Below are 56,478 nucleotides of genomic sequence, written 5' to 3'. Positions count from 1 at the left end.
GTGCTCCAGGTCGGCGGGCGCGAGTGCCGGTGCGGCGCGCGCGGCTGCCTGGAGGCGTACGTCGGCGCGGAGGCGCTGCTCGAACGGTGGCGGGAGACCGGCGGCAGCTGGTCGTCCCCGGACGAGGAGGGCGCCCTCGCCGAACTCCTCGAAGACCCCTCCGCCACGGGCGTGCTGGACGAGACGGCCGAGTTCCTCGGCGCGGGCATCGCCGACCTCGTGAACCTCTTCAACCCCGAGCGGATCGTCGTCGGCGGCTGGGCGGGCCTGCTGCTCGGCCCGCGCCTGATCGAGCCTGTGCGCCGCGCAGCCGCCGCGTACGCCCTGCGGCACCCCCTCGCGCAGACCACCGTGGAACTGGGCCGGCTCGGCCCGGACGCCGTCACCGTCGGCGCGGCGACGCTGCCGCTCGCCCGGTTCCTGGAGAAGGGCGGCACCTGGCGGGAACCTCTCGTGAGCGGCGCGAGTTGAAAGAGGTACGGAGCCGGGGGGCGGGCTGATCGCTTCAGCGAGCGGAGGGCACGGGGCATGACCGAGATCGTCGACCTGAACGAGTACAGCGAGTACGCGGACGGGGGCCGCGCGGGGTTCTACGCCGACCCGTACCCCGTGTACGAGAAGCTGCGGGCCCGCGGCCCGGTCCACCACGTGCGCACGCCGGGCCCCGGTCCGGCCGAGGAGCTGTGGCTGATCGTGGGGCACGACGCGGCGCGCGCCGCGTTCACCGACCCGCGGCTGGCCAAGACACCGCCGTGGGACATGGCGGACGACCTCATCGGCCCGCACCTGCTGTTCGCGGACCCGCCGGAGCACGGCAGGCTGCGCTCGCTCGTCACCCGCGAGTTCACCCCCGGCCGGGTGGCGGCGCTCGCCCCGCGCATCCAGAAGATCACCGACGAACTGCTCGACGACATGGTGCCGCGCGGCTCCGCCGACCTGATCGCGGCCCTCGCCTTCCCGCTGCCCTTCGTCGTCATCTGCGAGCTGCTCGGCGTGCTCGACATCGACCGCGACCGGTTCCGCCGGATGTCGACCCAGGTGGTGGCGCCGACCTCCGACGAGGAGGCGTACGCCGCCCATGTCGAGATCGCCGGATTCCTGGACGAGCTGATCGAGGACAAGCGGTGCGCGGCCCCCGCCGACGACCTGCTCAGCGCGCTGATCCGCACGACGGCGGAGGACGGCGACCGGCTGTCCCCGGCCGAGCTGCGCGGCATGGCCTTCCTGCTCCTCGTCGCCGGTCACGAGACGACGGTCAACCTGATCGGCAACGGAGTCCGCGCCCTCCTCGACCACCCCGATCAACTGGCCGCGCTGCGCGCCGACATGAGCCTCCTCGACGGCGCCGTGGAGGAGATGCTGCGCTACGACGGCCCGGTCGAGACCGCCACCCACCGCTTCGCGGCCGAGCCGGTCGAGATCGGCGGCACCGTGATCCCCGCGGGCGACCCCGTCCTGATCGCGATCGGCGACGCCGACCGCGACCCGGCCCGCTTCCCCGCCCCCGACCGCTTCGACATCCGCCGCGCGCCCCGCGGCCACCTCGCCTTCGGCCACGGCATCCACTACTGCCTCGGCGCCCCGCTGGCCCGCCTGGAGGGCCGCATCGCGCTCCGCTCACTCCTGGAGCGCTGCCCGGACCTGTCCCTGGACGGCACCCCGGACACCTGGCTCCCGGGCCTCCTGATGCGCGGCGTCCGCACACTCCGAGTCCGCTGGTAGCCCCCGCCCCCGTCCCCGGGACTCCGCCCCGGCCCCCGCTCCTCAAACGCCGGAGGGGCTTATCGGGACAGGCCCCACCGCACAGGTACGCCACGTCAGGGGCGCCCCCAGGTCGTTCGTCACGTGCGGGCCGGTGGTCGCTTCTCGCGCGCGGGGAACGGCCACCGGCCCGCACACAAACGAACCACCCAGGGGCGCGGGGAACGGCGCGGGAAGCGGCCACCGACCGGCGGACGAAGTACTACCCAGGGGCGCGGGGAACTGCGCAAAAAGCGGCCACCGGCGCGCACACGAACGAACCACCCAGGGGCGCGGGGAACTGCGCGACCAGCCCCCACCCCCCCGCACTCGGCAACGACCGAGAAGCCCCCTCACCGCCCCCCGGCAATCTCGGCAACCCGCACCACCCGCCGCTCCCGCCGCGACACCTCACACGCCTCAGCCACCCGCAGCGCCGCCAACGCCTCCCACCCGTCACACGGATTCTCCCGAGCCCCGCGCACCACATCCACGAACGCCTTCAGCTCGGCCTCGTACGCGGGCGCGAACCGCTCCAGGAAGCCCGGCCAGGGCTTGTCGGCGGCAGGCGGCCCCGACGGCTCGGTCGACGCGACCGGCGTACGGTCGTCGAGCCCGACCACGACCGTGTCCCGCTCCCCGGACAGCTCCATCCGCACGTCGTACCCGGCGCCGTTGCACCGCGTGGCCGTGGCGGTGGCCAGGGTGCCGTCGTCGAGGGTGAGGACGACCGCCGCGGTGTCCACGTCACCGGCCTCCCGGAACATGTCCGGCCCCGCGTCCGACCCGGCCGCGTACACCTCGACGACCTCCCGCCCGGTCACCCAGCGCAGCGCGTCGAAGTCGTGTACGAGGCAGTCCCGGTACAGGCCGCCGGACAGCGGCAGGTACGCGGCCGGCGGCGGCGCCGGGTCGGAGGTCATCGCCCGTACGGTGTGCAGCCGCCCGAGGCCGCCCGCGCGCACGGTCTCCCGTGCCTTTGTGTACCCGGCGTCGAAACGCCGCTGGAAGCCGAGCTGGAGCACCGTCCCGGCCGCCTCCACCTCGGCAAGGGCGGCCAGCGTCCCGGGCAGGTCGAGCGCGATCGGCTTCTCGCAGAAGACCGGCAGCCCGGCCCGCGCCGCCCGCCCGATCAGCTCGGCGTGCGCCGCCGTCGCCGCGGTGATGACCAGCGCGTCGACGCCCCAGGTGAACAGCTCGTCGACGCTCGGCGCCGCCGTCGCCCCGATCCGGTCGGCGAGGGCGACGGCCCGCTCCGGCGCCACATCGGTGACGACCAGCGAGCCCACCTCCCGGTACCGCTCCAGTACGCCCGCGTGGAAGGTGCCGATCCGGCCCGTACCGATGAGTCCGATGCGCATGCGTCCCAACGTGCCGTGCCGTCCAGATGCTGTCAATCCTTTGTCCTGACAAACCCCGGGCGGAGGGCGCGGTCTCTTTGTCCGGACAACCTGACTTCCGGACTTCCCGTCAACATCTCCCGCCGCTACGCTCGGCCCGTGGCCAAACCTGGAGCCGATCCCACCGTCCAGCTGGAGCTGAGCGTCGACCGAGGCAGCCCGGTCCCGCTCTACTTCCAGCTGTCCCAGCAGCTGGAGGCGGCGATCGAGCGCGGCGCGCTCACCCCCGGCAGCCTGCTCGGCAACGAGATCGAGCTGGCCGGCCGCCTCGGCCTGTCCCGGCCCACGGTCCGCCAGGCCATCCAGTCGCTGGTCGACAAGGGGCTGCTGGTGCGGCGCCGCGGCGTGGGGACCCAGGTCGTGCACAGCCAGGTCAAGCGCCCCCTCGAACTGAGCAGCCTCTACGACGACCTGGAGGCGGCGGGCCAGCGCCCCGCGACCCGGGTCCTCGGCAATGTCCTGGTGCCCGCGTCCGCCGAGGTGGCCGCGGCGCTCACGGTCGGCGAGGGCGAGCAGGTGCACCGCGTCGACCGGCTGCGCCTGGCCCACGGCGAGCCGGTCGCGTACCTGTGCAACCACCTGCCCACCGGGCTGCTGCCCCTGGACGACACACGCCTGGAGGCCACCGGCCTGTACCGGCTGATGCGGGCCGCCGGGATCACCCTGCACAGTGCCCGGCAGACCGTCGGGGCCCGGGCGGCCACCGCCGTCGAGGGCGAGCTGCTCGGCGAGCCGGAGGGGACGCCGCTGCTGACCATGCAGCGCACGACGTTCGACGACAAGGGCCGAGCGGTCGAGTTCGCCTCCCACATCTACCGGGCCTCGCGCTACTCCTTCGAGTTCCAACTCCTCGTACGCCCTTAGGAGTTGCGCCGAGCCGCGCCCATACCCGTACGAAGTCCTAATGTTCTGACAAAGTCATTGACGCTGCGGTAGGAGCCCGCTACAAACACCTCCAGCCGCACCGGGCGGCCGGAGGAGAGGTGGCTCCACCATGCTCACGACGCGTACAGCCCGAACGGCCGCGGCCCTCGTCGCGGTGGTCGCCCTCGCCGCCGGATGCAGCGGCTCCGGCGGCAAGGAGTCCGAGGACGACGGGGGCGGCGGAGGCGGCGGGCAGGCCGTGGACACGCCCCGCCTCAAGATCGCGATGGTCACGCACTCCGGCGAGGGCGACACCTTCTGGGACATCGTGCGCAGCGGCGCCAAGGCCGCCGCCGAGAAGGACAACGTGACCTTCCTCTACTCCAACGACAAGGAGGCACAGGGCCAGGCGCAGCTGGTGCAGGCCGCGATCGACAAGAAGGTCGACGGCATCGTCGTCACCCTCGCCAAGCCGCAGGCCATGGAGTCGGTCCTCGCGAAGGCGAAGGCGGCCGGCATCCCGGTCGTCTCGATCAACTCGGGATCCGAGTACGCGGAGAAGTTCGGCGCGCTCGCCCACATCGGCCAGGAGGAGTCCGTGGCCGGCGAGGCCGTCGGCACCGAGCTGACCGAGCAGGGCCGCAAGAAGACCCTGTGCGTCATCCACGAGCAGGGCAACGTCTCCCTGGAGCAGCGCTGCGACGGCGTGAAGAAGACCTTCAAGGGCACCGTCGAGAACCTCAACGTCGACGGCACCAACGCCCCCGACTCCCAGGCCGCCATCGAGGCCAAGCTCCAGGCCGACCCGTCCATCGACGCGGTCGTGGCGCTCGGCGCCCCCGTCGCGGCCCTCACCGTGAAGGCCAAGGAGGGCGCGGGCAGCAAGGCCGAGATCGCCACCTTCGACCTGAACGCCGAGGTCGTCCGGCGGCTGAAGGCCAAGGAGGTCTCCTTCGCCGTCGACCAGCAGCCCTACCTCCAGGGGTACGAGGCCGTGGACCTGCTGTGGCTGCACAAGTACAACGCGAACGTCCTCGGCGGCGGCAAGCCGGTCCTCACCGGGCCCGCGCTCGTCACCGAGAAGGACGTGCCGAAACTGGAGAAGTACACCGCGCGCGGTACCCGGTGAATGGATGGATGATCCCCGTGACCCATACTTGTGCGTTTGGGACCGCAAAGAGGTCCCCATGGACCGGTAAACGGCCCTCTGGGATCGGCCGCCGACAGGCGCGCCCGGTCCCGGTGTACAACGCAGCAGACCAAGAAGGGCACGGCCTCGTGGCACGGTTTCGGACCTGGGTGAGCATCGCGGTTGCGGGGGCTCTCGGCCTCGCACTGACGGGATGCAGCAGCACGGGCGGCAAGCGGGCGGAAGACGCCAGGAAAGCCCAGCAGGCTCAGGGGAAGGCCGCGGTGAACACCCCCAGGTGGACCTTCTCCATGATCACCCATTCGGGCGACGGGGACACCTTCTGGGACATCGTCCAGAACGGCGCCAAGCAGGCGGCCGTCAAGGACAACATCAACTTCCTCTACTCGCACAACGACGAGGCCAACCAGCAGGCGCAGCTCGTGGACGCCGCGATCGACAAGAAGGTCGACGGCATCATCGTCACGCTGGCCAAGCCCGACGCCATGAAGGCGGCCGTGGCCCGCGCCGAGAAGGCCGGTATCCCGGTGATCACCGTGAACTCGGGCTCCGCGGAGTCCAAGAAGTTCGGCGCGCTCACCCACATCGGGCAGGACGAGACGATCGCGGGCGAGGCCGTCGGCGACGAGCTGAACAAGCGGGGCAGGAAGAAGGCCCTGTGCGTCCTGCACGAGCAGGGCAACGTCGGCCACGAGCAGCGCTGCGCGGGTGCGAAGTCGACCTTCGACGGCACGATGACGAACCTCTACGTCGACGGCACCAACATGCCCGACGTGCAGTCGTCCATCGAGGCCAAGCTCCAGGCCGACAAGTCGATCGACTCGGTCGTCACGCTCGGCGCACCGTTCGCCGCCACCGCCGTCAAGGCCAAGCAGGACGCGGGCAGCAAGGCCGAGGTCGACACCTTCGACCTGAACGAGAAGGTGGCCCAGGGCCTCCAGGACGACAGCCTCGGCTTCGCCGTCGACCAGCAGCCCTACCTCCAGGGCTACGAGGCCGTGGACCTGCTGTGGCTGTACAAGTACAACGCGAACGTCCTCGGCGGCGGCAAGCCGGTGCTCACGGGCCCGCAGATCGTGACCAAGGACATGGCCGCCAAGCTGGCGGAGTACGCGAAGAGGGGGACGCGATGAGCACAGCAGCTCCGGAGAAACACCCTGAGCCACAGCTCGACGAGCGGCTCCTGAAGACCTCGCCCTGGAAGAAGCTCCTCGGCCGCCCCGAGCTGGGCTCGATCGTCGGCGCGGTCGCCGTCTTCGTCTTCTTCGCGATCGCCGCGGACAGCTTCCTGCGGGCGACCAGCCTGGCGACCGTCCTCTACGCGGCCTCCGTGCTCGGCATCATGGCGGTGCCGGTCGCGCTGCTGATGATCGGCGGCGAGTTCGACCTGTCGGCCGGCGTGCTGGTCACGTCGTCGGCGCTGGTCTCGTCGATGTTCAGCTACCAGATGACGGCGAACACCTGGGTCGGCGTCGGCGTCTCGCTCCTGGTCACCCTCGCCATCGGTGCCTTCAACGGCATCATGCTGACCCGCACGAAACTGCCCAGCTTCATCATCACGCTGGGCACCTTCCTGATGCTGACCGGCATGAACCTGGGCTTCACCAAGCTGATCAGCGGCACCGTGTCGACCAAGTCCATCGCCGACATGCAGGGCTTCACCTCCGGCAAGGACGTCTTCGCCTCGACGTTCACCATCGGTGGCGTCGACTTCAAGATCACGATCCTCTGGTGGCTGCTTCTGGTCCTGGTCGCGACCTGGATCCTGCTCCGCACCCGCATCGGCAACTGGATCTTCGCGGTCGGCGGTGACCTGGACGCGGCCCGCGCGGTCGGCGTCCCGGTCAACAAGACCAAGATCGGCCTCTACATGGGCGTCGCCTTCGGCGCCTGGATCTCCGGGCAGCACCTGCTCTTCTCCTACGACGTGGTGCAGTCCGGCGAGGGCGTGGGCAACGAGCTGATCTACATCGTCGCGGCCGTCATCGGCGGCTGTCTGATCACCGGCGGCTACGGCTCCGCGGTCGGCGCGGCCATCGGCGCCCTGATCTTCGGCATGACCAGCAAGGGCATCGTGTTCGCCGAGTGGAACTCGGACTGGTTCAAGTTCTTCCTCGGGGCGATGCTGCTCCTCGCGACCCTCCTCAACCACTGGGTCCGCAAGCGCGCGGAGGCGAGCAAATGACCACTCCTGCCGAGACCACCCCGCTCGTAGAGCTGAACGGCGTCAGCAAGTACTACGGCAACATCCGGGCCCTGGAGGACGTCTCGCTCGTCGTGAACGCGGGGGAGATCTCCTGCGTCCTCGGTGACAACGGCGCCGGCAAGTCGACCCTCATCAAGATCATCGCGGGTCTGCACCAGCACGACGCGGGCACCTTCTCCCTCGACGGCGAGCCGACGAAGTTCGCCAACCCGCGCGAGGCCCTGGACCACGGCATCGCCACGGTCTACCAGGATCTGGCGGTCGTGCCGCTGATGCCGGTGTGGCGCAACTTCTTCCTCGGTTCGGAGCCGACGAAGGGCGTCGCCCCGTTCAAGCGCATGGACGTCGACCTGATGCGGCGCACCACGCACGAGGAGCTGGCGCGCATGGGCATCGACCTGCGCGACGTCGACCAGCCCATCGGGACGCTGTCCGGCGGCGAGCGCCAGTGCGTGGCGATCGCCCGTGCCGTGTACTTCGGCGCCAAGGTCCTCGTCCTCGACGAGCCGACCGCGGCGCTCGGGGTGAAGCAGTCCGGGGTCGTGCTCAAGTACGTGGCCGCGGCGCGGGACGCCGGGCTCGGCGTGGTCCTCATCACCCACAACCCGCACCACGCGTACCTGGTCGGTGACCGGTTCATCCTGCTCAAGCGGGGTGGCATGTTCGGCAGCCACACCCGCGACGAGATCACCCTCGACGAGCTGACCCGTCAGATGGCGGGCGGCAGCGAGCTGGATGACCTCCGCCATGAGCTGGAGCGCGCGCCTGTGCCGACCCATTTGGGCGGCCACTCGCCCGACGGCACCGAAAAGTAGGCCCCCGCTGGGCGCGGGCCCCTTTCGGGTCGTCGGTCGGCTGACGCCCGGTGGGGGCTGGTCGCGCAGTTCCCCGCGCCCCTGGGTCGTTTTTCGGGTGCGGCCCGGTGGCCGCTTCTCGCGCAGTTCCCCGCGCCCCTGAGATGCGCACTGCGTGCGCCATCTCATCAGACCCCCCGGTGGGAGGCGCGCGAAGCGCAGCCTCAAGGGGAGGCGGCGCGAAGCGCCTGCCTCAGGGGCGCGGGGAACGGCGCGAGAAGCGGCCACCGGCCGGTAGTCGAACGACGAGCTGACAGGGGCGCGGGGAACGGCGCGAGAAGCGGCCACCGGCCGGTAGTCGAACGACGAGCTGACAGGGGCGCGGGGAACTGCGCGAGAAGCCCCACCGGGGCGCGGGTGATCGACAAGCCCGACAGGGGCGCGGGGAACTGCGCGGTCGGTCGGCAGTGGGCCGCGACACCGCAAACCCGGCATGCGGCGGAGCCGGGCGGTGAGGCAGAATCGCCGCAATGAGCACCTACCGCGACCTCGCACACCGTGGCAGCGCACGAGCCACCGTCCTGCGGACGGTCGGCACCAGGGAACGCCGCTCGCACCTGACCGCCCCCCGCGTCCCCACCGTGGGCATCGACATCGGCGGCACCAAGGTGATGGCCGGTGTCGTCGACGCGGACGGCACCATCCTGGAGACGCTGCGCACGGAGACCCCGGACAAGTCGAAGAGCCCGAAGGTCGTCGAGGACACGATCTGCGAGCTGGTCCTGGACCTCTCCGACCGGCACGACGTGCACGCGGTGGGCATCGGCGCGGCGGGCTGGGTCGACGCGGACCGCAACCGCGTCCTGTTCGCCCCGCACCTGTCCTGGCGCAACGAACCCCTCCGCGACCGCCTCGCGGGCCGCCTCGCGGTGCCGGTGCTGGTCGACAACGACGCGAACACCGCCGCCTGGGCGGAATGGCGCTTCGGCGCGGGCCGCGGCGAGGACCACCTCGTCATGATCACCCTCGGCACCGGCATCGGCGGCGCGATCCTGGAGGACGGCCAGGTCAAGCGCGGCAAATTCGGCGTCGCCGGCGAGTTCGGCCACATGCAGGTCGTGCCCGGCGGCCACCGCTGCCCGTGCGGCAACCGCGGCTGCTGGGAGCAGTACAGCTCGGGAAACGCCCTGGTCAGGGAGGCCCGAGAGCTCGCGGCGGCGGACTCCCCGGTCGCGTACAACATCATCGAGCGGGTCAAGGGGCAGATCCCCGACATCACCGGGCCCCTCATCACCGAGCTGGCCCGCGAGGGCGACGCCATGTGCGTCGAGCTGCTCCAGGACATCGGCCAGTGGCTCGGCGTGGGCATCGCGAACCTCGCCGCGGCCCTCGACCCGTCGTGCTTCGTGATCGGCGGCGGCGTGAGCGCCGCCGACGACCTGCTCATCGCCCCGGCCCGCGACGCCTTCAAGCGCCAGCTGACCGGCCGCGGCTACCGCCCCGAGGCCCGGATCGCGCGCGCCCAGCTCGGCCCCGAGGCCGGTATGGTCGGCGCCGCGGACCTGGCCCGCCTGGTCGCCCGCCGGTTCCGCCGCGCCAAGCGCCGCCGCGTCGAGCGCTACGAACGGTACGAGCGCTACGCCCAGGCCCGCGACGCCGCGTCCGGCGCCGGGGACGAGTAGAGCGCGCGCACGCGGCCCGTTTGGAACGTGGAACAGTGACAGGAAAGCCAGCCATGACCGTGCCCCGCCAGCCTCCGTCCCCGTACGAGGAGACGTGCCCGCCGGAGGAGCCGCGCGGTCATGTGATCCGCCGCCGCGCCCTCACCCTGCTGATCATCGTGCTGCTCATCGGCATCCCCGCCGGATACCTGGTGATCTCCGCGAACCAGAGCCGCGACAGCGGCAAGGACAAGGAGGCGAAGTACTCGGCGACCGGCCTCACCATCGGCTGGCCGTCGAAGGTGCAGCGGCGGCTCTACGAGACGCCGATCCCGCACTACTCGCGCAACGTCGCCTACTACGAGACGAACAACTACAAGGTCAGCCGCCTGTACACACAGTTCCTCACCAGCAAGGGCGGCCTCGACACGTTCCTCAAGGAGGTCGACGACAGCTTCACCGTCGACGACCTGGAGAAGGGCGACATCACGATCGGCGCCCGCGACCGGAACGTCGCCGGGTGGGACTTCACCGGCCCCGGCCCCTGGTACGGCCTGATCCACAGCCAGAAGGACCCGATGCCGACGCAGAGCATCGTGGTGAACCTGTCGAACCCGGACCACCCGATGGTCTTCGTCGTCTCGACCACCGAGCCCTGACCCGGCCGGGCCGTCCGGATCCGCGGACGGCCCGTGACGCTCAGCCGTTCTCGTCGTCGACGATGTGCACGGCGGCCTCCTCGGCGGAGGCCCCGGCCCCGTCGATACCGGCGTCCTCCGCCGTCAGCGACTCCTCGGTGGCGCCGTCCAGATCCATCTCCTCGGCGACCAGCCGCCCCGACCGGGCGTCACCGACCTCGGAGTCGAGCAGTTCGCCGTCGGTGTCGCTGGAGTCGCCGAGCCCGTCGCCCGGGGGCGGCGCCACATCGGGCACCTCCTCAGCGAGCCGTTCGTCCAGGCTCTCCGGCTCCAGGCCGTTCTCGTAGTGGCCCTCGAAGCGCTCGGGCGGCGAGTACCCCTCGTCCAGCGGGTCCTCGACCCCCTCCAGGAGGGTGTCCGCCGCGTCCAGGAGACCTTCGTCGTCCTGCACCTCGGAGCCGTCCGGCTGGTAGACGTCGTCGGCGAAGGCGTCGTTCTCGCTCATGACGTGCTCCCCGCCTCGGCCCGCTTGGGCAGCTTCCAGTTCGGCCGCGGGAAGTGGCAGGTGTAGCCGTCGGGGTAGCGCTCCAGGTAGTCCTGGTGCTCCGGCTCGGCCTCCCAGAAGTCGCCCAGCGGCTCCACCTCGGTGACGACCTTGCCGGGCCACAGCCCGCTGGCGTCCACGTCCGCGATGGTGTCCAGGGCGACCCGGCGCTGCGCGTCGTCGGCGTAGTAGATCGCCGAGCGGTAGCTGCGCCCCAGGTCGTTGCCCTGGCGGTCCCTCGTGCTCGGGTCGTGGATCTGGAAGAAGAACTCCAGGAGATCCCGGTAGGTGGTCCGCGCCGGGTCGTAGACGATCTCGATCGCCTCGGCGTGGTCGCCGTGGTTGCGGTACGTGGCGTTCGGGGTGTCGCCGCCGGTGTAGCCGACGCGCGTCGAGAGCACCCCCGGAAGCTTCCGGATCAGGTCCTCCATCCCCCAGAAACAGCCACCCGCGAGTACTGCCTTGTCCGTCTCGCCCGGCATGCGAAGCTCCTTCTCAAAGGCCTGTGGAGCCGCCCCTTCGCGGCGCTCCACCCACTGTTGTCTGAACAGTACGACCGGCCCTTTTCATCCTCGCGGAGCCCCTGCCCGTCGCAACTCGGCGACGACGCGGCTCGCGTTGCGAGTTCGTCGCAGTCGTTCAGGATGGAGTGCGTTGGCCGCACGCGGATCGGCGGCGGCCGGACCCCCGGGGACGTGCGCTTCCGCCTCCCCGCCCGAGCAGCAGCTCGGCCTTCCTCCAACGACGGAGAACGATCATGCCCATCTGCACCACTCGCGACGGCGTGGACATCTTCTACAAGGACTGGGGCCAGGGTCGGCCCGTGGTGTTCATCCACGGCTGGCCGCTCAACGGCGACGCCTGGCAGGACCAGCTGAAGGCGGTCGCCGACGCCGGCTACCGGGGCATCGCCCACGACCGCCGGGGCCACGGCCGCTCCACCCCGGTGTGGGACGGCTACGACTGGGACACGTTCGCCGACGACCTCAACGACCTCATCACCGGTCTCGACCTGAACGACGTCACGCTCGTCGCGCACTCGATGGGCGGCGGCGAGCTGTCCCGCTACATCGGCCGCCACGGCACCTCCCGGATCCGCTCCGCCGTGCTGCTGTCGGCGATCCCGCCGCTGATGCTCCACGGCCCGGACAACCCCGAGGGCGTCCCGCAGAGCGTGTTCGACGACATCAAGGCCGGGATCATCAACGAGCGGTCCCAGTTCTGGAAGGACACCGCGGTCGGCTTCTTCAGCGCCAACCGCGAGGGCAACAAGGTCACCCAGGGCAACAAGGACGCCTTCTGGTACATGGCGATGCAGGAGACCATCCAGGGCGGTGTCGCGTGCGTGGACGCCTTCGCGGCCACCGACTTCACCGACGACCTCAAGAAGTTCGACGTGCCCACCCTCGTGGTGCACGGCGACGACGACCAGGTCGTCCCGATCGACGCCACCGGCCGCAAGTCCGCCGAGATCATCAAGGACGCGACGCTCAAGGTCTACGAGGGCGGCTCGCACGGCATCGCGCTCGTCCCGGGCGACAAGGAGAAGTTCAACAAGGACCTGCTGGAGTTCCTCAAGAAGTAGCCCCTCAAGAAGTCCCTCAAGGGGTAGCTCCTCAAGGAGTAGCTCCTCACGAGGCGGTGTCCTGGAGGCCGGGCAGTCCGCTTCCCGAGAGGACGCCCGCACGGTCGATCGCGATCCGGCCCTCCTTGAGGACGGCGTGGATCGAACGCGGGTCTCCCAGCGAGTCGATGTCGGACAGCGGGTTCGTGCCGATGACGACCAGGTCGGCGGCCTTACCGGCCTCCAGCGTGCCGGTGATGCCGTCGACCCCGCACAGCCGCGCGGCCTCCGCCGTGCCCGCGCTGATCGCCTGCAACGGCGTCATACCGGCGAACCGGACCAGCAGCCCCAGCTCCTTGAGGTTGTTGCCGTGGCTCGCCGTCAGCCCGCTGTCCGTGCCCAGCGCGATGCGCACCCCGGCCGCCGCGCTCGCGGCCACGGACTCCTGCGCCACGCGGTGCCAGTGCTCGGACTTCGCCCGCACGGCAGGCGGCACGCCCGGTGAGTCCACGTCGGTCAGCGTCTCCAGCAGGGTGGGGACCAGGAACTGGCCGCGCTCCACCATCTCCGCGCGCAGCTCGTCGTCGAGGGCGTAACCGTGCTCGACGCTCGTCACGCCCGAGCGGACCGCCGCCTCGATCCCGGGCCGCCCGATGGCGTGCGCGGCGACCGGAAGACCGCCGTACGCGTCCGCCTCCTCGCGCACCGCCCGCAGCATCTCCGGGCGCATCCCCAGCCAGTCCGGCTGATCGTGCGGCGAGGTGACACCGCCGCTGCTGGCCACCTTGACGCAGTCCGCACCGGCCGCCACCAGCTCGCGCACCCGCAGCCTGACCTCGTCGACCGAGTTCACCAGACCGCTCGGGCTGAGCGGCATGGCGACCGCCGCCGCGTACCCGTCCACCCCACTGGCGAGCGTGAAGTCCGCGTGCCCCGCGCGCTGGCTGAGCATCGACACCGCCACCCGCAGCCGCGGGCCGACGATCCTGCGCTCCTCCAGGGCCCGCCGGAACCCCGCGTCGAGCCCCATCAGGTCCCGCGCCGTGGTGACCCCGTTCTCCAGCGTCACCCGCAACCGGTCGAGGACCTTCAGCACCCGGTAGCTGGGCAGCTCGTTCACTCCGCTCAGCGGACTCCCGGCGCGCCCCGGCAGGGCGAAGTGCACATGGGTGTCGATGAACCCCGGGCACACAGTCCGCCCGCCCAGGTCGACCCGCCGCGCGTCGCGCACCTCGGTCGGCGCCGCGGCCAGGCTGCCCGCCCACGCCACCTTCCCGCCGTCCAGGAGCAGCGCCCCGTCCGGCTCAGGGGCCCCGCCGAGGCCGTCGATCAGCAGGGCGTTGCACAGCAGGACACCGCTCTTCTCACCCTCATGCATGCGTTCATGATCGATCGGGCCGGTCGCGGTGTCGCGCCGGACAAGGCCGAACCGGTCCCGCCGGCCGGTCCCGCCGACCGGGTGCGGCGCCGGTTTCGAAAACGCGACCGAAGGTCATCCATGCAGGTGCCCACGCGGACGCCCGCGTCGACACCCCCAGGAGCGAGCCTTGCCCGAGAACAATCAGAAGCCGCTGACCACGGTCGCGGGCGCACCGGTGCCCGACAACCAGAACTCCCTGACCGCCGGTGCGCGCGGTCCGATGCTCCTCCAGGACGTGTGGTTCCTGGAGAAGCTCGCGCACTTCGACCGTGAGGTGATCCCGGAGCGCCGGATGCACGCCAAGGGCTCGGGCGCCTTCGGCACGCTCACCATCACGCAGGACATCACGCGGTACACGTCCGCGAAGGTCTTCTCCGAGGTCGGCAAGAAGACGGAGATGTTCGCGCGGTTCTCGACGGTCGCGGGGGAGCGGGGAGCGGCCGATGCCGAGCGGGACATCCGCGGTTTCGCCCTGAAGTTCTACACGGACGAGGGCGTCTGGGATCTGGTCGGCAACAACACCCCGGTGTTCTTCTTCCGCGACGCGCTGAAGTTCCCGGATCTCAATCACGCGGTGAAGCGTGATCCGCGTACGAACCTGCGTGACGCGGAGAACAACTGGGACTTCTGGACGAACCTGCCCGAGGCGTTGCACCAGGTCACCATCGTGATGTCGGATCGCGGTATCCCGGCCTCGTACCGGCACATGCACGGGTTCGGGTCGCACACCTACAGCCTGGTCAACGCCGAGGGCGAGCGGTTCTGGGTGAAGTTCCACCACCGCACCCAGCAGGGCATCGAGAACCTCACCGACGCCGAGGCGGAGGCGCTGGTCGGCAAGGACCGTGAGTCGCACCAGCGGGACCTGTTCGACGCGATCGAGGGTGGTGACTTCCCGAAGTGGAAGCTGTTCATCCAGGTCATGCCGGAGGCGGACGCGGAGCACTACCGTTTCCACCCCTTCGACCTGACCAAGGTCTGGTCGAAGAAGGACTATCCGCTGATCGAGGTCGGCGAGTGGGAACTGAACCGCAACCCCGACAACTACTTCGCCGACGTCGAGCAGGCCGCGTTCAACCCGGCCAATGTGGTGCCCGGCATCGGGTTCTCCCCGGACAAGATGCTCCAGGGCCGGCTGTTCTCCTACGGTGACGCCCAGCGCTACCGCCTCGGCGTGAACCACCACCAGATCCCGGTCAACGCCCCGAAGAACCCGGCCAACTCCTTCCACCGCGACGGCCAGTTGCGCGTCGACGGCAACCAGGGCGCCACGCCGAGCATCGAGCCGAACGCGTACGGCCGCTGGCAGGAGCAGCCCGCCTACCGCGAGCCGCAGCAGGCCGTGGGTGCGGTCGCCGACCGGTTCGACTTCCGGGCGGACGACGACAACTACTTCGAGCAGCCCGGAAATCTGTTCCGCCTGATGACCCCGGAGCAGCAGCAGGCGCTCTTCGCGAACACGGCCCGCGCGATCGACGGCGCGTCCCCGCAGACCGTCGAGCGGCACATCGGCAACTGCACCCAGGCCGACCCCGCCTACGGCGAAGGCGTGCGCGCGGCGATCGAGGCGCTGGCCGCCGGCCGGCTCTGAACCGCCCGCGCCCGGACCGACGAGCTGACACGGATGAGCGGAGACCGATGAACAGCGCCGCACTGACACCGGAGCAGACGGCGCGCGTCGTCGACCTCGCCATGGACCTCGCACGCGCGGGGGACACCGAACAGCTCGTCGAGTTCCTGGCGCACGGCCTGCCGGCGGACGCGAAGGACCCGGCCGGCAACACCCTCGTGATGCTGGCCGCCTACCACGGCAACGCCGACACCGTCCGGGCCCTGCTGGCGCGCGGCGCCGACCCGGACCTGACCAACGTCCGCGGCCAGACCCCCCTCTCCGGCGCCCTGTTCAAGGGCGCGGACGAGGTGGTCACCGCGCTGCTGGAGGCCGGTGCGGACCTCGACACCGGCACCCCGACGGCCCGCGCCGCGGCCGGCGTGTTCGGCCGCACCCACCTCCTCGCCCGGCAGCACGAGGGCCGGCCGGACCACAAGTAAAGGATCTTCGCGAAGTCCTCACAACGTGGGACGGCTTGCGTGGGGACCCGACCCAGGCACGTGCGAATTTGTGTGATGTGAGAACGTCTTCGGCGTGAGTGAGACGCCGAAGAACACCCTGCAATACCGCTTCGACGGGCCGGAGGACGCGCCCGTCCTCATCTTGGGTCCCTCACTGGGCACGACGTGGCACATGTGGGACCGGCAGATCCCGGAGCTGGTCAAGCACTGGAGGGTGTTCCGGTTCGACCTGCCGGGACACGGCGGCGCCCCCGCCCGTCCGGCCGGTTCCGTCGGCGAGCTGGCCGAGCGGGTGCTGGCCACGCTCGACGAGGTGGGCGTGCAGCGGTTCGGGTACGCGGGCTGCTCGCTGGGCGGCGCGATCGGCGCGGAGCTGGCGCTGCGCCACCCCGAGCGCGTCGCGTCGCTCGGGCTGATAGCCGCCTCGCCCCGCTTCGGCACCGCCGACGAGTTCCGCCAGCGCGGCGTCATCGTGCGCAGCAACGGCCTCGACCCCATCGCCCGCACCTCGCCGGAGCGCTGGTTCACGGCCGGGTTCGCCGCCGCGCAGCCCGCCATCACCGACTGGGCCGTGCAGATGGTCCGCACCACCGACCCGGGTTGCTACATCGCCTGCTGCGAGGCCCTGGCCGCCTTCGACATCCGTACGGAACTGGGGGCGGTCGGCGTTCCGACGCTGGTGCTCGTCGGCTCGGACGACCAGGTCACCGGGCCCGCCGAGGCCCGTACGCTGGTCGCCGGCATACCGGACGCGCGGCTCGCCGTCGTCCCCGGCGCCTCCCACCTGGCCCCCGTCGAGCAGCCGGCCGCGGTGACCGATCTCCTCGTGCGGCACTTCACCTCCGCATGGCTGCCCGGCTTCGACACCGGCCAGCACGCCATCCAGGCCGCCCCGGCCAAGCCGGTCCTCGCGCCGTCGCCCCCGCCGGTCGCCCCGGTCGCCGAGATCACCGCGGCGATCCGGCAGCCCGAGGCCGCCGTCCGCCCCGATCCGCATGAGGTGGGGCTCAAAGTGCGCCGCGAGGTTCTCGGCGACGCCCACGTCGACCGGGCGCTGGCCTCCGCGGACGAGTTCTCCGGCGACTTCCAGGAGTTCATCACGCGCTACGCGTGGGGCGAGATCTGGAGCCGGCCCGGCCTCGACCGCCGGATGCGCTCGTCGGTGACGCTCACGGCCCTGGTCGCGGGCGGTCACCTCGACGAGCTGGCCTTCCACACCCGCGCCGCCCTCCGCAACGGCCTCACGGCCGCCGAGATCAAGGAGATCCTGCTCCAGGCGGCGGTCTACTGCGGCGTTCCGGCCGCGAACTCCGCCTTCAAGGTCGCCCAGCAGGTCATCAGGGAAGAGACCACCCCGCAGGAGTGACCGGCAGGCGGGTACCAGGAGCACCGGTGTCCGGTTGCCCGGCACCGGTGGGCCGGGAGCAGGATGGAACCATGAAGCTCACGAAGAAGACCCACGCCTGTGTCCGTCTGGAGAAGGACGGCCGCACCCTCGTCATCGACCCCGGCACCTTCACGGAGGAGGACGCGGCGATCGGTGCCGAGGCGATCCTGGTGACGCACGAGCACCCGGACCACTTCAACGAGGAGCGGCTGCGCGCGGGCCTGGAGGCCGATCCCGCCGCGGAGATCTGGACCCTGAAGTCGGTCGCGGAGAAGATTTCGGCGGCCTTCCCGGGCCGCGTCCACACGGTCGGCCACGGCGACACGTTCACGGCCGCCGGATTCGACGTCCAGGTCCACGGCGAACTGCACGCGGTCATCCACCCGGACATCCCGCGGATCACGAACGTCGGCTATCTGATCGACGGCGGCACCGTCTTCCACCCCGGCGACGCCCTCACCGTCCCCGACCAGCAGGTCGAGACGCTGATGCTGCCCGTCATGGCGCCCTGGAACAAGATCGCCGAGGTCATCGAGTACGTCCGCGAGGTCAAGCCCACGCGCGCGTACGACATTCATGACGCGCTGCTCACCGACCTCGCGCGCCCGATCTACGACAACCAGATCGGCGCGCTGGGCGGCACGGAACACCTGCGCCTGACGCCGGGCGACTCGGCGCAGGTGTGAGCCGCTGTCAGTTACTGCATCACTTGCCGAGGAGCGCGAGCACGTCGTCGGTCGAGCCCAGCTCGGCGATGCGCGGGAAGATCTTCCCGAAGCTGTGCGCGTGGGAATCGGCGTCCGTGTCGGTCGTCGCGTCGTCCACGACCAGCAGGTGGTAGCTCAGCTCGAACGCGGAGCGGGCGGTCGACTCGACGCCGATCGACGTGGAGATGCCGCAGAGCACGATCTGCGTGACCCCGCGCCGGCGCAGCTGGAGGTCCAGCTCGGTGCCGGTGAAGGCGCCCCAGTGCCGCTTGGTGATCACGATGTCGTCGCCGAGCGGCCCGAGCTCGTCGGGGAACTCGGAGAACGCGGCCGGCGGCGCCTGCGCCGGACCCGGCGTCACGGCCCGGCTGACCGGGAGGTCCCCGCCGTCCTGCGACCAGCCGACCTTCACCCGCACGACCGGCAGGTCCTTGGCGCGGAAGGCGTCGGCGAGCCGGACGGCGTTCTTCAGGACGTCACCGGAGGGGTGCACGGTCGGCAGGCCGAGGATGCCCTGCTGGAGGTCGATGAGGACGAGGGCGGGGCGCTCGTCGAGGGAGAGAGGGGTGGGGGTGCTGTCACTCATGTTCGGCAGGCTAACTGTCTAACAGGAAAACTTGCAAGATTACCTGTCTATATCGGACCTGTGCCGGACGGTCGCGCGCGGCCGTGCGGGCCCGTTGTCGTACCCGCCCGGTAGGTTGTGGGACATGCGCATCGCTACCTGGAACGTGAACTCGATCACCGCGCGCCTCCCGCGCCTGCTGGCCTGGCTGGAGAGCAGCGGCACGGACGTGCTGTGCATCCAGGAGACCAAATGCTCGGAGGAGCAGTTCCCCGCGGACGCGCTGCGCGAGCTGGGCTACGAGTCGGCGGTGAACGCGACAGGCCGGTGGAACGGCGTGGCGCTGCTCTCCCGCGTCGGCCTCGACGACGTGGTCAAGGGCCTGCCCGGCGACCCGGGCTACGACGGCGCCGAGGAGCCCCGCGCCGTCTCCGCGACCTGCGGCCCGGTCCGCGTCTGGTCGGTGTACGTGCCGAACGGCCGGGAGATCGACCACGCGCACTACGCGTACAAGCTCCAGTGGTTCGAGGCGCTGAAGGCGGCCGTCGCGGGCGACGCCGCGGGCAGCCGCCCCTTCGCCGTCCTGGGCGACTACAACGTGGCACCGACCGACGAGGACGTCTGGGACCTCGCCGCCTTCGACGGCCTCACCCATGTCACCGAGCCCGAGCGCGCCGCCCTCGCCTCGCTGCGCGAGACGGGCCTCACCGACGTCGTGCCGCGCCCGCTCAAGTACGACCGCCCCTTCACGTACTGGGACTACCGCGCCCTGGGCTTCCCGAAGAACCGCGGCATGCGCATCGACCTGGTCTACGGCAACGAGCCGTTCGCGAAGGCCGTCTCGGACGCGTACGTCGACCGCGAGGAGCGCAAGGGCAAGGGCGCCTCCGACCACGCGCCGGTCGTGGTGGACCTCGACGTCTGACCTGATCGGGTCGGTGGGCGGCGGGCGTTGTCAGTGGTCGGCGTTAGCGTCGCCGACCATGACGACCGACCGGACGACCCTCCAGACGACCTACTTGCAGTCGACCCAGCTCGCCTACGACACCGCCGCGGGCGCCTACGCCGAGATCATCCCCCCGCTGTTCGGCCGTGATCCGTACGGGGTCGCGATGTTCGGCGCCTTCGCCGAGCTCGTGCGGCCCCGCGGTGACCTGGGCCCGGTGGCCGACCTCGGCTGCGGGCCGGGCCACGCGACGGCCCATCTGCGGGACCTCGGACTGACCGCGTTCGGCGTCGACCTCTCGCCGAAGATGATCGCCGAGGCCCGCCGCGCCCACCCCGATCTGCGCTTCGAGGAGGGCTCGATGACGGACCTCGACCTCCCCGACGGCTCGCTGAGCGGCATCGTCTCCTGGTACTCGACGGTGCACACGCCGCCGGAGGTGCTGCCGGAGATCTTCGCGGAGTTCCACCGCGTCCTCGCCCCCGGCGGCCATGTCCTGGTCGGCTACAAGATCGGCGACCTGATCCGCCACCTCGACCACGCCTACGGCCACGACCTCTCGCTCGACGTCTACTGGCGCTCACCCGAGGAGGTCGAGGGGCACCTCGAAGCCGCCGGACTCGCCGTGCAGGCCCGCCTGGTGCGCGAGCCCGACGCCATGGAGCGCGCGACGCAGGGGCGGCAGGGCACCCTGGTGGCCCAGAAGCCGGCCCCCGCCGCCCCGTAGGCGCGCTACGGCACCAGCATCCGCAGGTCGACCGAGTCGGCCAGGGCCTTCAGGCCCGCGTCGCCCGGATGCAGATGGTCCCCGCTGTCGTAGGCGGGCAGCATCCGGGCGGGATGCGCCGGATCGCGCACCACGGCGTCGAAGTCGGCCAGCCCGTCGAAGGGCGAGTCCGGCCCGCGCAGATACGTGTTCACGGCGACCCGCTCGGCGTCGACGGCGGCCGGGCACAGCGCCTCGCCCTCGCACGGCGTGATCGTCGCCCCGAGCACCTTCAGCCCGCGCGCGTGCGCCCGCCGCACGATCTCCCGGAGCCCGGCCCCGACCTGCTCCGCCGTCGCGCCCCAGCGCACGTCGTTGATCCCCTGGAAGACCACGACGGTACGGGCCGACGTCTGGGCCAGCACGTCCCGGTCCAGCCGGTGCAGGGCGCTCACCCCGCCGGTGTCCGTGGAGATCCCGTCACCGGGGTACCGGTCGGTGACGACCTTGTTCGCCGAGATCCCCTGGTTCAGCACCCCGTAGCGCGGCACCTTCGACTGTCCGAGCAGCCGCGTGGCCAGCACGTCGGGCCACCGGTGGTTGGCGTCCTGCGTCGACTTCACACCGTCGGTGATGGAGTCGCCGAGCAGCACCACCGACCCCGGGCCGCCGCCCACGTCGACCCCCGTGAGCAGCGGCCAGTACGTGACCGTGGACGTGTAGGCCGCCCCGGCCGCCTCCGCCGCGTGGTCCCCGGGCCCGCTGACGTAACCGGTCTGGATGGCCTGGCTGTGCACAGGAGCCGAGGCCACCGGCTCCGGCAGATGGAAACTCACCAGGAGGTTCGTCGCGGCCGGTACGTCGAAGTCGACCGGATCGCTGAACACCTGCGCGCCGGCGGGGAGTCGGGTGCCGGACGCGCCCCGGAACCGCAGCGGCACCGGCGCGCCGCTCGCCTCGGCACCGGCTCCCTGCACCGCCACCGACGCGCTCCCGATCCGTACGGGCGTCGACGCGAAGGTGTTCTCCAGGCGGATCCGCATCCGCGGCCCGCCCGCGCTGGTGTGCACCACGAGCCGTACCGTGCGGTCGGCCCACGGGCCCACCACCGTGTACCCGGCGGGCGACGCCGACCAGGTCCCCGTCCACCCCCGTGGCTCCGCGCGCACGGACAGGGCGAACACATGAAGCGCGGCCCCTCCGGCCCGCGGCAGCTCCACGGACGCGACGGACCGCCCGGCCCGCAGCGGCACGCTCACCACGAACAGCCGTGTCTTTTCGGCCAGTTGGCCGTCCGGGGTGTTCCGGTGCGCCAGCGCGACGGCCTTCGTCGCGAGCGGGCCCGTCCGCCAGTCCGGCGCGGTCAGCGTGTACGAGGACCGCGAACCGTCCGCGTACCGCACGGCACCCGCACCCGACGCGTCCCCACCGGTCCCCGCGACCAGGAAGGCCAGCGCGTCACCGCGCCCGGTCACCCGCACCCGCTGCCCGTCCGCGACGACGTTGTCGAAAGCTTTCCCTACCGAGCGTGGCCAGGTCAGACGCGCGCCGTCAACTCCCAGTCCCCGGCCGGGAGTCCAGCCCGCCGCGTCGAGATCCCGCGCGGACAGTGAACCGCCCGCACCGTCGAAGTCCGCCTCGCTGGGCGCGGCGTCGTCGCTCACCGCCCGATTGTCGAAAAGCCGCTCCAGCGGGAGCGGCTCGGGTCCGTGCGGTGCGGCCTGCGCCGTCGTGACGGGGGTGAGACCCGCGCAGACGGCCAGCAGGACGGCTGTTCCCCAGGTGCGTCGGCGCACGGCCGGCTCCCTTCCGTCGGTGTGCGTGCCGTGACTGGTGCGCCATGAACGTAAGGATGCGTCAGGAACGCGTCAATGAGGTGCGGCCGAAGTGGCTGTGAACACCCCGCGAACGGCCGGTCACCTTGGCCCGCGCGCCTGTGGTGCGCCGACGGCGCCGAATGCGACGCTGGTCGGTATGAAGATCCCTTTCGTGGACCAGTGGCGCAAGAAGCACGGGAGCACCCCCATCGTCGTGTCCGGTCCGGGCGTCGAGGACAACTCCGGCGCCGAAGGAGTCGCCGAACTGCTGTCCGAGTGCGAGCTGTTGCGCGCCCAGGCGGAGGTCGCCGGGGTGGAACTCGACGACTCCGTCGCCTCGTTGGCCGCCCTCGACCAACTCGTGCCGCGCTGGCGGGAGGACGAGGACGTACTGCACTGGCTCGGCAATGACGCGGGCCTCTACCTGGGCACGATCATGGTCCGCCATGTGGCCGGTGCGGCCTGGGTGATCTGGCCCAACGGGCAGCCCGTGGTGCGTCTGACGTCCGGCCGGGAGATCGACGTGGTCGAGGCGGGACACGAGTGGGCCGAGAGCGGCGCGCCCGAGCTGTCGCAGTTCTACGCGGAGGCCGCCGAGTCCTGACCGTACCGCTGAGCAGCAAATACGGTTAATGCCCATACGAGCGTGTCGTCCATTAAGTCCCAAAACGGCGTGGGTAGTTTGCGCGGACCGACACAGCGATGAGTGGGCAGGGACTGCCATGGCCGTCGATCCGTTGATCGAGCTGCGTGACGTGAACAAGTACTACGGAGAGCTGCATGTCCTCCAGGACATCGAGCTCACCGTCGGCAAGGGGGAGGTGGTCGTGGTCATCGGCCCTTCGGGGTCGGGCAAGTCGACGCTCTGCCGGACGATCAACCGGCTGGAGACCATCGAATCGGGCACCATCAGACTCGACGGCCGGCCGCTGCCCGCCGAGGGCAAGGCGCTTGCGCAGCTCAGGGCCGAAGTGGGCATGGTCTTCCAGTCGTTCAACCTCTTCGCGCACAAGACGGTCCTCCAGAACGTGTCGCTGGCCCAGGTCAAGGTCAGGAAGCGGAAGAAGGACGAGGCCGACCAGCGCTCCCGTGAACTCCTCGACCGGGTCGGGCTCGCCGCGCACGCCGACAAGTTCCCCGCGCAGCTCTCCGGCGGCCAGCAGCAGCGCGTGGCCATCGCCCGCGCCCTCGCCATGGACCCCAAGGCCCTGCTCTTCGACGAGCCGACCTCGGCCCTCGACCCCGAGATGATCAACGAGGTCCTGGAGGTCATGCAGCAGCTCGCCCGCGAGGGCATGACGATGGTCGTGGTCACCCACGAGATGGGCTTCGCGCGCACCGCCGCCGACCGCGTCGTCTTCATGGCCGACGGCAGGATCGTCGAGGACCGCGCCCCCGAGGACTTCTTCACCCACCCGGAGAGCGAGCGCGCCCGCGACTTCCTCTCCAAGATCCTCAAGCACTGACGGGGGAGTGCAGCACCACATGTTTCCCAAGTCGCTCCGGCTGCTCGCCGCGCTCCTGGTGACGGCCTCGGCCGCCACCGCCTGCGGCAAGGACGGCAGCCCGCCCACCAAGGGCCCGTCGGCCGACGAACTCCCCAAGTACGGCATCGCCCAGGGGTTCTCGCTGCCCGACTCGAAGACGTGGAAGAAGGCGAAGAGCCGCGGCTACTTCGTGGTCGGCGCCAAGGAGGACCAGCCCTACCTCGGCGAGAAGAACCCCGCCAACGGCGTCTACTCCGGTTTCGACATCGAGATCGCCAAGATGATGTCGGCCTCGCTGGGCCTCGACCCGAAGCGGATCCGGTTCAAGACGATCGCCTCCGCCAACCGCGAGACCGCCCTGCAGAACGGGCAGATCGACTACTACGTCGGCACCTACACCATCAACGACAACCGCAAGAAGCTCGTCGGCTTCGCCGGGCCCTACTACATGGCCGGCCAGTCCCTCCTCGTCCGCACCGACGAGGACGACATCGACGGGCCCAAGGACCTCGCCGGCAAGCGCGTCTGCTCGGCCGCCGGTTCGACCCCGTACCAGCGCATCCAGGCCGACTACCCGAAGGCCGACCTCGTCGCGTACGACACGTACTCCATCTGCGTCGACAACCTGCTGACCTATCAGGTCGACGCGGTCACCACCGACGACGCGATCCTGCTCGGCTTCGCCGCCAAGGCGCCGGACGAGATGAAGATCGCCGGCAAGCCGTTCTCCGAGGAGCCGTACGGCATCGGCCTGCCCAAGAGCGACACCGCGCTCCGGTTCGCCATGGACGACGCCCTTGAGGCCCGCGAGAAGAACGGCGACTGGAAGAAGGCCTTCGAGGCCACGCTCGGCCTGTCCGGTGAGGCCGCGCCGAAGCCGCCGGCCATCGACCGCTACCCGGCGAACTGAGGAGGCGTCCCATGAATGTCCTGACCGACAACTTCTCGACGTACTGGAAGGGCTTCCTCGGTACCGTCGAGCTCACCGTCTACGCCTCGGTCCTCGCGCTGGTGCTCGGCTTCGTGATGGCGTCGTTCCGCGTCGCGCCCGTCGGCTCCTTCCGCGCCTTCGGCACCGCCTGGGTCACCGTCCTGCGCAACACCCCGCTGACCCTGCTGTTCTTCGCGGTGCTGCTCGGCCTGCCGCGCTTCGGCCTGGTCCTGCCCTTCCAGCTGTTCGCGGTGCTCGCGCTGGGCTGCTACACCTCCGCGTTCATCTGCGAGGCGCTGCGCTCCGGCATCAACACCGTGCCCCGCGGCCAGGGCGAGGCGGCCCGCAGCCTCGGCATGACCTTCGGGCAGACGCTGACCACCGTGATCCTGCCGCAGGCCTTCCGGTCGGTGATCCCGCCGGTCGGCTCCACGCTGATCGCGCTCGCCAAGAACTCGGCCATCGCCGGCGCGTTCAGCGTCGTCGAACTGCTCGGCACGTACAAGACGCTCAGCGAACTCGGCTACAACATCATCTGGACGTTCGTCTGGATCGCGCTCGGCTACCTCATCATCACCCTCGCCATCAGCGCGCTCTTCAACGTCCTGGAAAAGCGCTGGGGAGTCGCCCGATGAAAGCACTCGACCACTCCGCCACCGCCCTCTACGACATCCCCGGGCCGAACACCGAGCGCCGCCACAAGATCTACGGGCTCATCTCCACCCTCATCGTGCTCGGGCTCGTCGCCTGGCTGCTGTACCTGCTCTTCGACACCGACCAGTTCACGGCCACCAAGTGGACGCCCTTCGAGTACAAGGGCATCCAGGAGCTGCTGCTGCGCGGCCTCGGGAACACGCTGAAGGCGTTCGCCATCTCGGCCGTGCTCTCCCTCGCGCTCGGCACCGTGCTCGCCGTCGGACGGCTCTCCGACCACAAGCCGGTGCGCTGGCTGGCCACGCTGTGCGTGGAGTTCTTCCGCGCCATGCCGGTCCTGGTGATGATCTTCTTCATCTACGTGGCCCTGAAGGTCGAGCCGCTGCCCGCCCTGGTCGCGGGCCTGACCCTCTACAACGGCTCCGTTCTCGCCGAGGTCTTCCGCTCCGGCATCAACTCCGTGGAGCGGGGCCAGCGCGAGGCCGCGTACGCCCTCGGCATGCGCAAGACGCAGGTCATGGCCTACGTGCTCGTACCGCAGGCCGTGCGGGCCATGCTGCCCGCCATCATCAGCCAGCTGGTGGTCGCGCTGAAGGACACCTCGCTCGGCTATCTGATCACCTATGAGGAGTTCCTCCACGCCGGGAAGCTGATCGCGTCGAACCTCGACTACGATTTGCCCTTCATCCCTGTGGTGATGGTGATCTCTCCGATCTACATCGGGATGTGCATGCTGTTGTCGTGGTTCGCCCAGTGGGTGGCCCGGCGGCAGCGGCGCAGTCCCAAGACCGAGGCCGCCGATGTCGCGCCGGCCGAACCAGGGACGCTGCTGCCGGGCCGGCAGTAGCCAGAGCATCGGCGGTTTCCGCCCAGCGACAGCCGGAGATCACTCCCCGCGCGTACGGGGAGAAGGTCAGCTGCGCCGGACGGGAGCGGGCCTGCTTGCCGAGGCCGAGCGGGCCCCTGTCGCATTCGTACGCGACGGGGGCACCGCTCCCTTGGTCCGTGGAGGTGTGTGCTTATTTGTTCGCGCGGTGCGTGCTGCGCGGCGGCGTCGCCGGTGCGGGCAGCGGAGTCTGCGCCGCCTTCGTGACATCCGCCACCAGCTCGACGACGTCCGGGCCGTAGGCGCCCGAGTTCACGACCTTCAGCAGCAGCACGAACGACCCGCCGCCGTACTTGCGCGCCAGCCGCTCGTGGTGCCGGGCCAGATAGCGGGTCGCGGCCTGATGGGTGATGGGCAGCTGCCCGCAGCAGAGGAACACCGGTCTCGCCTGCCCCGCGTCTCCCGCGTCCCCGGCGGTGAGCCGGGCCAGGACCACGTACTCGGCTCTGCCGGGCTCCAGGCGGTGGCGCTCGGTGCCGATCTGGAAGGCGCCGCGGTCCGGGCCCGGCTCGGGGTCGGTGTTGACCCGGATCCCGGGCAGCAGGCTCACCATGTGGGCCGCCATCCGCCGGTTGGACCCGGGCCCTCCGACACAGAACTCGGTGCGCTCGCCGAAGCCCTGCTGGGCCGTGTCGTGGGCGACGATCTGGGCGTGGGCGCCGCAGTCCTTGACGACGGCGGAGAGTTCGAGGAGGGCGAAGACGTCGTGCCGCTTCACCGTCAGCTCGGGACCGCCCGCGTCCCGGTTCACCACCAGCAGCGACTCGGAGTTGGCGGGCAGTCCGAAGAAGGTCTGCTTGCGGCGGAGCCTGCGCCGCCACAGTTGGGTACGGGCGACCCAGCCCAGCGCGACGCAGATGCCCGCCGCGACCAGGCCGAGGACGATGGTGCGCACGTCGTCAGTCATGGGGGCGCACTCTAGCCAACCGACGCACCGGTGTTCGAGGGGGTCCTGACGGGTGGCGGAAGTCAAGTTACGCTGCGCGAACCGCTGTTGACCGGAGGTACCGATGAGACGTTCAGTTGGGCGGAATCTGTCGTTGTGCGCGGTGGCGGCGAGCATGGTGGCCGTCGGCGCGGCGGCGCCGCCCTCCGCCGGAGCCGCTTCCGCCACGCCGAAGAAGCAGCCGGTGGCCGTCGGCTACGGCGGCGCCGTCGCGAGCGTCGACGCGGACGCCTCGGCCGCGGGCATCGAGGTCCTGCGCCACGGGGGCAACGCGGTGGACGCCGCCGTCGCCACCGCCGCAGCCCTCGGTGTCACGGAGCCCTATTCGTCGGGCGTGGGCGGTGGCGGCTACTTCGTCTACTACGACGCCAAGTCCCGCAAGGTCCACACGATCGACGGCCGGGAGACCGCGCCGCTGACCGCGGGATCCGACCTGTTCCTGGAGAACGGCAAGCCGCTCGCCTTCACCGACGCCGTGACCAGCGGGCTGAGCGTGGGCACGCCCGGCACCCCGGCGACCTGGCAGTCGGCGCTCGACGCCTGGGGCAGCCGACGGCTCGGCACGGTCCTGAAGCCCGCCGAGAAGCTGGCCCGCGACGGCTTCACCGTCGACGACACCTTCCGCTCGCAGACCGCGTCGAACGAGGCCCGCTTCCGCGACTTCCCCGACACGGCGCAGCTGTTCCTGCCGGGCGGACAGCTCCCGGTCGTCGGCTCCACCTTCAAGAACCCCGATCTGGCCCGCACCTACGCCCAGTTGGCCCGCGAGGGCATGGGCGCCGTCTATCGCGGTGACATCGGCGACGACATCGTCCGGACGGCCAACAAGCCGCCGGTCGATCCGGGTTCGGACTACGTGGCCCGGCCCGGCAAGCTCTCGGTGAAGGACCTGAAGGCGTACCGCGCCAAGTTCCAGGCCCCGTCGAAGACCTCATACCGCGGGCTCGGCGTCTACTCGATCGCGCCGTCCTCGTCCGGCGGCACCACTGTCGGCGAAGCGCTCAACATCCTGGAACGGAAGAACCTGTCGAAGGCGTCCGCCGTCCAGTACCTGCACCAGTACATCGAGGCCAGCCGGATCGCCTTCGCCGACCGGGGCCGCTGGGTCGGCGACCCGGCCTTCGAGGACGTACCCACCCGGCAGCTGCTGTCGCAGAAGTACGCCGACTCGCGGGCCTGCCTCATCAAGGACGACGCGGTGCTCACCAGCCCGGTGACACCCGGCGATCCGAAGCACCCGGGGAAGTGCGGCAAGGCCGGTGACAAGGCGGCGCCGACGACGTACGAGGGCGAGAACACCACGCACCTCACCACCGCCGACAAGTGGGGCAACGTCGTCTCCTACACCCTCACCATCGAGCAGACCGGCGGCAGCGGCATCACCGTGCCCGGCCGCGGCTTCCTGCTCAACAACGAGCTGACCGACTTCTCCTTCGCGCCGGCCAGTCCGGACGTGCACGACCCGAACCTGCCGGGCCCCGGCAAGCGGCCGCGCTCGTCGATCTCCCCGACGATCGTGCTCGACCGGCACAACCAGCCGGTCGTCGCCGTCGGTTCACCCGGTGGCGCCACCATCATCACCACCGTCCTCCAGACGCTCACCGGGTTCCTCGACCGCGGGCTGCCGCTCGTCGACGCCATCGCGGCGCCGCGCGCCAGCCAGCGCAACGCCGCGCAGACCGAGCTCGAACCGGGCCTGTACGACAGCGCGTTGCGGGCGAAGCTCGAAGCCATCGGGCACTCCTTCAAGCTGAACCCGGAGATCGGGGCCGCCACCGGTGTGCAGCGGCTCCCGGGCGGCAAGTGGCTCGCCGCCGCCGAGAAGGTGCGGCGCGGCGGGGGTTCCGCGATGGTGGTCAGTCCCGGCAAGTGACGGCCCGTACAACGCGGCGGACATCGGCCCACGGGATGCATCCCGTGGGCCGATGTGTGGATGACCGGGCCTTCGTAGGCTCACCGGTGTGAACACGACCTCCACCTCCCGTGGTGCCGCCTGGGGCGGCCTCGCCCTCTACCCGTTGGCCCTCTCCCTGGCCCTGTTCGGCTTCTCATGGGTCGCGCCCGAGGTGCGCGCCTTCGGTGTGGCCCTGTCGGCGGTGCTGCTCACGGGGGTGGTGCGCCGGACGCCGCTGGCGGGCCTGGTGCTGATCCTCCTCGGGACGCTGGTCGCCGCGTTCGTCCAGCCGAACGGCGGGTACTGGGGCGGTTCGCGGGAGGTGACCCTGCTGGCGTTCGCTTCGGCCGATGTGGCGCTCGGTTATCTGATCGCCACCCGGCCGAGGTGGCAGTGGTACACCGGGATCGGCCTCTCCTTCGTCGCCCAGACCGTCGGGATCGCCTCCCTGGCGCAGGCAGGCAACCTCGTCGGCGGTGTCGCCGTCGCCGTGCTCGCCCTGCTCGTCGCCTGCATGGTCGGACTGCTCGCGGGGGAGCGCCGCACCCACGCCGAGGCGCTGCGCACCCGGGCCGTCACCGAGGCCGTCACCGCCGAACGGCTGCGCATCGCGCGGGAGTTGCACGACATGGTGTCTCACAGCATCGGCGTCATCGCGATCCAGTCGGGCGTCGCCGCCCGGGTCGTCGAGTCTCGTCCGCGCGAGGCACGCGAGGCCCTGTCCGCGATCGAGGACACCAGCAGGGAGACTCTCGCCGGGCTGCGCCGCACCCTCGTCGCGCTGCGCGAGGCCGACCCGGACGGCTCCGACTCGCTCGCTCCGACCGCCGGACTCGGCGACCTCGACGCGCTCGCCGCCGCCACCGGCCGGGACGCGGGCGTCAGGGTCGACCTCGTGCGCACCGGCTCCGAGGGGCCGCTGCCGTCGGACATCGAGCTGGCCGCGTACCGCATCGTCCAGGAATCCCTCACCAACGTCGTCAAGCACGCCCACGTCGACGCCTGCCGGGTCGCCGTCCGCCGGAGCGACGACGCGCTCGTCCTGGAGATCACCGACGCGGGCACGGGCGGCTCGGCTACCGTCCCCGGTATGGGGATCACGGGGATGCGGGAGCGGGTGAGCCTGCTGCACGGCGAGTTCAGCGCGGGGCCGGAGCCGGAGGGCGGCTTCCGGGTCACGGCGCGCATACCGCTGCCGGAGGCGGGCCGATGACCGTGCGCGTCCTCCTCGTCGACGACCAGCCGCTCATCCGCTCCGGGCTGAGCGTCCTGATCGGCGAGACCGACGACCTGGAGGTGGCCGGCGAGGCGGGCGACGGTGCGGCGGCCGTCGAACTGGCCGCGTCGCTCCGGCCCGACGTGGTCGTCATGGACCTGCGAATGCCCGGCATGGACGGCATCGAGGCGACCCGGCGGATCATGGCGGGCGACAGCGGCAGCCGGGTGCTCGTCCTGACCACGTTCGACGAGGACGACTACGTGTACGGGGCGCTGCGGGCCGGCGCCGGGGGCTTCGCCCTCAAGGACATGCAGCTGGAGGACATCCTGGCCGCCGTGCGTGTGGTGGCGGCCGGGGACGCGCTCATCGCGCCCGGGGTGACCCGGCGGCTCATCGCGGACTTCGTGGGGCGGCCGGGGCCCGTCGCGGCCCGCCCGCAGCGCTCCGTCCTGGGGATCACCGAGCGCGAGCGCGAGGTGCTCACCCTGGTCGGGCTCGGCCGCTCGAACCAGGAGATCGCCGACGAGCTCGTCATCAGCATGGCCACCACCAAATCGCATGTGGCCCGCCTGTTCACCAAGCTGGACGCCCGCGACCGGGTGCAACTGGTGATCATCGCCTACGAGTTGGGGCTGGTGGCGCCGTCCGGGTGAGGGGGCGGGGCGGTCGTCGCGCAGGGAACGTCGCGACGGGCGCCCCGGGGGCTCCCGGCCGGGCGCCGTGCACCCATGGGGCGTAACGCGCCCGGTGTGTCGGACCGCGGGTGCGCCGTCGCGGCGCCCGGCACGGGGACGCTCCAGAGCGGCAACCCCACCCCACAGGAGGTCACCCGTGCCCCCGAGAACCGCCGTGCGCACCGGCGCCGCCCTCGTCCTGACCGCCCTCGCGGCCGTCGCCTGCGCCGCTCAGGAACCGGAGAACGTCCCCCGGGTCACGGGCCCCCTCGGCACCCGGCCCACCATCACCGTCCCGGACCTGCCCGCGCCCGAGGGGGCCCGGACGACGGTGCTGCGCGACGGCACCGGGCCCGCCGTGCGGAAGGGGCAGGTCGCGGTCACCGACGTGGAGATGAGGAGCTGGGAGGACGGCAAGGGACTCCTGTCGTCCTGGCGCCTGACCCAGCCGCGCACGGTCCGCTTCGACGGCGGCAGCGCCGCGCGCACCTGGGAGCAGGCCCTCGTCGGCCGCAAAGGGGGCAGCCGGGTGCTCACGGTGACGCCCGCGGAGAAGGGCGGCGACCACATGATCGCCGTGTTCGACCTGATCGGCGGCTACGACCTCGATCAGCGGGTCCCCGTCACCGACGGCGGCACGCCGGGCTCCGGGGCGGCGGGCGCGGGGATGCCGGTCGTCGAGTTCCCCGACGGCGCCCCGCCCCGGGTCGTCGACTGGGGCGGGGGCACACCGCGCAGGCTGCACGTCCGTACCACCGTCGAGGGCAAGGGGCCGGCGGTGCAGGACGGCGACGTCGCCGTCGTGAACTACCTCGGCTGGCAGTGGGGGAAGGCCAGGCCGTTCCGCTGCACGTACGGGGCGAGCGGCCCCGACGGCATGGTCGTCGGCCGGGGGACGGCACTGCCCGGGATGTACGAGGCGCTGAGGGGCGTCCGCGTGGGCAGCCGCCTCCAGATCGCCGTACCGGCCGACTACTGGCCCGGCTTCACCGCGACCCGGGGCGGCCTGGCCCAGCCGCAGCACGCGGCCGTCCTCTACACGGTGGACGTCCTCGACCGGCAGGACCGCCCCTTCGTCCCGCCCGCTCCCTAGAGAGCCGTCAGGATGCGCGGCCCCGCGTCGGTGATCCCCACCGTGTGCTCGGCGTGGGCGGCGCGCGAGCCGTCGTTCGTCCGCAGGGCCCAGCCGTCCGGTGCCTCGTGGTAGTCGTCCTTGCCGCCGCCGATCAGCATCGGCTCGATGGCGAGGACCATGCCGTGCCGCAGCACCATGCCGCGGCCCTGCCGTCCTTCGTTCGGCACGCCCGGGTCCTCGTGCATCTGCCGCCCGATGCCGTGCCCGCCGAAGTCCTGCGGGATGCCGTACCCGGCGGTGCGGCAGAGCCGGCCGACGGCGTGCGCGATGTCGCCGATGCGGTTGCCCACTACGGCCGCCTCGATCCCCGCGGCCAGGGCCCGCTCGGCGGTCTCGACGAGCGTCACGTCCTCCGGGCGTGCCCGGCCCACGACGAAGCTGATCGCCGAGTCGCCCGCCCAGCCGTCGAGCAGGGCGCCGCAGTCGATCGAGACCAGGTCGCCGTCGCGCAGCCGGTCCGCGGTCGGGATGCCGTGCACGATCGCGTCGTTCACGGACGCGCAGATCACCGCCGGGAACGGGGTCGTCGCGAACGTGGGCTGGTAATGCAGGAAGGGCGATCCCGCGCCCGCCTTGCGCAGCACCTCGCGCGCCACCTCGTCCAGCTCCAGCAGGCTCACGCCCACGGCGGCGTGGTCCCGCACCGCGGTCAGCGCCTGGGCCACGACGCGGCCCGCCTCACGCATCGCGTCCATCTGTGTGTCTGTCTTGAGTTCGACCATGCCAATAACTATACCGGTATTTCTATCCGGTACGGAAACCCGGTACAGGAATCCGGTATAGGAATCGGATCGTGGGTAGACTGGCGCCATGGTCCGAACCCCCTTGACCCCCGAAGAGCGCGAGCGCGGCGAGCGGCTCGGCCGGCTGCTGCGCGAGGCGCGGCGCGAGCGCAGCATGACGGAGGTCGCCGCGGGTGCGGGCGTCTCCGTCGAGACGCTGCGCAAGATCGAGACCGGGCGCGCCCCGACCCCGGCCTTCTTCACCATTGCCGCCGTCGCCCGTGAGCTGGGCCTGTCCATGGACGAGCTGGTGGTGCGCTGCGCGCTGGTGCCCGCCTGAAAAGTGCGCGTAGCGGCCCCGTAACACGCCGGGTGTTTCCTTCCGGAGCGACAGGCTCCAGGGGGCGCGACGATCGGCGGGGCGCACGTGACGGAAACGACGGACGCGGTACAACTGGCAGTGCCGTGCAGGGAGTTCGCGGCGTATCTGCGCGGACTCGTGACCCGGATCGACCGGGGGACCGGCTGGTTCGGCGTCTTCTGGCAGCGTGATCCCGAGGGGCTGCGCGCCTGCCTCGACGGCGCCGAGGTGCCGCCCTGGGACGTGGTCGAGGCACTGCTCCAGGACGTCGCCGCGCGCTACGGCCCGGACCGCGCCGAGCACGAGAGCGCCGACGCCCGCGCCCTGCACCGCGCGGCCGTGCGCGCCCATGACGCGGCCCCGGGCGGCCGGGACGCGCTGCTCGCCCACCTCGACGCCATGACGCGCGAGCAGCGCCACGCCACCGAACGCCGCCGCGATCTGGGCCGCCTCCTCGACTCCGCCAGCACGTACGAACAGGCCGAGTCGGTGCGCCGGGACCTCGCCTGGGTGCGGGACGACCATGACCGGGCGACCGCACGCATCGCCGAACTCCGTTACAGGCTCGACGATTTGGGGCGTGCGCCGACGCGGCCCGAGCCGCGTCCCGAGACCCCGTCGCAGGGTGAGGTCGAGCCCGCCGCCACCCCCAAGCCCGCCAAGTCCAAGAAGCGCCGCCCCCGGGGCAGTGCCCGCTTCGCCGGCCTCGACGCCGAGGTCGTCGAGGCGGAGGACCGCCCCGACCGGGACGCGCCGCTCCCGGCGGCCCCCGCGGCAGCCACCGGCGCCCGCTTCGCCGGAGCGCGGGACGAGGCCGCGCCCGCCCCGCGCACCCGGCGGTCCCTCGACGACGCCGCCCACGAGGACATCACCGCCACCGTCGGCACCCTGCTCGAACTGCGTGCCGCCGCGCGCAGCGGTGAGGCGCACATCCTCCTCGTGGAGGCCGCCAACTGGCCCGCCGCCCGACTGCCGTTGCTCGCCGCCGAGCTGCACCGGGCCGGGCTCGGCGCCGACTGGGCCACGCTGCTCTGGGAGGCCGCTTCGCTTCCCCCGGCCCGCCTCGTCGACGCCGCGGACGCCCTCGCGGCGGCGGGACGCGGCGCCGACGGACACCAGGTGCTGCGGCAGGGCGTGGGCCGCCCGCCCGAGGTGATCGGCGCGGCCGTCGCCGGGCTCGACGCCGACGGACGCCACCGCGAGGCCCGGATCCTGCTCGACGCCTATGTGCGCACCCGCACCCCCGAGGAGGCGGCCCGCAGCGCCCTGTGCGACCCCGGCCGCCTCGTCCCGCTGGTGCTCGACGCGGCCCGCGCCGTCACCGACGAACGCCACCGCGACGTGCTGCACGCGCTGCGGCTGGCGGGACACGCGGCCTGAGCCGGACGCCACCCCGCGGCCCCGCGCCGCTGACCCGCCCGGCTGAGAAACGAGATCGATCCAGCGGGTTAACGACGATGGTCTTGGCAAGCCTCCCGGGTGGGCTTACGTTCGTCCCTCTACGACCCGGTCTACGGGCGTAGAGGATCAGGCAAAGGAGCGGCTCATGGCCCCCGTCGTACGCGCCGCACTCGTCCAGGCCACCTGGACGGGCGACACCGAATCCATGATCGCCAAGCATGAGGAGCACGCCCGCGAGGCGGCCCGGCAGGGCGCGCGGATCATCGGCTTCCAGGAAGTCTTCAACGCCCCCTACTTCTGCCAGGTCCAGGAGGCGGAGCACTACCGCTGGGCCGAACCCGTCCCGGACGGGCCGACCGTGACCCGGATGCGGGAACTCGCCCGCGAGACCGGCATGGTCGTCGTGGTCCCCGTCTTCGAGGTCGAGCAGTCCGGCTTCTACTTCAACACCGCCGCCGTGATCGACGCCGACGGCAGCTACCTCGGCAAGTACCGCAAGCACCACATCCCGCAGGTCAAGGGCTTCTGGGAGAAGTACTACTTCAAGCCGGGGAACCTGGGCTGGCCGGTCTTCGACACCGCCGTCGGCCGGGTCGGCGTCTACATCTGCTACGACCGCCACTTCCCGGAGGGCTGGCGGCAGTTGGGCCTGAACGGCGCCCAGCTCGTCTACAACCCCTCCGCCACCTCGCGCGGCCTCTCCGCCTACCTGTGGCAGCTGGAACAGCCCGCGGCCGCCGTCGCCAACGAGTACTTCGTCGCCGCCATCAACCGCGTCGGCGTCGAGGAGTACGGGGACAACGACTTCTACGGCACCTCCTACTTCGTCGACCCGCGCGGACAGCTCGTCGGCGACGCCGCGAGCGACAAGACCGAGGAACTTCTCGTCCGGGATCTGGACCTCGGCCTCATCGACGAGGTACGGCAGCAGTGGGCGTTCTACCGCGACCGCCGCCCCGACGCCTACGAGGGCCTCGTCCAGCCGTGAGCCGAGCCCCCCGGTGAACCCGTGCCCCGCGCACCTGCCCGAGCCGTGATCGACGAAGGGATGCCGCACCCGTGAACACCACCTCCCTGCACGCCCGTCATCGCGCCGTCCTGCCGGACTGGCTGGCCCTCTACTACGCCGACCCGATCGAGCTGACGCACGGCGAGGGCCGCCACGTCTGGGACGCCGAGGGGCGCAAGTACCTCGACTTCTTCGGCGGCATCCTCACCACGATGACCGCGCACGCCCTGCCCGAGGTGACGAAGGCGGTCGCCGAGCAGGCGTCCCGGATCATCCACTCCTCGACCCTCTACCTCAACCGGCCGATGGTCGAACTCGCCGAGCGCGTGGCCCAGTTGTCCGGCATCCCGGACGCCCGCGTCTTCTTCACCACGTCGGGCACGGAGGCCAACGACACGGCGCTGATGCTCGCCACCGCGTACCGCCGCTCGAACCAGATCCTGGCGATGCGCAACAGCTACCACGGCCGTTCCTTCTCGGCGATCGGCATCACCGGCAACAAGGGCTGGTCCCCGACGAGCCTGTCCCCGCTCCAGACCCTCTACGTCCATGGGGGCGTCCGAGGCCGCGGACCGTACGCGGCGCTGTCCGACGCCGAGTTCACCGACGCCTGCGTCGCCGACCTGCGCGACATGCTCGGCCAGACCCGCGGTGACGTGGCGGCGCTGATCGCCGAGCCGATCCAGGGCGTCGGCGGGTTCACCTCCCCGCCCGACGGCCTCTACGCCCGCTTCCGCGAGGTGCTGCGCGAGCACGGCATCCTGTGGATCTCCGACGAGGTGCAGACCGGCTGGGGCCGCACCGGCGACCACTTCTGGGGCTGGCAGGCGCACGAGCAGGCCGGCCCGCCCGACCTCCTCACCTTCGCCAAGGGCATCGGCAACGGCATGTCGATCGGCGGTGTCGTCGCCCGCGCCGACGTCATGAACTGCCTCGACGCCAACTCCATCTCCACCTTCGGCGGCTCCCCGGTCACCATGGCCGCCGGCCTCGCCAACCTCTCCTACCTCCTGGAACACGACCTCCAGGGCAACGCCCGCCGCGTCGGCGGCCTCCTCATCGAACGGCTGCGCGCCATCGCGGCCCACGTCCCCGCCGTACGGGACGTGCGCGGCCGGGGCCTGATGATCGGCGTGGAGCTCGACGACCCGACCCGCGAGGTCGCCGCGTCGGTCCTGGAGTCCTGCCGCGAGGCGGGCCTCCTCATCGGCAAGGGCGGCGGCCACGACACCAGCGTCCTGCGCATCGCCCCGCCGTTGTCCTTGACGGTGGCGGAGGCGGAGGAGGGCGCGTCGATCCTGGAGACGGCGCTGCGGATCGTCTCATAGGGGCGAGGGCGGATGCGCCCCGTAAGGGGCGCGGGACTGTGTCCAATATGCGGCTCCGCCGCGTGGGCGCGAGCAACCACGACGAACCCGCACACGGCAGACAAGCAACGCCCCAACGGCGCGCATCCGCACAAGGGAGGCCTCATGCCGACCACCGCACCCGGCACCGAACACGCCCTGTCCGTCCGCCAGATACTCGCCCTGGAACGCATCGCGGCCGGCGAACCGGAGGTCGTCGCGGCAGCGCACCACCTCGACCGCCCCGTCCGCTGGGTCCACGTGGCGGAAGCCGCGGACGTCGGCGTCATGCTCACCGGCGGCGAGATGATCCTCACCACCGGCGTCCTGCTCACGCGCGACGCGCACACGCAGACCGAGTACATCAGGTCCCTGCACCGCGCGGAGGCATCGGCCCTGGTCCTCGGCCTCGGCCGGGCCTTCCCGTCCCCGCCGGAGGACATGCGGCGCGCCGCCGAGCGCTACGGCCTGCCCATGGTCGTCCTGCACCGCCCGTTCCCCTTCGCCGAACTCACCGAGGAGGTCCAATCCCGCCTGGTCCGGCGGAAGTTCGCGGCCGTCAGTCTCTCCGAGGGCATCCGCACCGCCCTCACCGGCCTGATCACGGCGGGCGCCCCGCTCCAGGCCCTGCTCGACGAGGTCGCCGCGCACAGCGGCTGCCCGGTGCTCGTCACCAACCTCGCCCACCGCGTCCTCGCCACCGCGGGGGAGCGGTCCGCCGTCGACGACGTGCTGCGCGACTGGGAGCGGATCGCCCGGCAGCCGGGCGGCGTCGACGGTGAGGGCTGGCTCCGCGCCGACCTCGGCGGACGCGGCGAACGCTGGGGCTCCGTCGTCCTGTGCGGCTACCGCGGCGACGGCGCCACCGGCCGCCTCCTCGCCGACCGCGCCGCCGAGGCCCTGGTCCTGCACCACATGCTCGCCGGGCCGGGCACCGCGACCTGGGAGGAGCAGTCCGCGCGGTGCCTGCTGACCGACCTGATCTCGGGCACGGCCCCGGCCCGCCACTTCCTGCCCCGCGCCCGCGCGGCGGGCCTCCCCGTCAACCGCCGTACCTTCGTCCCCCTCGTCGTCCGCGACCGCACCGCCGCCCAACTCGACCGCGTGGTACGGCTCCTGGGCCTGTCCGCGCTGGTCGCCGAACTCGCCGACGGCGCCACCGCCGTCCTCCTCAGCCTCGCCCGCGACCAGGCCGCCGAGCCCCTCACCGCCCACTTCGCCGCCCGGCTGCACGCCGAGACCGGCGAGCCCGCCGTGATCGCCGCCGGGCCCGACCGCACCACCTGGGACGAGGTGCCCGCCGCCCTCCAGGAGGCCCTGCACGTCGCCGACGCCGTCGCCGGAGCGGCATCGTCGTCCGGCCTGCCCGCCGTCGTCCGCCTCGGCGACGTACGGCTGCGCGGCCTGATGCGGCTGCTGCGCGACGACCCGCGCGTCCAGTCGTTCGCCGAGCGGGAGCTGGACGGCCTGCTGTACGCGGACGACACCGACGCCCTGCTGCCGGTCCTGCGCACCTACCTCGCCACCGGCCGCAACAAGTCCCGTACCGCCCAGCTCCACCACATGAGCCGCCCCGCCCTCTACCGCCGCCTCGAAGCCATCGAGACGCTGCTCGGCATCGACCTCGACGACTTCGAACAGGCCGCGTCCGTGCACATCGCGCTCCTCGCGCACGACGCACAGCAGGCGTGACACGGTGGAACGACACGCGGCGGCGGACGTGACACGGTGGAACGACACGCGGCGGCGGACGTGACACGGTGCAACTCGGCGGCGGCGCCCCGCCTTCCTATCGTCGTGGGCACACCCGACCCGCTGAGCATCCCGCCACGCAGGAGGCCCTGATGAGCCCCGTGATCCGCGCCGCGATCTTCCAGACCGCATGGACCGGCGACAAGGAATCCATGATCAAGGTGCACGAGCAGGCCGTTCGTGACGCCGCCGCGCAGGGCGCCCAGGTCCTGTGCTTCCAGGAACTGTTCTACGGCCCGTACTTCTGCCAGGTGCAGGACCCCGAGTTCTACGCGTACGCCGAGGCCGTCCCCGAGGGCCCCATCGTCCGCCGCTTCCAGGACCTGGCCCGCGAGCACGGCATCGTCCTCGTCCTGCCCATGTACGAGGAGGAGCAGCCGGGCGTCCTCTACAACACCGCCGCCGTCATCGACGCCGACGGCAGCTACCTCGGCAAGTACCGCAAGACGCACATCCCACAGGTGAAGGGCTTCTGGGAGAAGTTCTACTTCCGGCCGGGCAACAGCGGCTGGCCCGTCTTCGACACCGCCGTCGGCAGGATCGGTGTCTACATCTGCTACGACCGGCACTTCCCCGAGGGCTGGCGCGCGCTCGGGCTCGAAGGCGCCCAGATCGTCTTCAACCCCTCGGCCACCTCGCGCGGCCTGTCCCGCTACCTGTGGCAGCTGGAGCAGCCGGCGGCGGCCGTCGCCAACGAGTACTTCGTCGGCGCCATCAACCGCGTCGGCGTCGAGGAGTACGGCGACAACGACTTCTACGGCACGTCCTACTTCGTCGACCCCGAGGGCCAGTTCGTCGGAGAGGTCGCCGACGACAAGGCGCCCGAACTCGTCGTCCGCGACCTCGACATGGCCAAGCTGCGCGAGGTCCGCGACCGCTGGCAGTTCTACCGGGACCGCGCCCCGCAGGCGTACGAGCCCCTGACCCGCCCGTAGTTCCCGCACGTACCTGGAGGAGCACATGAGCGCCGTCCGTACCGTCATCCGCGGCGGTCTCGTCGTCACCGCCGCCGACGAGATGCACGCCGACGTCCTCGTGGAGGACGGCCGCGTCGTGGCCCTCGCGGCCAGCGGCAGCGACACCGCCGCGTCCTGGACGGACGCGCGCACCCTCGACGCGAGCCAGAAGTACGTCATCCCGGGCGGCGTCGACGCGCACACCCACATGGAGATGCCGTTCGGCGGCACGTTCGCCGCGGACACCTTCGAGACGGGGACGCGGGCCGCCGCCTGGGGCGGCACCACCACCATCGTCGACTTCGCGATCCAGTCCAAGGGCCGCAGCCTGCGCGAGGGCCTGGACGCCTGGTACGCCAAGGCCGACGGGCAGTGCGCCGTCGACTACGGCTTCCACATGATCGTCTCCGACGTGAACGACGACACGCTCAAGGAGATGGACCTGCTGGTGGGGGAGGGGGTCACCTCCTTCAAGCAGTTCATGGCCTACCCGGGCGTCTTCTACAGCGACGACGGCCAGATCCTGCGCGCCATGCAGCGCGCCGGCGAGAACGGCGGGCTGATCATGATGCACGCCGAGAACGGCATCGCGATCGACGTCCTCGTCGAGCAGGCCCTCGCCCGCGGCGAGACCGACCCGCGCTTCCACGGCGAGGTCAGGAAGGCCCTCCTCGAAGCCGAGGCCACGCACCGCGCGATCAAGCTGGCGCAGGTGGCCGGGGCGCCGCTGTACGTCGTCCACGTCTCGGCGCGGGAAGCCCTCGCCGAGCTGGCGCGCGCCCGCGACGAGGGCCTGAACGTCTTCGGCGAGACCTGCCCGCAGTACCTGTTCCTGTCCACCGACAACCTCGCCGAGCCCGACTTCGAGGGCGCCAAGTACGTGTGCAGCACCCCGCTGCGCCCCAAGGACCACCAGGCCGCGCTCTGGCGCGGCCTGCGCACCAACGACCTCCAGGTGGTCTCCACCGATCACTGCCCGTTCTGCTTCACCGGCCAGAAGGAGCTGGGCCGCGGCGACTTCTCGAAGATCCCGAACGGGATGCCGGGCGTCGAGAACCGGATGGACCTCCTGCACCAGGCGGTCGTCGACGGGCACCTCTCGCGCCGCCGCTGGATCGAGATCGCCTGCGCGACCCCGGCCCGGATGTTCGGCCTGTACCCGAAGAAGGGCACGATCGCGCCCGGCGCCGACGCGGACATCGTCATCTACGACCCGCGCGCCGAGCAGACCGTCAGCGCCGAGACCCACCACATGAACGTCGACTACTCCGCGTACGAGGGCAAGCGCCTGACCGGACGCGTGGAGACGGTGCTCTCGCGCGGCGAACTCGTCATCACCGACCGGGAGTTCACGGGCCGCGCCGGGCACGGCACGTACACCCCCCGCTCCACCTGTCAGTACCTGAACTGAGCAAGTGAGGGATCACATCATGGACTTCGGACTCGTTCTGCAGACCGACCCGCCGGCCTCCGGGGTCGTGGAGCTGATGAAGCGGGCGGAGGGCGCCGGGTTCACGTACGGGTGGACGTTCGACTCGTGCGTGCTCTGGCAGGAGCCGTTCGTCATCTACAGCCGGATCCTCGCCGAGACGGAGCGGCTGATCGTCGGCCCGATGGTGACCAACCCGGGCACCCGCACCTGGGAGGTCACCGCCTCCACGTTCGCGACCCTCAACGACATGTACGGCAACCGGACGGTGTGCGGCATCGGGCGCGGCGACTCCGCGATGCGCGTCGCGGGCCGCACCCCGAACACCCTCGCGCGGATCAGCGGCGCGATGAAGGTGATCCGGGCGCTCGGCCGGGGCGACGAGGCCGACCTCGGCGGCGGCGCGGTCGTGCGGTTCCCGTGGGTGCGCCCCGGCGCCGAACTGCCCGTCTGGATGGCGGCGTACGGGCCGAAGGCGCTGAAGATGACCGGCGAGGAGGCCGACGGCTTCATCCTCCAGCTCGCCGACCCGTTCCTCACGGAGTGGATGGTCAAGGCGGTGCGGGACGCGGCGGTCGCGGCCGGCCGGAACCCGGCGGACGTGAAGATCTGCGTCGCCGCACCCGCGTACGTCACCGACGACGACTCGCCCGAGGCCCTCGCCCACGCCCGCGAGCAGTGCCGCTGGTTCGGCGGGATGGTCGGCAACCACGTCGCCGACCTGGTCTCCAAGTACGGTGCGCACTCCGGCATGGTGCCGGACGAGCTGACGGACTACATCAAGTCCCGCGAGGGCTACGACTACGCGCACCACGGCCGCTCCGGCAACCCCGACACCCAGTTCGTCCCGGACGAGATCGTCGACCGGTTCTGTCTCATCGGCCCGGTGTCCGCGCAGGTGGAGAAGCTGCGCGCGCTGCGCGAGCTCGGCGTCGACCAGTTCGCGCTGTACGCGATGCACGACGCGAAGGAGAAGGCGATCGACGCGTACGGGCAGGACATCATCCCCGCGCTGGCCGCATGACAGCGCCCGTTCCCTTACCCCCACGTTCACCCCTGAGTTCAACCACCCCACACAGTACGGCAGTTCACGGCTTCCGCACGGCCGCAACCCCTCGTTCACCTCCCTAGAACGGACTGCCTCATGACCGACATAGCCCCACCACCGCGGCCCGCGGTGGAACTGTCCGCCGACGCCTATCCCGCCGACAGCCGCTACGCCAACGACGATCTGCGCCCGGTACCGCTCGCCGAGCGCCGCTGGACGACGTACAACTTCGTGGCCCTGTGGATCGGCATGGCCCACTGCATCCCGTCCTGGACGCTGGCCTCGGGCCTTGTGGCGCTGGGCATGGACTGGAAGCAGGCGGTGCTGACCATCGCCCTCGCCAACGTCATCGTGCTGCTGCCGATGCTGCTCACCGGGCACGCGGGGCCCAAGTACGGCATCCCCTTCCCGGTCCTCGCGCGGGCGTCGTTCGGGGTGCGGGGCGCGAATCTGCCGGCCATGGTGCGGGCGGCGGTGGCCTGCTGCTGGTTCGGCATCCAGACGTGGATCGGCGGCCAGGGCATCTTCGTGCTGCTGGGCAAGCTGTTCGGCGGCTGGGCGGACGCGGGGAAGGTCGGCGGCTACCCGTGGACGCTGTGGCTGTGTTTCGTCATCTTCTGGGTCCTCGAACTGGCCATCATCTACCGGGGGATGGACACCCTGCGCCGCTTCGAGAACTGGGCCGCGCCGTTCGTCCTCGTCGGCGCGCTGGTGCTGCTGATCTGGATCGCGAACAAGGCGGGCGGGTTCGGTCCGCTGCTGCACGAGCCGTCGAAGGTCGGCTGGGGCCCGGACTTCTGGAAGGTCTTCTTCCCGGGCCTGATGGGCATGATCGGCTTCTGGTCGACGCTGTCGCTGAACATCCCGGACTTCACGCGCTTCGGGAAGGGGCAGAGAGCGCAGGTCCTCGGACAGACACTCGGGTTGCCCACGACCATGACGCTCTTCGCTCTGATGTCGGTGCTGGTGACGGCCGGTTCCGAGAAGGTGTACGGCGTCGCCATCTGGGACCCGGTCGCGCTGGCCGGAAAGACCGACAACGTCTTCGGGCTGCTGTTCGCGCTCATCACGGTGTTCGTGGCGACGATCTCCGTGAACATCGCGGCCAACGTCGTCTCGCCCGCCTACGACCTCGCGAACCTCGCGCCGAAGCTCATCAACTTCCGTACGGGCGCCATCATCACCGGCATCGTGGGCGTCCTGGTGATGCCGTGGAAGCTGACCTCGACGCCCGAGCTGTACATCTTCACCTGGCTCGGCGTCGTGGGCGGACTGCTCGGCACGGTCGCGGGCATCCTCATCGCGGACTACTGGATCGTGCGCAGGACCGTGCTGCACCTGCACGACCTGTACGTGGAGGGCGGCCGGTACTGGTACTCCGGCGGCTGGAACTGGCGGGCCGTCGTCGCCTTCGTGGTGGGCGGCCTGCTGGCCGTCGGCGGGTCGTACTCGACCCTCGACGCGAAGGGCGACAAGGCCGGACCGTTCCCGGTGGACGGCATCATCCCGTTCCTGAAGCCACTGGCCGACTACGGGTGGGCCGTCGGGCTCGGGGCCTCGCTGATCGTGTACGTCGCGCTGATGGCGGGCGGGCGACGGCAAGCGGCCCGAGTGTGACCTGAAGCACAGCCCCCGTGCGGCCCGCCGCCGTCGCGCAGGAGCCGGGCAGGTGTCGACACGCGCAGCGCGCAGAGCACCCAACACGGCTGCAAGCAGGGAGATTTGACGAGACGTGGGAGGCCGGCGCCGGTCTCCCACGTCGTACGTTCCCGGCACGGGCGACAGCCGCCCGATGCCCGTCCGGCGACGACGGCTGTCCGGTATGCGAGACCGGCATCCCGATTCTTGTTGACTTCCCTCAAGACGCTGGGCCATATTCCTCGGCATGTCCCGCAGTGCCGTCACCTCCGAGCAAGCCGCCATCGAGCTGGCTCTCATCGGCGTGACCTCGCACTGCGTCTCCGACGTTCACTGTTGCTGACGCCCGCCCGAGCGCGCGAAATCCCTCGCGGGCGCGGCAGCAGCGTCCCGTATCCCGGCCGGTCGTCCCACATTCCGGTCGTTCCCGTGTGATCGCTCTCGCCGCTGCCTGCGCGCAACATCCCCGCAGCCAGACTTTCGAGAGGTCACCTCCCATGCGTCAACCGTCCGTCATATCGCGCCGCCTGACCGCGGCCCTGGCCGTGTCCGTCGTGGCTGTGGGCGCCGCCGCGTGCGGCCCCCAGGACGGCAAGTCGTCCGGCTCGGGTGCCGCGGGCGCCCCCAAGAAGGGCGGCACGCTCACCGTCCTCAACAGCTCGCCCCAGGAGGACTTCGACCCTGCACGGCTGTACACCTCCGGCGGCGGCAACATCCCCTCCCTCGTCTTCCGTACGCTCACCACGCGCCACCGCGAGGACGGCGCCGCCGGGGCCAAGGTGGTGCCCGACCTCGCGACCGACCTGGGCACACCGAGCAAGAACGCCACCGTATGGACGTACCACCTCAAGGACGGGCTGAAGTACGAGGACGGCACGGAGATCACGAGTGCCGACATCAAGTACGGCATCGAGAGATCCTTCGCCGCCGAGCTGTCCGGCGGCGCGCCCTATCTGCGCGACTGGCTGATCGGCGGCGCCGACTACCAGGGTCCGTACAAGGACAAGAAGGGCCTCGACTCGATCGGGACGCCCGACGAGAAGACCATCGTCTTCCACCTGAACAAGTCCGAGGGCGAGTTCCCCTACCTCGCCACGCAGACCCAGACGACCCCGGTGCCCGAGGCCGAGGACAAGGGCACCAAGTACGAGGAACACCCGCTGTCCTCGGGCCCGTACAAGGTCGTCAGGAACGAGGGCGACGGCGAGCGGCTCGTCCTGGAGCGCAACCCGCACTGGTCGGCCGCCACCGACAAGGAGCGCAAGGCCTACCCCGACACGATCGACGTCCGGTCCGGGCTCGACTCCGCCGTCATCAACCAGCGGCTCTCCGCCTCGCGCGGCACCGACGCCGCCGCCGTCACCACCGACACCAACCTCGGCCCCGCCGAACTCGCCAAGGTCAGCGGCGACAAGGACCTCGCCGCCCGCGTCGGTACCGGCCACTTCGGCTACACCAACTACCTCGCCTTCAACCCGAAGGTGAAGCCGTTCGACAACCCGAAGGTGCGCCAGGCCATCGCCTACGCCGTCGACCGCTCCTCCGTGGTCAACGCGGCCGGCGGCTCCTCGCTCGCCGAGCCCGCCACCACCTTCCTGCCGAACCAGAAGTCCTTCGGGTACACCGCGTACGACCACTTCCCGGCCGGGAAGGACGGCAACGCGGCCAAGGCGAAGGAGCTGCTCAAGGAGGCCGGTTACGCCAAGGGCCTGACCGTCACGCTCACGCACGACAACGACAAGAACTTCGCCACCAGCCCCGAGATCGCCACCGCGGTCCAGGAGGCGCTGGCGAAGGCGGGCATCACCGTCAGGCTCCAGGGTCTGGAGGACACCAAGTACTCCGACACCATCTACAACGTGAAGAGCGAGCCCGGCTTCTTCATCAGCGGCTGGGGAGCGGACTGGCCGTCCGGCGGCCCGTTCTTCGCGCCGATCTTCGACGGCCGGCAGATCGTCAAGAACGGCTACAACTTCAACTCTGCCCAGCTGAACGACTCCTCGGTCAACAAGGAGATCGACGAGATCAACAAGCTGACCGACCTGAAGGCCGCCGCCCAGCGCTGGGGCGCGCTCGACAAGAAGGTCGGTGAGCAGGCACTGACCGTGCCGCTGTTCCACCCGGTCTACAAGCGCCTGTACGGCGCGGACATCAAGAACGTCGTCATCAGCGACTGGACCGGTGTGCTCGACGTCTCCCAGGTGGCGGTCAAGTAACCATGTCCGAAGCACTTCTCGCGGAAGCGGAGAAGGCCGACGGAGCGGGGGCGGCCGAGGCGGCCCCCGCGTCCGGGGGCCGCCCCTTCTGGCGGCGGCTGCGCGCCCGGCGCTCCGCCCTGATCGCCGCCGCGATCGTCGCCCTCCTCGTCCTCGTGGCCCTCGCCGCGCCGCTGCTCAGCGCCCTGGAAGGGCAGAACCCGACCACGTTCCACCCCGCCCTCGTCGACTCCGCGAGCGGCGGCGTGCCCCTCGGCCCGTTCGGCGGGATCAGCGGCGAGCACTGGCTCGGCGTCGAACCCCTCACCGGACGCGACCTGTTCGCCCGCGTCGTGTACGGAGCCCGGGTCTCGCTCGGCGTCGCGCTCGCCGCGACCCTGCTCCAGGTCGTCATCGGCACCGGCATCGGCCTCGCGGCCGGTCTCGGCAACCGGTACGTCGACCAGGCGCTCAGCCGCGTCACCGACGTCGTGGTCGCCCTGCCCACCATGGTCATCGCGCTCGGCGCGCTCGCCGTCGTCCCCACCGGATTCCCGCGCCCCGTCCTGATCGCCGTGGTCGTCGGACTCATCGGCTGGTCCGGCATCTCCAAGATCGTCCGGGCCCAGACGCTGTCGCTGAAGTCCCGCGACCACGTCGCCGCCGCCCGGCTCAGCGGCTGGAACTCCTGGCAGGTCGCACGGCGCGAACTCCTGCCCGCGCTCGGCGCGCCCGTCATCACGTACGCCGTGCTGCTCTTCCCGTCGAACATCGTCGTCGAGGCCGCCCTGTCCTTCCTCGGCGTCGGCATCAAACCGCCCACACCGTCCTGGGGACAGATGCTCAGCGACGCCGACACCTGGTACCAGGCGGCGCCCACCTATCTGCTGATCCCCGCCGTGCTGCTGTTCGTCACCGTGCTCGCGCTGACCGTCCTCGGCGAGGGCGTCCGCACCGCGCTCGACCCGCGCGCCGCGTCCCGGCTGCGGATCGGCACCGGTCGCAAGAAGGAGGCGGACGCATGACCGGGTTCCTGCTCCGGCGCGCCGCGGGCGCCGTCTTCGTGCTCCTCGCGCTCAGCATCGTCGTCTACGCGGCCTTCTACGTGGCCCCGGGCAACGTCGCCCAGATCGCCTGCGGGCCCCGCTGCTCACCCGCCCAGGTCGCCCAGGTCAGCGCCCAGCTGCACCTCGGCGATCCGCTCTACGTGCAGTACGCGCACTTCGTCGAGGCCCTGTTCGCGGGCCGCGACTACTCCACCGGCACCGGCGTCCTGCACTGCCACGCGCCCTGCCTCGGCCTCTCCTACCAGAGCGACCAGCAGGTCACCCAGCTGATCCTCGCCAAGCTCCCGGCCACCGCCTCGCTCGTCCTCGGCGGCGCCGTGCTGTGGGTGCTGCTCGGCGTCGGCACCGGCATCCTCTCGGTGTGGCGGCGCGGCCGGCCGACCGAGCGGATCCTCACCTGGATCACCCTGGCCGGCATGGCCACGCCCGTCTTCGTCATCGGCCTGCTGCTCATCATCGTGCTCGTCACCGCGCTCCAGATCCTGCCCTTCCCGGACTACGTGCCGTTCACCGACGATCCCGAACAGTGGGCCTGGAACCTGCTGCTGCCCTGGATCTCGCTGGCCCTGGTCTCCGCCGCCCCGTACGCCCGGATGACCCGCGCGGCCATGCTGGAGACCCTCGCCGAGGACCATGTGCGCACCTTCCGCGCGTACGGGGTCGGCGAGCGGACGCTGGTGCGCCGGCACGCGCTGCGCGGCGCGCTCGCCCCGGTGATCGCGCTCGGCGCCCTCGACGTCGGCGCCATGTTCGGCGGCGCCGTCCTCACCGAGTCCCTCTTCGGGATCCCGGGGATCTGCCGCGAACTCGTCGACGCCGTCAAGAACGTGGACCTCCCGGTCGTCGTCGGCCTCGTGCTCGTCACCGGGTTCTTCGTCGTCCTCGCCAACGCCGTCGCCGATGTCCTCCAGGCGCTGGCCGACCGACGGGTGGTGCTCGCATGAGCCTCGTCTCAGTCTCCGGTCTCTCCATCTCGTTCGGCGACGTGCGGGCCGTGGAGAACCTCTCGTTCGACCTCGAACCCGGCGGCGCGCTCGGTGTCGTCGGAGAGTCGGGCTCCGGCAAGAGCGCGTCGGCGTACGCCCTGCTGGGCCTGCACCGCGGGACCGGCGCCCGCGTCACCGGCCGCGTCGAGGTCGCCGGTGTCGACGTGAACGCAGCCGACGACGCACGCCTGCGGGCCCTGCGCGGCGCCGAGGCGGCCATGGTCTTCCAGGACCCGCTGTCCTCGCTGGACCCGTACTACGCGGTCGGCGACCAGATCGCCCAGGTGTACCGGGTCCACCACCGGGTCTCCCGCAGGGCGGCCCGGGCCCGCGCGGTCGAGGTCCTGGACCGGGTCAGGATCCCCGATGCGGCGCGGCGCGCCCGGTCCAGGCCGCACGAGTTCTCCGGCGGCATGCGGCAACGGGCCCTGATCGCGATGGCCCTGGCCTGCGAACCCCGGCTGCTCATCGCCGACGAGCCGACGACCGCCCTGGACGTCACCGTGCAGGCCCAGATCCTCGACCTGCTGCACCAGTTGCGCCAGGAGACCGGCATGGGACTGCTCCTCGTCACGCACGACGTGGGAGTCGCCGCCGAGTCGGTCGACGACGTGCTCGTCATGCAGCACGGACGGGCGGTCGAACGGGGCCCGGTGCGCGAGGTGCTGAAGGCCCCGCGCGAGCCGTACACACGGGCCCTGCTTTCCGCCGTGCCCCGGATCCCGGACGGCGACGCCCCGCGGGACGAGCGGCAGGAACCGCCCGGCGGGACGACGGGGGAGCCGCTCGTCGAGGCGACCGGCCTCCGGCACGTCTTCGGCCGGGGCAGAGCCGCACACGCCGCCGTCGACGGGGTCTCGCTCACCGTCCACCGCGGCGAGACCCTCGGCATCGTCGGGGAGAGCGGCAGCGGCAAGACCACCCTCGGCCGGATCCTGGTCGGACTGCTGGCCCCCACCTCCGGCGACCTCACCCGCCGGGCCGCGGTCCAGATGGTCTTCCAGGACCCCGTCTCCTCGCTCAACCCGCGCCGCTCGATCGGGGAGTCGGTCGCCGACCCGCTCCGGGCGGCCGGACAGAGCGACGAGGCCGTCCGGGCCCGGGTGACCGGGCTGCTGCGCCGAGTCGGTCTCGACCCGGGCCACTACGACCGCTACCCGCACGAGTTCAGCGGCGGCCAGCGCCAGCGCGTCGGCATCGCCCGGGCCCTCGCCGCCGAGCCCGACCTCATCGTCTGCGACGAGGCCGTGTCCGCACTCGATGTCACGACCCAGGCCCAAGTCACCTCCCTGCTGGCCGAGTTGCAGCAGGAACTCGGCCTGTCCCTCGTCTTCATCGCGCACGACCTCGCCGTCGTACGGCAGGTCAGCGACCGGGTCGCCGTGATGCACCGGGGCCGGATCGTGGAGGAAGGACCGGTGGAGGAGGTGTACGCCCACCCCCGGGAGGCGTACACCAAGGCACTGCTCGCGGCCGTCCCCGCGCTCGACCCCGACCGGGCCGTGGCCCGGCGGACCGCGCGCGCCGAGCTGGAGGCGGTCTGAGGCGGGGCCGCGCGCCCGCCATGTGACGTACGCGTAAAGGGAGTTGTCCGCCCGGACAGTACTGTCCGGCGGACCTCTGCCGAACGGACAAGAGGGAGGCACGACGGTCCGATCTAGGTTTCAGCCACTGATTCCGGGGAGGACCTTGATGTTTGGCTCCAGCACGTCCCGCACGACCAGCACGTTCGCCGCGACCGGCTCGTTCGGCACCCGGCGCACCACCCGCACCAGGCTCCTCGCGGCGACCGCGCCGCTGCTCGCCTGTTCCCTCGTGCTCACCGCGTGCGGATCGCGCGACGAGGGCGACGGCGGCGGCGACGCCTCGGGCGGCACCACCACCGTCACCATCGGCTACGACTCGCCCCTGTCCAAGGACCTGGCCGCCGTCGGCCTCGGCATGCGCAACTCCGCCGAACTGGCCGTCAAGCAGGCGAACAAGGAGAAGCTGGTCCCCGGCGTCACCTTCAAGCTCCAGGCCAAGGACGACCAGGGCACCCCGAACATCGGCCAGCAGAACGCGGCCGCGTTCGTCTCCGACAAGAGCGTCATCGGCGTGGTCGGCGCCTACAACTCCTCGGTCTCCGCCGCCATGCAGTCCACCCTGCACGACGCGCGGATGGTGCAGATATCCGGCGCGAACACCGCCGCCACCCTCACCAAGGGCGCCGATTACACGGACAGTCCGAAGCGCCAGTACGACAACTACTTCCGGACGATCTCCACCGACGACGTCGCGGTGCCCGTCACGGCCGAGTACCTCTACAAGGACCTGAAGATCAAGAAGATCGCCGCGGTCGACGACAAGAAGACCTACGGCGCCCAGATCGTCGACGACTTCACGACCGCGTACAAGAAGCTCGGCGGCAAGGTCGTCCTCCACCAGTCCATCAACCCGGACGAGTCCGACTACTCCGCCGTCGTCAACACCGTCAAGTCCTCCGGCGCGAAGGGCGTGTTCTACGGCGGCGAGTACCCGCAGGCCGCAGCGCTGAAGAAGCAGCTCGTCGCGGCCGGCTTCGACGGCCGGATGGGCGGCGGCGACGCCGTCAAGGACGACCAGCTGATCTCGCTGGCCGGCGCCAAGGCCGCCGACAACACCTGCACCCACTCCGACGGCGCGCCCATCGACAAGATGACCACGGCGAAGTCGTTCGTCTCCGCCTACGAGGCCGCCGGATACCAGCAGACCTACGGCGTCTTCGGCATCTACACCTACGACGCGACCACCGCGCTGATCAAGGCCGTCGGCGACGCCGTCAAGGCGAACGACGGAAAGGTCGGCGACGTCACCCAGCTCCGCCCGAAGGTCGTCGAGGCCATGGCCAAGGTCTCCTTCGACGGCGCCACCGGCGCCATCGGCTTCAACGAGTTCGGCGACAGCACCAACCAGGTCATCAGCATCAACTGCGTCAAGAACGGCACGTGGGAGAACGGCGTCAAGGTGGTCACTGTCAAGTGAGCACCACCGATCTCTTCCAGCTCCTCTCCGACGGACTCGTCCTCGGAGCGATGTACGGCCTCATCGCGGTCGGCTACACGATGGTCTACGGCATCCTCCAGATCATCAACTTCGCCCACGGTGAGATCTTCATGCTCGGCGGGTTCGGCGCCCTCTTCGTCTACGCGTGGGTGCCGGGCCTGCACCAGGTCAACCTCTGGGTGGCACTCCCCGTGCTGCTGATCGCCGCCGTCCTGATCTCGGTGACGGCGGCGGTCGCCGCCGAACGGTTCGCGTACCGGCCGCTGCGCGGCGCGCCCCGCCTGGCGCCGCTCATCACGGCCATCGGCCTCTCCCTGTTCCTCCAGCAGGTCGTCTTCAACTTCTTCACGCTGCCCGGCTCCTCCGTCGGCATCACCGCCCCCGTCCCCTTCCCCCAACTCCCCGGCAAACCACTGCACCTGGGCGGCGTGACCATCTCGTACGCCGCGCTGCTCACCCTCGCCCTCGCCGCCGCGGCGATGGTCGGCCTGACCTGGTTCGTCGGCCGCACCCGCACCGGACGCGCCATGCAGGCCACCGCCCAGGACCCCAAAACCGCCCGCCTCATGGGCATCGACACCGACCGGGTCATCGTCATCGCCTTCGCCATCGGCGCCGTCCTCGCCGCCGTCGCCTGCCTCACCCAGGGACTCCGGCTCGGCACCATCTCGTACAACATGGGCTTCATCGCGGGCCTGAAGGGCTTCACCGCCGCCGTCCTCGGCGGCATCGGACACATCCAGGGCGCCATGCTCGGCGGCGTCGTGCTCGGCGTCGCCGAGTCCCTGGCCTCCGGGCTGCTGCCGCACCTCCCCGCCCTGCACACCTTCGGCGGCTCCGCCTGGAAGGACGTGTGGGCGTTCGTCATCCTCATCCTGGTGCTGCTGATCAGACCCCAAGGTCTGCTCGGTGAACGCCTCGCCACGGACAGGGCGTGATCGCCGTGAAACTGCCCCACCTCCCCGCCCGCGCCGCCCGGCCGCTCACCCTCACCGGAACGGTCCTCACCCTCGTCGCGCCGTTCCTCGCCTGGACCTGGACCGCCCGCTTCCCCGGCAACCTCACCGTCACCGGCTACCCGGGAGGCAGCCAGCTCGTCACCCTCGCCACCGGGCTGCTCGCCGCGTACTTCACGGCCGCCGCCCTCGGCGTGCCCCACCTCGCCCCGCGCGGCGCGGTCCGGGCCCTGCGCGCCGCCGCGCTCGCCGCGTTCGCCTCGACCTGGATCACGGTCTGGGCCATCGCGATCACCCTCGGCGGTGTGGTCAACGTCGACCCCGGCGGCTGGCTCGCGCTCGCCGCCACCGCACTGCTCGCGGCCGGTGCGTCCACGCTGCCCGACGACACCGTCGACGATCCCGCGCCCGACGCCCGGCTGCCGCGCGTCGCCGAGATCGCGCTCATCACCGTCGTGTTCCTCGCCGCCATGTACGTCCTCGCGTACGGGATCACCACCGGCTCCGCCGAGGAGTTCCTGGCGTTCCTCCCCGCCGCCGGGTTCGGCGCTCGGGCCCTGGTCGCGAGCGGGCTCCTGGCGCGGCTCAGCCGGATCAACGCCCGTAACCGGGTGGCCGTCTCGGTGGCCGCGCTCGCCGCCGCGCTGGTCTTCCCCTTCACCCAGGAGGGCGACCAGTACACGGCCATCGCCGACAACATCCTGGTGTTCGCGGCCGTCGCGCTCGGCCTGAACATCGTCGTCGGCCTGGTCGGGCTCCTGGACCTCGGCTACGTCGCGTTCCTCGGCACCGGCGCCTACACGGCCGCGCTCGTCTCCGGCTCCACCTTCTCGACGCTGCACGTCGGACCCTGGCCGTTCTGGGCGACCGCCCTGCTCGGCATGGCCGTCTCACTCGTCGCGGGTCTGATCATCGGCGCGCCGACGCTGCGGCTGCACGGCGACTACCTCGCCATCGTCACCCTCGGCTTCGGCGAGATCTTCCGGATCACCGTCAACAACCTCGACGGCAGCTCGGGCCCCTCCCTCACCAACGGGCCCAACGGCATCAACTCCGTACCGAACCTGGAGATCCTCGGGTTCGACTTCGGGGAGCCGCACGTCATCCTCGGCGTCTCCTTCGGCCGGTTCGCCAACTACTACCTGCTGCTGCTCGCCGTCATCGCCGTCATCGTCTTCGTGTACGCGCGTGCGGGCGACTCCCGTATCGGGCGGGCCTGGATCGCGCTGCGCGAGGACGAGACCGCGGCCACCGCGATGGGCATCGAGGGCTTCCGGTTCAAGCTGCTCGCCTTCGGCCTCGGCGCCTCCCTCGCCGGGCTCGCCGGCACGGTCATGGCGCACCTCCAGACCAACGCCGTCCCCGAGAACTACAAGTTCGCCGACACCGCGCCGCCCAACTCGGCCTTCCTCCTCGCCGCGGTCGTCCTCGGCGGCATGGGCACCGTCTCGGGGCCGCTGGTCGGCGCCGCCCTGCTCTATCTGCTGCCCGCCAAGTTCGAGTTCTTCAGCCACTACCAGATGATGCTGTTCGGTCTCGCCCTGATCCTGATGATGCGCTTCAGGCCCGAGGGGCTCGTGCCCGACCGCAAGCACCAGCTGGAGTTCCACGAAGCCGCCACCACTCAGATTGCGAAGACCCCGGCATGAGCCCAACTCCCTTGCTGGAGGCGCGCGGTGTGACCATGCGGTTCGGCGGCCTGACGGCCGTCGACGGTGTGGACCTCACCGTCGCCGAGGGCGAGATCGTCGGTCTGATCGGGCCCAACGGCGCCGGCAAGACCACCTTCTTCAACTGCCTCACCGGCCTGTACGTGCCCACGGAGGGCGCCGTCCTGTTCGAGGGCGCGACGCTGCCGCCGCGGCCCGCGAGGGTCACCCGGACCGGTGTGGCCCGCACCTTCCAGAACATCCGCCTGTTCGCCAACATGTCGGCCCTGGAGAACGTGATCGTGGGCCGCCACACCCGCACCCGGGCCGGCCTGCTGGCCGCGCTCGGCCGCGGCCCCCGCTACCGCCGCGAGGAGCGCGAGTCCCGGGAGCGGGCCAGGGAACTGCTCGACTTCGTCGGCCTGTCCGACCGCGAGCGGCACCTCGCCCGCAACCTCTCCTACGGCGCCCAGCGCCGCCTGGAGATCGCCCGCGCCCTCGCCAGCGACCCCCGGCTGCTCCTCCTCGACGAGCCGACCGCGGGCATGAACCCCCAGGAGACGCGCGAGACGGAGGAGTTGGTGCACGCGGTGCGCGAGCGCGGCATCGCCGTCCTCGTCATCGAGCACGACATGCGGTTCATCATGAACCTCTGCGACCGGGTCGCGGTCCTGGTGCAGGGCGCCAAACTCGTTGAGGGCGCCCCCGCGGTGGTGCAGGCCGACGAGCGGGTCATCGAGGCCTACATCGGCGCACCCGACGACGAGGAGACGACCGTATGACCGCCCTGCTGGAAGTCGACGACCTCCGCGTCGCCTACGGGAAGGTGGAGGCCGTCAAGGGCATCTCCTTCCGCGTCGAGGAGGGCCAGGTCGTCACCCTCATCGGGACCAACGGCGCGGGCAAGACCACCACCCTGCACACCCTCAGCGGCCTCCTTGCCCCGTCCGCGGGCCGCATCCGGTTCGCCGGCCGCGACCTCGAAAGGATCCCCGCCCATCAGATCGTCGCCCTCGGCCTCGCCCACTCGCCCGAGGGACGGCACATCTTCCCGCGGCTGACGGTCGAGGAGAACCTGCTGCTCGGCGCGTTCCTGCGCAGGGACGCGGAGGGCATCGCCGACGACACCGAGCGCGCCTATACGCTCTTTCCCCGGCTCCGGGAGAGGCGTACGCAGGCGGCCGGCACCCTCTCCGGCGGCGAGCAGCAGATGCTCGCCATGGCGCGGGCGCTGATGTGCCGCCCCAAGCTGCTCATGCTGGACGAGCCCTCCATGGGCCTGTCCCCGATCATGATGAAGAAGATCATGGCGACCGTCGCCGAACTCAAGGCGGGCGGCACCACGATCCTCCTCGTCGAGCAGAACGCCCGTGCGGCCCTCGCGCTCGCGGACCACGCCTACGTCATGGAGACCGGCCGCATCAGCCTGTCGGGCAGCGGCAGCGACCTCCTGGACGACGACAGCGTGCGCAAGGCGTATCTCGGCGAGGACTGACCGGCAGCCGGGCCGCACGGGGGCACCCGAGCGGCCCGGCACGTCCGCTAGTTCTTGCGCCCGACGCCGGCGAACATCGCCACCTCGGCGGGTTCGGCGCTCTCGCCCGTGTCCTCCGGGCGCCAGCGCGAGCAGGACAGGACGCCCGGCTCCAGCAGTTCGAGGCCGTCGAAGAAGCGGGTGACCTGCTCCGGGGTGCGCTGGTTCAGCCTCGGTGTGCCGTTGGCGTTCCAGAACGCGACGGCCTCGTCGACATCCGGCATGTCCGGCCGGGTGATGGTGTGCGACAGCACCAGATGGCTGCCCGCGGGCAGCGCGTCGATCAGCCGGCGCACCAGCCCGTACGGGTCCTCGTCGTCGCCGACGAAGATGACCACGCCGAGCAGGATCAGCGCCACCGGCTTCGTGAAGTCCAGGGTCTTGGCGGCGATGCCGAGGATCTCGTCGACGTTGCGCAGGTCGGCGTCGATGTAGTCGGTGCTGCCCTCCGGAGAACTGGTGAGCAGCGCCTGCGCGTGGCGCAGCACCAGCGGGTCGTTGTCCACGTAGACGATCCGCGACTCGGGCGCGATCCGCTGGGCGACCTCGTGGGTGTTGTCCGCGGTCGGCAGGCCGGTGCCGATGTCGAGGAACTGGCGTATGCCCACGTCGGCGGTGAGGTGCCGGACGGCACGGCCCAGGAAGGCGCGGTCGGCCTGGGCGTAGTCGACGATGCCCGGGTGGAGCGCGCGGATCTGCTGCCCGGCCGCCTCGTCGACGGGGTAGTTGTCCTTGCCGCCGAGCCAGTAGTTCCAGATGCGGGCCGTGTGCGGCCGGCTGGTGTCGATCCGCTCGCTGATCCCGTCCTGGTGCGCGTCGCTGCTCGTCACAGGGCTGCCCCTCTCGTCGCCGATCATCGTCTGGCGCACACCCTAATCGCCGACCTTGTCAACGGGCCCTGCTTCCGGCGGGGTTGATGCTCTCAGTACACGTCCCGGACGTACCGCTTGTCGGCCGCGAGCTGTTTCACGTACGCCGCCGCGCCCGCCTCGTCGAGTCCGCCGTGCGTCACCGCGATGTCGCGCAGCGCCCGGTCGACGTCCTTGGCCATGCGCGAGGCGTCGCCGCAGACGTAGAAGCGGGCGCCGTCGCGCAGCCACGACCACAACTGCGGTCCGTGCTCGCGCATCCGGTCCTGTACGTACACCTTGGCGCGCTGGTCGCGGGAGAACGCCGTGTCCAGGCGGGTCAGGGTGCCGTCGGCGAGATGGGCGGCCAGCTCCTGCTCGTAGTAGAAGTCGGTGGCGCGGTGCTGCTCGCCGAAGAAGAGCCAGTTGGGGCCGCGGTGGCCGAGCAGCCTGCGCTGGTCGAGGAAGCCGAGGAACGGCGCCACTCCGGTGCCCGGGCCGATCATCACCGTCGGGGTCGCGGAGTCGGCCGGCGGGCGGAAGGCCGGG

General features: G+C 71.2%; 54 protein-coding genes (2 of these 54 running past the window's edge). 44 read left to right on the top strand and 10 right to left on the bottom strand.

Annotated elements, in window-relative coordinates; genetic code table 11:
* A protein-coding gene (locus tag K377_RS35960) for an ROK family transcriptional regulator (RefSeq protein ID WP_111667827.1) crosses the window boundary here: on the top strand, positions 1–471 show its 3' end. It extends 759 nt beyond the left edge of the window; 471 of the gene's 1,230 nt are visible here — the last part of the coding sequence; its start codon lies off the left edge, out of view; the stop codon is at positions 469–471.
* A gap of 57 nt (positions 472–528) precedes the next feature.
* The gene (locus K377_RS35955) at positions 529–1,722 is read left to right on the top strand and encodes a cytochrome P450 (RefSeq protein ID WP_111667826.1); all 1,194 of its coding nucleotides are present in this window, start codon (positions 529–531) and stop codon (positions 1,720–1,722) included.
* A 371-nt stretch (positions 1,723–2,093) separates the two neighbouring features.
* On the opposite strand, the gene K377_RS35950 is transcribed toward K377_RS35955, so the two are convergent.
* Positions 2,094–3,101 carry a Gfo/Idh/MocA family oxidoreductase gene (locus tag K377_RS35950; RefSeq protein WP_111667825.1) on the bottom strand — a complete coding sequence of 336 codons (1,008 nt, stop codon included), beginning with the start codon at positions 3,099–3,101 and terminating at the stop codon, positions 2,094–2,096.
* A 138-nt stretch (positions 3,102–3,239) separates the two neighbouring features.
* On the opposite strand from K377_RS35950, the gene K377_RS35945 reads away from it, so the two are divergent.
* From K377_RS35945 to K377_RS35915, 7 genes are all read left to right on the top strand, one after another.
* Positions 3,240–4,004 carry a GntR family transcriptional regulator gene (locus K377_RS35945; RefSeq protein ID WP_111667824.1) on the top strand — a complete coding sequence of 255 codons (765 nt, stop codon included), beginning with the start codon at positions 3,240–3,242 and terminating at the stop codon, positions 4,002–4,004.
* A 130-nt stretch (positions 4,005–4,134) separates the two neighbouring features.
* Positions 4,135–5,133, top strand: a complete 999-nt coding sequence (locus K377_RS35940) for a sugar ABC transporter substrate-binding protein (protein ID WP_111667823.1) — start codon at positions 4,135–4,137, stop codon at positions 5,131–5,133.
* A gap of 149 nt (positions 5,134–5,282) precedes the next feature.
* On the top strand, positions 5,283–6,287 hold the full coding sequence (locus K377_RS35935; RefSeq protein ID WP_111667822.1) for a sugar ABC transporter substrate-binding protein: 1,005 nt from the start codon (positions 5,283–5,285) through the stop codon (positions 6,285–6,287).
* Positions 6,284–7,339 carry an ABC transporter permease gene (locus K377_RS35930; protein ID WP_111667821.1) on the top strand — a complete coding sequence of 352 codons (1,056 nt, stop codon included), beginning with the start codon at positions 6,284–6,286 and terminating at the stop codon, positions 7,337–7,339. The genes K377_RS35935 and K377_RS35930 overlap by 4 nt, the downstream gene beginning before the upstream one ends.
* The gene (locus K377_RS35925) at positions 7,336–8,175 is read left to right on the top strand and encodes an ATP-binding cassette domain-containing protein (protein WP_111667820.1); all 840 of its coding nucleotides are present in this window, start codon (positions 7,336–7,338) and stop codon (positions 8,173–8,175) included. Before K377_RS35930 ends, K377_RS35925 begins: the two co-directional genes overlap by 4 nt.
* A 509-nt stretch (positions 8,176–8,684) precedes the next feature.
* Complete coding sequence (locus K377_RS35920) at positions 8,685–9,836, top strand: ROK family glucokinase (RefSeq protein ID WP_111667819.1); 1,152 nt, start codon at positions 8,685–8,687, stop codon at positions 9,834–9,836.
* A 53-nt stretch (positions 9,837–9,889) separates the two neighbouring features.
* Positions 9,890–10,474 carry a sugar kinase gene (locus tag K377_RS35915; RefSeq protein ID WP_111667818.1) on the top strand — a complete coding sequence of 195 codons (585 nt, stop codon included), beginning with the start codon at positions 9,890–9,892 and terminating at the stop codon, positions 10,472–10,474.
* A 40-nt stretch (positions 10,475–10,514) separates the two neighbouring features.
* Here K377_RS35915 and K377_RS35910 read toward each other — a convergent pair whose 3' ends face one another.
* Both K377_RS35910 and msrA read right to left on the bottom strand, forming a co-directional pair.
* Entirely contained in the window at positions 10,515–10,958 is a 444-nt protein-coding gene (locus K377_RS35910) for a DUF5709 domain-containing protein (RefSeq protein WP_111667817.1), read from the bottom strand.
* Positions 10,955–11,479: a peptide-methionine (S)-S-oxide reductase MsrA gene (gene msrA, locus K377_RS35905; RefSeq protein ID WP_111667816.1), complete on the bottom strand. Its 525-nt coding sequence runs from the start codon at positions 11,477–11,479 to the stop codon at positions 10,955–10,957. Before msrA ends, K377_RS35910 begins: the two co-directional genes overlap by 4 nt.
* Before the next feature lie 275 nt (positions 11,480–11,754).
* On the opposite strand from msrA, the gene K377_RS35900 reads away from it, so the two are divergent.
* Positions 11,755–12,582, top strand: coding sequence for an alpha/beta fold hydrolase (locus K377_RS35900; RefSeq protein ID WP_111667815.1), 828 nt, complete (start codon positions 11,755–11,757; stop codon positions 12,580–12,582).
* A 46-nt stretch (positions 12,583–12,628) separates the two neighbouring features.
* On the opposite strand, the gene K377_RS35895 is transcribed toward K377_RS35900, so the two are convergent.
* A complete protein-coding gene (locus tag K377_RS35895; RefSeq protein WP_111667814.1) occupies positions 12,629–13,939 on the bottom strand; it encodes an amidohydrolase family protein in 1,311 nt (436 codons plus the stop codon).
* Positions 13,940–14,108: 169 nt separating this feature from the next.
* Between K377_RS35895 and K377_RS35890 the strand changes: the two genes are divergently transcribed.
* The 4 genes from K377_RS35890 to K377_RS35875 all read left to right on the top strand — a co-directional run bounded on the left by K377_RS35890 (position 14,109) and on the right by K377_RS35875 (position 18,127).
* On the top strand, positions 14,109–15,572 hold the full coding sequence (locus K377_RS35890) for a catalase (protein ID WP_111667813.1): 1,464 nt from the start codon (positions 14,109–14,111) through the stop codon (positions 15,570–15,572).
* Positions 15,573–15,619: 47 nt separating this feature from the next.
* Positions 15,620–16,033 carry an ankyrin repeat domain-containing protein gene (locus K377_RS35885; protein ID WP_111667812.1) on the top strand — a complete coding sequence of 138 codons (414 nt, stop codon included), beginning with the start codon at positions 15,620–15,622 and terminating at the stop codon, positions 16,031–16,033.
* Between the two features lie 94 nt (positions 16,034–16,127).
* Entirely contained in the window at positions 16,128–17,420 is a 1,293-nt protein-coding gene (pcaC, locus tag K377_RS35880) for a 4-carboxymuconolactone decarboxylase (RefSeq protein ID WP_111667811.1), read from the top strand.
* Between the two features lie 71 nt (positions 17,421–17,491).
* Positions 17,492–18,127 carry an MBL fold metallo-hydrolase gene (locus K377_RS35875; protein ID WP_111667810.1) on the top strand — a complete coding sequence of 212 codons (636 nt, stop codon included), beginning with the start codon at positions 17,492–17,494 and terminating at the stop codon, positions 18,125–18,127.
* 19 nt (positions 18,128–18,146) lie between these two features.
* Here K377_RS35875 and K377_RS35870 read toward each other — a convergent pair whose 3' ends face one another.
* Positions 18,147–18,734, bottom strand: coding sequence for an isochorismatase family protein (locus tag K377_RS35870; RefSeq protein WP_111667809.1), 588 nt, complete (start codon positions 18,732–18,734; stop codon positions 18,147–18,149).
* 124 nt (positions 18,735–18,858) lie between these two features.
* Here K377_RS35870 and K377_RS35865 point away from each other — a divergent pair, with 124 nt between their 5' ends.
* Positions 18,859–19,638 (top strand): exodeoxyribonuclease III, encoded by a 780-nt coding sequence (locus tag K377_RS35865; protein WP_111667808.1) that lies wholly within the window; start codon positions 18,859–18,861, stop codon positions 19,636–19,638.
* 58 nt (positions 19,639–19,696) lie between these two features.
* A complete protein-coding gene (locus K377_RS35860; RefSeq protein ID WP_111667807.1) occupies positions 19,697–20,386 on the top strand; it encodes a class I SAM-dependent methyltransferase in 690 nt (229 codons plus the stop codon).
* Between the two features lie 5 nt (positions 20,387–20,391).
* Here K377_RS35860 and K377_RS35855 read toward each other — a convergent pair whose 3' ends face one another.
* On the bottom strand, positions 20,392–22,161 hold the full coding sequence (locus K377_RS35855) for an SGNH/GDSL hydrolase family protein (protein ID WP_181512734.1): 1,770 nt from the start codon (positions 22,159–22,161) through the stop codon (positions 20,392–20,394).
* A gap of 178 nt (positions 22,162–22,339) precedes the next feature.
* On the opposite strand from K377_RS35855, the gene K377_RS35850 reads away from it, so the two are divergent.
* The 5 genes from K377_RS35850 (at position 22,340) to K377_RS35830 (ending at position 26,101) form a co-directional block, all read left to right on the top strand.
* Entirely contained in the window at positions 22,340–22,786 is a 447-nt protein-coding gene (locus K377_RS35850) for a DUF6278 family protein (RefSeq protein WP_111667806.1), read from the top strand.
* A 118-nt stretch (positions 22,787–22,904) separates the two neighbouring features.
* Positions 22,905–23,648 (top strand): amino acid ABC transporter ATP-binding protein, encoded by a 744-nt coding sequence (locus tag K377_RS35845; RefSeq protein WP_111667805.1) that lies wholly within the window; start codon positions 22,905–22,907, stop codon positions 23,646–23,648.
* 19 nt (positions 23,649–23,667) lie between these two features.
* Positions 23,668–24,579 carry a glutamate ABC transporter substrate-binding protein gene (locus K377_RS35840; RefSeq protein WP_111667804.1) on the top strand — a complete coding sequence of 304 codons (912 nt, stop codon included), beginning with the start codon at positions 23,668–23,670 and terminating at the stop codon, positions 24,577–24,579.
* Positions 24,580–24,590: 11 nt separating this feature from the next.
* The gene (locus K377_RS35835) at positions 24,591–25,235 is read left to right on the top strand and encodes an amino acid ABC transporter permease (protein WP_111667803.1); all 645 of its coding nucleotides are present in this window, start codon (positions 24,591–24,593) and stop codon (positions 25,233–25,235) included.
* Positions 25,232–26,101 carry an amino acid ABC transporter permease gene (locus K377_RS35830; RefSeq protein ID WP_111667802.1) on the top strand — a complete coding sequence of 290 codons (870 nt, stop codon included), beginning with the start codon at positions 25,232–25,234 and terminating at the stop codon, positions 26,099–26,101. The genes K377_RS35835 and K377_RS35830 overlap by 4 nt, the downstream gene beginning before the upstream one ends.
* 172 nt (positions 26,102–26,273) lie before the next feature.
* On the opposite strand, the gene K377_RS35825 is transcribed toward K377_RS35830, so the two are convergent.
* Entirely contained in the window at positions 26,274–27,047 is a 774-nt protein-coding gene (locus tag K377_RS35825; RefSeq protein ID WP_181512733.1) for a hypothetical protein, read from the bottom strand.
* A gap of 103 nt (positions 27,048–27,150) precedes the next feature.
* On the opposite strand from K377_RS35825, the gene ggt reads away from it, so the two are divergent.
* The 4 genes from ggt (at position 27,151) to K377_RS35805 (ending at position 31,966) form a co-directional block, all read left to right on the top strand.
* The gene (ggt, locus tag K377_RS35820) at positions 27,151–28,959 is read left to right on the top strand and encodes a gamma-glutamyltransferase (protein ID WP_111667801.1); all 1,809 of its coding nucleotides are present in this window, start codon (positions 27,151–27,153) and stop codon (positions 28,957–28,959) included.
* An 88-nt stretch (positions 28,960–29,047) separates the two neighbouring features.
* Positions 29,048–30,193, top strand: coding sequence for a sensor histidine kinase (locus K377_RS42530; protein WP_258395249.1), 1,146 nt, complete (start codon positions 29,048–29,050; stop codon positions 30,191–30,193).
* Positions 30,190–30,852 (top strand): response regulator transcription factor, encoded by a 663-nt coding sequence (locus tag K377_RS35810; RefSeq protein ID WP_111667800.1) that lies wholly within the window; start codon positions 30,190–30,192, stop codon positions 30,850–30,852. The genes K377_RS42530 and K377_RS35810 overlap by 4 nt, the downstream gene beginning before the upstream one ends.
* Positions 30,853–31,030: 178 nt before the next feature.
* Positions 31,031–31,966 carry an FKBP-type peptidyl-prolyl cis-trans isomerase gene (locus K377_RS35805; protein WP_146614818.1) on the top strand — a complete coding sequence of 312 codons (936 nt, stop codon included), beginning with the start codon at positions 31,031–31,033 and terminating at the stop codon, positions 31,964–31,966.
* Here the strand turns inward: K377_RS35805 and map are convergent.
* Complete coding sequence (gene map / locus K377_RS35800) at positions 31,963–32,730, bottom strand: type I methionyl aminopeptidase (protein ID WP_111667798.1); 768 nt, start codon at positions 32,728–32,730, stop codon at positions 31,963–31,965. The genes K377_RS35805 and map overlap by 4 nt on opposite strands.
* 88 nt (positions 32,731–32,818) lie before the next feature.
* Here map and K377_RS35795 point away from each other — a divergent pair, with 88 nt between their 5' ends.
* The 19 genes from K377_RS35795 (at position 32,819) to K377_RS35710 (ending at position 55,042) form a co-directional block, all read left to right on the top strand.
* Positions 32,819–33,070 carry a helix-turn-helix domain-containing protein gene (locus K377_RS35795; protein WP_111667797.1) on the top strand — a complete coding sequence of 84 codons (252 nt, stop codon included), beginning with the start codon at positions 32,819–32,821 and terminating at the stop codon, positions 33,068–33,070.
* Positions 33,071–33,157: 87 nt separating this feature from the next.
* Positions 33,158–34,471 carry a hypothetical protein gene (locus tag K377_RS35790; protein WP_181512732.1) on the top strand — a complete coding sequence of 438 codons (1,314 nt, stop codon included), beginning with the start codon at positions 33,158–33,160 and terminating at the stop codon, positions 34,469–34,471.
* Between the two features lie 166 nt (positions 34,472–34,637).
* Positions 34,638–35,480 (top strand): nitrilase-related carbon-nitrogen hydrolase, encoded by an 843-nt coding sequence (locus K377_RS35785; protein WP_111667796.1) that lies wholly within the window; start codon positions 34,638–34,640, stop codon positions 35,478–35,480.
* Positions 35,481–35,551: 71 nt separating this feature from the next.
* Positions 35,552–36,829 carry an aspartate aminotransferase family protein gene (locus K377_RS35780; protein WP_111667795.1) on the top strand — a complete coding sequence of 426 codons (1,278 nt, stop codon included), beginning with the start codon at positions 35,552–35,554 and terminating at the stop codon, positions 36,827–36,829.
* Between the two features lie 144 nt (positions 36,830–36,973).
* Complete coding sequence (locus K377_RS35775) at positions 36,974–38,539, top strand: PucR family transcriptional regulator ligand-binding domain-containing protein (protein ID WP_111667794.1); 1,566 nt, start codon at positions 36,974–36,976, stop codon at positions 38,537–38,539.
* A 152-nt stretch (positions 38,540–38,691) separates the two neighbouring features.
* Positions 38,692–39,534: a nitrilase-related carbon-nitrogen hydrolase gene (locus K377_RS35770; protein WP_111667793.1), complete on the top strand. Its 843-nt coding sequence runs from the start codon at positions 38,692–38,694 to the stop codon at positions 39,532–39,534.
* A gap of 25 nt (positions 39,535–39,559) precedes the next feature.
* Positions 39,560–40,966 carry a dihydropyrimidinase gene (hydA, locus tag K377_RS35765; RefSeq protein ID WP_111667792.1) on the top strand — a complete coding sequence of 469 codons (1,407 nt, stop codon included), beginning with the start codon at positions 39,560–39,562 and terminating at the stop codon, positions 40,964–40,966.
* Positions 40,967–40,985: 19 nt separating this feature from the next.
* Entirely contained in the window at positions 40,986–42,008 is a 1,023-nt protein-coding gene (locus tag K377_RS35760; RefSeq protein ID WP_111667791.1) for a TIGR03842 family LLM class F420-dependent oxidoreductase, read from the top strand.
* A 120-nt stretch (positions 42,009–42,128) separates the two neighbouring features.
* Entirely contained in the window at positions 42,129–43,649 is a 1,521-nt protein-coding gene (locus tag K377_RS35755; protein WP_111667790.1) for an NCS1 family nucleobase:cation symporter-1, read from the top strand.
* A 268-nt stretch (positions 43,650–43,917) separates the two neighbouring features.
* Entirely contained in the window at positions 43,918–44,013 is a 96-nt protein-coding gene (locus K377_RS42910; RefSeq protein ID WP_343238111.1) for an Ms4533A family Cys-rich leader peptide, read from the top strand.
* A 154-nt stretch (positions 44,014–44,167) separates the two neighbouring features.
* Positions 44,168–45,886: an ABC transporter substrate-binding protein gene (locus tag K377_RS35750; RefSeq protein WP_111667789.1), complete on the top strand. Its 1,719-nt coding sequence runs from the start codon at positions 44,168–44,170 to the stop codon at positions 45,884–45,886.
* A 2-nt stretch (positions 45,887–45,888) separates the two neighbouring features.
* Entirely contained in the window at positions 45,889–46,890 is a 1,002-nt protein-coding gene (locus K377_RS35745) for an ABC transporter permease (RefSeq protein WP_111667788.1), read from the top strand.
* Positions 46,887–47,876 carry an ABC transporter permease gene (locus tag K377_RS35740; RefSeq protein ID WP_111667787.1) on the top strand — a complete coding sequence of 330 codons (990 nt, stop codon included), beginning with the start codon at positions 46,887–46,889 and terminating at the stop codon, positions 47,874–47,876. The genes K377_RS35745 and K377_RS35740 overlap by 4 nt, the downstream gene beginning before the upstream one ends.
* A complete protein-coding gene (locus tag K377_RS35735) occupies positions 47,873–49,462 on the top strand; it encodes an ABC transporter ATP-binding protein (RefSeq protein WP_111667786.1) in 1,590 nt (529 codons plus the stop codon). Before K377_RS35740 ends, K377_RS35735 begins: the two co-directional genes overlap by 4 nt.
* 148 nt (positions 49,463–49,610) lie before the next feature.
* On the top strand, positions 49,611–50,921 hold the full coding sequence (locus K377_RS35730; protein ID WP_111667785.1) for a branched-chain amino acid ABC transporter substrate-binding protein: 1,311 nt from the start codon (positions 49,611–49,613) through the stop codon (positions 50,919–50,921).
* Positions 50,918–51,880 carry a branched-chain amino acid ABC transporter permease gene (locus K377_RS35725; protein ID WP_111667784.1) on the top strand — a complete coding sequence of 321 codons (963 nt, stop codon included), beginning with the start codon at positions 50,918–50,920 and terminating at the stop codon, positions 51,878–51,880. The genes K377_RS35730 and K377_RS35725 overlap by 4 nt, the downstream gene beginning before the upstream one ends.
* The gene (locus K377_RS35720; protein ID WP_111667783.1) at positions 51,877–53,547 is read left to right on the top strand and encodes a branched-chain amino acid ABC transporter permease; all 1,671 of its coding nucleotides are present in this window, start codon (positions 51,877–51,879) and stop codon (positions 53,545–53,547) included. Before K377_RS35725 ends, K377_RS35720 begins: the two co-directional genes overlap by 4 nt.
* A complete protein-coding gene (locus K377_RS35715; RefSeq protein WP_111667782.1) occupies positions 53,544–54,329 on the top strand; it encodes an ABC transporter ATP-binding protein in 786 nt (261 codons plus the stop codon). The genes K377_RS35720 and K377_RS35715 overlap by 4 nt, the downstream gene beginning before the upstream one ends.
* Positions 54,326–55,042: an ABC transporter ATP-binding protein gene (locus K377_RS35710; RefSeq protein WP_111667781.1), complete on the top strand. Its 717-nt coding sequence runs from the start codon at positions 54,326–54,328 to the stop codon at positions 55,040–55,042. Before K377_RS35715 ends, K377_RS35710 begins: the two co-directional genes overlap by 4 nt.
* 47 nt (positions 55,043–55,089) lie before the next feature.
* Here K377_RS35710 and K377_RS35705 read toward each other — a convergent pair whose 3' ends face one another.
* Both K377_RS35705 and K377_RS35700 read right to left on the bottom strand, forming a co-directional pair.
* Positions 55,090–55,911, bottom strand: a complete 822-nt coding sequence (locus K377_RS35705) for an SAM-dependent methyltransferase (protein ID WP_375605988.1) — start codon at positions 55,909–55,911, stop codon at positions 55,090–55,092.
* A 92-nt stretch (positions 55,912–56,003) separates the two neighbouring features.
* A protein-coding gene (locus tag K377_RS35700; protein ID WP_258395248.1) for a bifunctional nitrate reductase/sulfite reductase flavoprotein subunit alpha crosses the window boundary here: on the bottom strand, positions 56,004–56,478 show its 3' portion. It continues 3,587 nt past the right edge of the window; the window shows 475 of its 4,062 coding nt (coding positions 3,588–4,062); its start codon lies beyond the right edge, outside the window — the gene reads right to left on this strand; its stop codon occupies positions 56,004–56,006.

This window comes from Streptomyces sp. PsTaAH-137, from assembly GCF_003259365.1.
GTDB lineage: Bacteria > Actinomycetota > Actinomycetes > Streptomycetales > Streptomycetaceae > Streptomyces.
The sequence above is the reverse complement of the archived record's forward strand: the minus strand, read 5'-3'. Positions and strand labels throughout refer to the sequence as shown.

What these genes read in the sequence shown, in the direction of transcription:
- K377_RS35740 (WP_111667787.1), top strand. Translation starts at nt 46,887, where the DNA reads ATGACCGGGTTCCTGCTCCGGCGCGCCGCGGGCGCCGTCTTCGTGCTC.
- K377_RS35840 (WP_111667804.1), top strand. Translation starts at nt 23,668, where the DNA reads ATGTTTCCCAAGTCGCTCCGGCTGCTCGCCGCGCTCCTGGTGACGGCC.
- K377_RS35850 (WP_111667806.1), top strand. Translation starts at nt 22,340, where the DNA reads ATGAAGATCCCTTTCGTGGACCAGTGGCGCAAGAAGCACGGGAGCACC.
- K377_RS35910 (WP_111667817.1), bottom strand. Translation starts at nt 10,958, where the DNA reads ATGAGCGAGAACGACGCCTTCGCCGACGACGTCTACCAGCCGGACGGC.
- K377_RS35825 (WP_181512733.1), bottom strand. Translation starts at nt 27,047, where the DNA reads ATGACTGACGACGTGCGCACCATCGTCCTCGGCCTGGTCGCGGCGGGC.
- K377_RS35845 (WP_111667805.1), top strand. Translation starts at nt 22,905, where the DNA reads ATGGCCGTCGATCCGTTGATCGAGCTGCGTGACGTGAACAAGTACTAC.
- K377_RS35865 (WP_111667808.1), top strand. Translation starts at nt 18,859, where the DNA reads ATGCGCATCGCTACCTGGAACGTGAACTCGATCACCGCGCGCCTCCCG.
- K377_RS35730 (WP_111667785.1), top strand. Translation starts at nt 49,611, where the DNA reads ATGTTTGGCTCCAGCACGTCCCGCACGACCAGCACGTTCGCCGCGACC.
- K377_RS42910 (WP_343238111.1), top strand. Translation starts at nt 43,918, where the DNA reads ATGTCCCGCAGTGCCGTCACCTCCGAGCAAGCCGCCATCGAGCTGGCT.
- K377_RS35930 (WP_111667821.1), top strand. Translation starts at nt 6,284, where the DNA reads ATGAGCACAGCAGCTCCGGAGAAACACCCTGAGCCACAGCTCGACGAG.
- K377_RS35885 (WP_111667812.1), top strand. Translation starts at nt 15,620, where the DNA reads ATGAACAGCGCCGCACTGACACCGGAGCAGACGGCGCGCGTCGTCGAC.
- K377_RS35770 (WP_111667793.1), top strand. Translation starts at nt 38,692, where the DNA reads ATGAGCCCCGTGATCCGCGCCGCGATCTTCCAGACCGCATGGACCGGC.
- K377_RS35735 (WP_111667786.1), top strand. Translation starts at nt 47,873, where the DNA reads ATGAGCCTCGTCTCAGTCTCCGGTCTCTCCATCTCGTTCGGCGACGTG.
- K377_RS35955 (WP_111667826.1), top strand. Translation starts at nt 529, where the DNA reads ATGACCGAGATCGTCGACCTGAACGAGTACAGCGAGTACGCGGACGGG.
- K377_RS35775 (WP_111667794.1), top strand. Translation starts at nt 36,974, where the DNA reads ATGCCGACCACCGCACCCGGCACCGAACACGCCCTGTCCGTCCGCCAG.
- K377_RS35745 (WP_111667788.1), top strand. Translation starts at nt 45,889, where the DNA reads ATGTCCGAAGCACTTCTCGCGGAAGCGGAGAAGGCCGACGGAGCGGGG.
- msrA (WP_111667816.1), bottom strand. Translation starts at nt 11,479, where the DNA reads ATGCCGGGCGAGACGGACAAGGCAGTACTCGCGGGTGGCTGTTTCTGG.
- K377_RS35860 (WP_111667807.1), top strand. Translation starts at nt 19,697, where the DNA reads ATGACGACCGACCGGACGACCCTCCAGACGACCTACTTGCAGTCGACC.
- K377_RS35870 (WP_111667809.1), bottom strand. Translation starts at nt 18,734, where the DNA reads ATGAGTGACAGCACCCCCACCCCTCTCTCCCTCGACGAGCGCCCCGCC.
- K377_RS35925 (WP_111667820.1), top strand. Translation starts at nt 7,336, where the DNA reads ATGACCACTCCTGCCGAGACCACCCCGCTCGTAGAGCTGAACGGCGTC.
- K377_RS35715 (WP_111667782.1), top strand. Translation starts at nt 53,544, where the DNA reads ATGAGCCCAACTCCCTTGCTGGAGGCGCGCGGTGTGACCATGCGGTTC.
- K377_RS35915 (WP_111667818.1), top strand. Translation starts at nt 9,890, where the DNA reads ATGACCGTGCCCCGCCAGCCTCCGTCCCCGTACGAGGAGACGTGCCCG.
- K377_RS35835 (WP_111667803.1), top strand. Translation starts at nt 24,591, where the DNA reads ATGAATGTCCTGACCGACAACTTCTCGACGTACTGGAAGGGCTTCCTC.
- K377_RS35750 (WP_111667789.1), top strand. Translation starts at nt 44,168, where the DNA reads ATGCGTCAACCGTCCGTCATATCGCGCCGCCTGACCGCGGCCCTGGCC.
- K377_RS35785 (WP_111667796.1), top strand. Translation starts at nt 34,638, where the DNA reads ATGGCCCCCGTCGTACGCGCCGCACTCGTCCAGGCCACCTGGACGGGC.
- K377_RS35810 (WP_111667800.1), top strand. Translation starts at nt 30,190, where the DNA reads ATGACCGTGCGCGTCCTCCTCGTCGACGACCAGCCGCTCATCCGCTCC.
- K377_RS35940 (WP_111667823.1), top strand. Translation starts at nt 4,135, where the DNA reads ATGCTCACGACGCGTACAGCCCGAACGGCCGCGGCCCTCGTCGCGGTG.
- map (WP_111667798.1), bottom strand. Translation starts at nt 32,730, where the DNA reads ATGGTCGAACTCAAGACAGACACACAGATGGACGCGATGCGTGAGGCG.
- K377_RS35875 (WP_111667810.1), top strand. Translation starts at nt 17,492, where the DNA reads ATGAAGCTCACGAAGAAGACCCACGCCTGTGTCCGTCTGGAGAAGGAC.
- K377_RS35795 (WP_111667797.1), top strand. Translation starts at nt 32,819, where the DNA reads ATGGTCCGAACCCCCTTGACCCCCGAAGAGCGCGAGCGCGGCGAGCGG.
- K377_RS35920 (WP_111667819.1), top strand. Translation starts at nt 8,685, where the DNA reads ATGAGCACCTACCGCGACCTCGCACACCGTGGCAGCGCACGAGCCACC.
- ggt (WP_111667801.1), top strand. Translation starts at nt 27,151, where the DNA reads ATGAGACGTTCAGTTGGGCGGAATCTGTCGTTGTGCGCGGTGGCGGCG.
- K377_RS35710 (WP_111667781.1), top strand. Translation starts at nt 54,326, where the DNA reads ATGACCGCCCTGCTGGAAGTCGACGACCTCCGCGTCGCCTACGGGAAG.
- K377_RS35950 (WP_111667825.1), bottom strand. Translation starts at nt 3,101, where the DNA reads ATGCGCATCGGACTCATCGGTACGGGCCGGATCGGCACCTTCCACGCG.
- K377_RS35830 (WP_111667802.1), top strand. Translation starts at nt 25,232, where the DNA reads ATGAAAGCACTCGACCACTCCGCCACCGCCCTCTACGACATCCCCGGG.
- K377_RS35760 (WP_111667791.1), top strand. Translation starts at nt 40,986, where the DNA reads ATGGACTTCGGACTCGTTCTGCAGACCGACCCGCCGGCCTCCGGGGTC.
- K377_RS35895 (WP_111667814.1), bottom strand. Translation starts at nt 13,939, where the DNA reads ATGCATGAGGGTGAGAAGAGCGGTGTCCTGCTGTGCAACGCCCTGCTG.
- K377_RS35755 (WP_111667790.1), top strand. Translation starts at nt 42,129, where the DNA reads ATGACCGACATAGCCCCACCACCGCGGCCCGCGGTGGAACTGTCCGCC.
- hydA (WP_111667792.1), top strand. Translation starts at nt 39,560, where the DNA reads ATGAGCGCCGTCCGTACCGTCATCCGCGGCGGTCTCGTCGTCACCGCC.
- K377_RS35900 (WP_111667815.1), top strand. Translation starts at nt 11,755, where the DNA reads ATGCCCATCTGCACCACTCGCGACGGCGTGGACATCTTCTACAAGGAC.